This is a genomic window from Azospirillum himalayense (assembly GCF_042657465.1).
Classification (GTDB): domain Bacteria; phylum Pseudomonadota; class Alphaproteobacteria; order Azospirillales; family Azospirillaceae; genus Azospirillum; species Azospirillum himalayense.
Genome location: NZ_JBHSLC010000028.1, coordinates 1 through 57671 on the forward strand (window position 1 = coordinate 1; position 57671 = coordinate 57671).

At 65.7% G+C, this 57671-nt stretch carries 43 protein-coding genes and 1 pseudogene; 28 read left to right on the plus strand and 16 right to left on the minus strand.

What is annotated here, in order from left to right:
• Positions 1-387: 387 nt before the first annotated feature.
• Positions 388-1812 (minus strand): aminotransferase-like domain-containing protein, encoded by a 1425-nt coding sequence (locus tag ACFPMG_RS15525; RefSeq protein WP_376996001.1) that lies wholly within the window; start codon positions 1810-1812, stop codon positions 388-390.
• Positions 1813-2079: 267 nt separating this feature from the next.
• On the opposite strand from ACFPMG_RS15525, the gene dctP reads away from it, so the two are divergent.
• The 7 genes from dctP to eutC all read left to right on the plus strand — a co-directional run bounded on the left by dctP (position 2080) and on the right by eutC (position 9503).
• Entirely contained in the window at positions 2080-3045 is a 966-nt protein-coding gene (dctP, locus tag ACFPMG_RS15530; protein ID WP_376996002.1) for a TRAP transporter substrate-binding protein DctP, read from the plus strand.
• A 62-nt stretch (positions 3046-3107) separates the two neighbouring features.
• On the plus strand, positions 3108-3560 hold the full coding sequence (locus tag ACFPMG_RS15535) for a TRAP transporter small permease (protein ID WP_376996003.1): 453 nt from the start codon (positions 3108-3110) through the stop codon (positions 3558-3560).
• Positions 3561-3653: 93 nt separating this feature from the next.
• Positions 3654-4943 (plus strand): TRAP transporter large permease, encoded by a 1290-nt coding sequence (locus ACFPMG_RS15540; protein WP_376996005.1) that lies wholly within the window; start codon positions 3654-3656, stop codon positions 4941-4943.
• Between the two features lie 64 nt (positions 4944-5007).
• Positions 5008-5991 carry a dipeptidase gene (locus tag ACFPMG_RS15545; protein WP_376996006.1) on the plus strand — a complete coding sequence of 328 codons (984 nt, stop codon included), beginning with the start codon at positions 5008-5010 and terminating at the stop codon, positions 5989-5991.
• Between the two features lie 47 nt (positions 5992-6038).
• Positions 6039-7280: an NAD(P)/FAD-dependent oxidoreductase gene (locus ACFPMG_RS15550; protein ID WP_376996007.1), complete on the plus strand. Its 1242-nt coding sequence runs from the start codon at positions 6039-6041 to the stop codon at positions 7278-7280.
• 28 nt (positions 7281-7308) lie between these two features.
• Positions 7309-8712, plus strand: coding sequence for an ethanolamine ammonia-lyase subunit EutB (locus ACFPMG_RS15555; RefSeq protein ID WP_376996008.1), 1404 nt, complete (start codon positions 7309-7311; stop codon positions 8710-8712).
• On the plus strand, positions 8709-9503 hold the full coding sequence (eutC, locus tag ACFPMG_RS15560; protein WP_376996009.1) for an ethanolamine ammonia-lyase subunit EutC: 795 nt from the start codon (positions 8709-8711) through the stop codon (positions 9501-9503). The genes ACFPMG_RS15555 and eutC overlap by 4 nt, the downstream gene beginning before the upstream one ends.
• Positions 9504-9741: 238 nt before the next feature.
• Here the strand turns inward: eutC and ACFPMG_RS15565 are convergent, their stop codons facing one another.
• The gene (locus tag ACFPMG_RS15565) at positions 9742-13191 is read right to left on the minus strand and encodes a DEAD/DEAH box helicase (protein WP_376996010.1); all 3450 of its coding nucleotides are present in this window, start codon (positions 13189-13191) and stop codon (positions 9742-9744) included.
• An 834-nt stretch (positions 13192-14025) separates the two neighbouring features.
• Here ACFPMG_RS15565 and ACFPMG_RS15570 point away from each other — a divergent pair.
• From ACFPMG_RS15570 to ACFPMG_RS15600, 7 genes and pseudogenes are all read left to right on the plus strand, one after another.
• A complete protein-coding gene (locus ACFPMG_RS15570) occupies positions 14026-16215 on the plus strand; it encodes a peptidase domain-containing ABC transporter (protein ID WP_376996062.1) in 2190 nt (729 codons plus the stop codon).
• A complete protein-coding gene (locus ACFPMG_RS15575; protein ID WP_376996012.1) occupies positions 16212-17534 on the plus strand; it encodes an HlyD family type I secretion periplasmic adaptor subunit in 1323 nt (440 codons plus the stop codon). The genes ACFPMG_RS15570 and ACFPMG_RS15575 overlap by 4 nt, the downstream gene beginning before the upstream one ends.
• Before the next feature lie 237 nt (positions 17535-17771).
• Positions 17772-18284 carry a toxin-activating lysine-acyltransferase gene (locus tag ACFPMG_RS15580; protein ID WP_376996013.1) on the plus strand — a complete coding sequence of 171 codons (513 nt, stop codon included), beginning with the start codon at positions 17772-17774 and terminating at the stop codon, positions 18282-18284.
• A 107-nt stretch (positions 18285-18391) separates the two neighbouring features.
• A complete protein-coding gene (locus ACFPMG_RS15585; RefSeq protein ID WP_376996014.1) occupies positions 18392-19204 on the plus strand; it encodes a hypothetical protein in 813 nt (270 codons plus the stop codon).
• Between the two features lie 11 nt (positions 19205-19215).
• Positions 19216-24867 carry a calcium-binding protein gene (locus ACFPMG_RS15590; RefSeq protein ID WP_376996016.1) on the plus strand — a complete coding sequence of 1884 codons (5652 nt, stop codon included), beginning with the start codon at positions 19216-19218 and terminating at the stop codon, positions 24865-24867.
• Between the two features lie 594 nt (positions 24868-25461).
• Positions 25462-27480: an ELWxxDGT repeat protein gene (locus ACFPMG_RS15595; protein ID WP_376996017.1), complete on the plus strand. Its 2019-nt coding sequence runs from the start codon at positions 25462-25464 to the stop codon at positions 27478-27480.
• A gap of 121 nt (positions 27481-27601) precedes the next feature.
• Positions 27602-27985 (plus strand): annotated as a pseudogene (locus ACFPMG_RS15600) (transposase); the annotation flags it as partial.
• Positions 27986-28082: 97 nt separating this feature from the next.
• Here ACFPMG_RS15600 and ACFPMG_RS15605 read toward each other — a convergent pair.
• The 9 genes from ACFPMG_RS15605 to ACFPMG_RS15645 all read right to left on the minus strand — a co-directional run bounded on the left by ACFPMG_RS15605 (position 28083) and on the right by ACFPMG_RS15645 (position 37355).
• Entirely contained in the window at positions 28083-28475 is a 393-nt protein-coding gene (locus tag ACFPMG_RS15605; RefSeq protein WP_376996019.1) for a PRC-barrel domain-containing protein, read from the minus strand.
• Positions 28476-28525: 50 nt separating this feature from the next.
• Entirely contained in the window at positions 28526-29260 is a 735-nt protein-coding gene (locus ACFPMG_RS15610) for a DUF1269 domain-containing protein (protein ID WP_376996020.1), read from the minus strand.
• 16 nt (positions 29261-29276) lie between these two features.
• Positions 29277-31901 carry an ATP-dependent chaperone ClpB gene (clpB, locus tag ACFPMG_RS15615; protein ID WP_376996021.1) on the minus strand — a complete coding sequence of 875 codons (2625 nt, stop codon included), beginning with the start codon at positions 31899-31901 and terminating at the stop codon, positions 29277-29279.
• 27 nt (positions 31902-31928) lie between these two features.
• Positions 31929-33860, minus strand: a complete 1932-nt coding sequence (dnaK, locus tag ACFPMG_RS15620; RefSeq protein ID WP_376996023.1) for a molecular chaperone DnaK — start codon at positions 33858-33860, stop codon at positions 31929-31931.
• A gap of 104 nt (positions 33861-33964) precedes the next feature.
• Positions 33965-34243 carry a hypothetical protein gene (locus ACFPMG_RS15625; protein WP_376996025.1) on the minus strand — a complete coding sequence of 93 codons (279 nt, stop codon included), beginning with the start codon at positions 34241-34243 and terminating at the stop codon, positions 33965-33967.
• Between the two features lie 12 nt (positions 34244-34255).
• Positions 34256-34909, minus strand: a complete 654-nt coding sequence (locus tag ACFPMG_RS15630) for a nucleotide exchange factor GrpE (RefSeq protein WP_376996026.1) — start codon at positions 34907-34909, stop codon at positions 34256-34258.
• 141 nt (positions 34910-35050) lie between these two features.
• Positions 35051-35677 carry an HdeD family acid-resistance protein gene (locus ACFPMG_RS15635; protein WP_376996027.1) on the minus strand — a complete coding sequence of 209 codons (627 nt, stop codon included), beginning with the start codon at positions 35675-35677 and terminating at the stop codon, positions 35051-35053.
• Between the two features lie 615 nt (positions 35678-36292).
• Positions 36293-36715 carry an AI-2E family transporter gene (locus ACFPMG_RS15640; RefSeq protein WP_376996028.1) on the minus strand — a complete coding sequence of 141 codons (423 nt, stop codon included), beginning with the start codon at positions 36713-36715 and terminating at the stop codon, positions 36293-36295.
• Positions 36672-37355, minus strand: coding sequence for a phosphate-starvation-inducible PsiE family protein (locus ACFPMG_RS15645; protein WP_417281704.1), 684 nt, complete (start codon positions 37353-37355; stop codon positions 36672-36674). Before ACFPMG_RS15645 ends, ACFPMG_RS15640 begins: the two co-directional genes overlap by 44 nt.
• A gap of 609 nt (positions 37356-37964) precedes the next feature.
• Between ACFPMG_RS15645 and ACFPMG_RS15650 the strand changes: the two genes are divergently transcribed.
• Positions 37965-38609 (plus strand): ParA family protein, encoded by a 645-nt coding sequence (locus tag ACFPMG_RS15650; protein WP_376996029.1) that lies wholly within the window; start codon positions 37965-37967, stop codon positions 38607-38609.
• Positions 38602-39288 (plus strand): hypothetical protein, encoded by a 687-nt coding sequence (locus tag ACFPMG_RS15655; protein WP_376996030.1) that lies wholly within the window; start codon positions 38602-38604, stop codon positions 39286-39288. The genes ACFPMG_RS15650 and ACFPMG_RS15655 overlap by 8 nt, the downstream gene beginning before the upstream one ends.
• Positions 39289-39290: 2 nt before the next feature.
• Here the strand turns inward: ACFPMG_RS15655 and ACFPMG_RS15660 are convergent, their stop codons facing one another.
• The 4 genes from ACFPMG_RS15660 to ACFPMG_RS15675 form a co-directional block, all read right to left on the minus strand.
• Positions 39291-40190, minus strand: coding sequence for a LysR family transcriptional regulator (locus tag ACFPMG_RS15660; protein WP_376996031.1), 900 nt, complete (start codon positions 40188-40190; stop codon positions 39291-39293).
• 154 nt (positions 40191-40344) lie between these two features.
• Entirely contained in the window at positions 40345-40587 is a 243-nt protein-coding gene (locus ACFPMG_RS15665) for a hydrogenase maturation nickel metallochaperone HypA/HybF (RefSeq protein ID WP_376996032.1), read from the minus strand.
• 76 nt (positions 40588-40663) lie between these two features.
• On the minus strand, positions 40664-42835 hold the full coding sequence (fdhF, locus tag ACFPMG_RS15670) for a formate dehydrogenase subunit alpha (protein WP_376996034.1): 2172 nt from the start codon (positions 42833-42835) through the stop codon (positions 40664-40666).
• 70 nt (positions 42836-42905) lie between these two features.
• Positions 42906-43448, minus strand: coding sequence for a 4Fe-4S dicluster domain-containing protein (locus tag ACFPMG_RS15675; RefSeq protein ID WP_040136092.1), 543 nt, complete (start codon positions 43446-43448; stop codon positions 42906-42908).
• Positions 43449-43997: 549 nt separating this feature from the next.
• Here ACFPMG_RS15675 and ACFPMG_RS15680 point away from each other — a divergent pair.
• From ACFPMG_RS15680 to ACFPMG_RS15735, 12 genes are read left to right on the plus strand one after another with little or no spacing between them, the layout of a single operon-like run.
• Positions 43998-44603, plus strand: coding sequence for a 4Fe-4S dicluster domain-containing protein (locus ACFPMG_RS15680; protein WP_376996036.1), 606 nt, complete (start codon positions 43998-44000; stop codon positions 44601-44603).
• On the plus strand, positions 44600-46627 hold the full coding sequence (gene hyfB, locus ACFPMG_RS15685) for a hydrogenase 4 subunit B (protein WP_376996037.1): 2028 nt from the start codon (positions 44600-44602) through the stop codon (positions 46625-46627). The genes ACFPMG_RS15680 and hyfB overlap by 4 nt, the downstream gene beginning before the upstream one ends.
• Positions 46628-46639: 12 nt before the next feature.
• A complete protein-coding gene (locus ACFPMG_RS15690) occupies positions 46640-47578 on the plus strand; it encodes a respiratory chain complex I subunit 1 family protein (RefSeq protein WP_376996038.1) in 939 nt (312 codons plus the stop codon).
• 19 nt (positions 47579-47597) lie between these two features.
• On the plus strand, positions 47598-49061 hold the full coding sequence (locus ACFPMG_RS15695) for a hydrogenase 4 subunit D (RefSeq protein ID WP_376996039.1): 1464 nt from the start codon (positions 47598-47600) through the stop codon (positions 49059-49061).
• A gap of 13 nt (positions 49062-49074) precedes the next feature.
• Entirely contained in the window at positions 49075-49728 is a 654-nt protein-coding gene (gene hyfE, locus ACFPMG_RS15700) for a hydrogenase 4 membrane subunit (protein ID WP_376996040.1), read from the plus strand.
• A 5-nt stretch (positions 49729-49733) separates the two neighbouring features.
• Positions 49734-51359, plus strand: coding sequence for a hydrogenase 4 subunit F (locus tag ACFPMG_RS15705; protein WP_376996041.1), 1626 nt, complete (start codon positions 49734-49736; stop codon positions 51357-51359).
• Positions 51356-53071: a hydrogenase large subunit gene (locus ACFPMG_RS15710; RefSeq protein ID WP_376996042.1), complete on the plus strand. Its 1716-nt coding sequence runs from the start codon at positions 51356-51358 to the stop codon at positions 53069-53071. The genes ACFPMG_RS15705 and ACFPMG_RS15710 overlap by 4 nt, the downstream gene beginning before the upstream one ends.
• A gap of 12 nt (positions 53072-53083) precedes the next feature.
• Positions 53084-53674 (plus strand): formate hydrogenlyase complex iron-sulfur subunit, encoded by a 591-nt coding sequence (locus ACFPMG_RS15715; protein WP_376996043.1) that lies wholly within the window; start codon positions 53084-53086, stop codon positions 53672-53674.
• Positions 53671-54474 carry an NADH-quinone oxidoreductase subunit B family protein gene (locus ACFPMG_RS15720; RefSeq protein WP_376996044.1) on the plus strand — a complete coding sequence of 268 codons (804 nt, stop codon included), beginning with the start codon at positions 53671-53673 and terminating at the stop codon, positions 54472-54474. Before ACFPMG_RS15715 ends, ACFPMG_RS15720 begins: the two co-directional genes overlap by 4 nt.
• The gene (locus ACFPMG_RS15725) at positions 54471-54938 is read left to right on the plus strand and encodes a formate hydrogenlyase maturation HycH family protein (RefSeq protein ID WP_376996045.1); all 468 of its coding nucleotides are present in this window, start codon (positions 54471-54473) and stop codon (positions 54936-54938) included. Before ACFPMG_RS15720 ends, ACFPMG_RS15725 begins: the two co-directional genes overlap by 4 nt.
• The gene (hycI, locus tag ACFPMG_RS15730) at positions 54935-55393 is read left to right on the plus strand and encodes a hydrogenase maturation peptidase HycI (RefSeq protein WP_040136076.1); all 459 of its coding nucleotides are present in this window, start codon (positions 54935-54937) and stop codon (positions 55391-55393) included. The genes ACFPMG_RS15725 and hycI overlap by 4 nt, the downstream gene beginning before the upstream one ends.
• Before the next feature lie 43 nt (positions 55394-55436).
• A complete protein-coding gene (locus tag ACFPMG_RS15735) occupies positions 55437-56345 on the plus strand; it encodes a formate/nitrite transporter family protein (protein ID WP_376996046.1) in 909 nt (302 codons plus the stop codon).
• A gap of 62 nt (positions 56346-56407) precedes the next feature.
• Here ACFPMG_RS15735 and fdhD read toward each other — a convergent pair whose 3' ends face one another.
• Complete coding sequence (gene fdhD, locus ACFPMG_RS15740; RefSeq protein ID WP_376996047.1) at positions 56408-57274, minus strand: formate dehydrogenase accessory sulfurtransferase FdhD; 867 nt, start codon at positions 57272-57274, stop codon at positions 56408-56410.
• Between the last annotated feature and the right edge of the window lie 397 nt (positions 57275-57671).

Genomic DNA, 57671 nt, shown 5'->3' on the forward strand with positions numbered 1-57671 from the left:
CGAGCCCCGCATCGCCCCCTCGCTGGCTGCATTCTCCACGACCGTAGAGAATCACGACAGGCCGGCAGGCAACAGACCTTTTTCCGCGTCCTGTTAGTGCGATCCCGTACGGAGTCCAAGATGCTCCATCCAAGGTCCCCGCTGCCGGTAAGCTCTTGTACCGCTGGCGGGGACGCCGTTGCCATGAAGCTGCGCGAGCAGCCGGCGCTGCGCGCGCGGAGTATCAGCATAGCGCGCGAGCCATCGGGCATCGAGATACTCGCCGATCAGCCTGTGGATCGGTTTCGCGCGTCCGACGCCGACGCTGCCGCCCATTTACGAACCCACGTCCCGCGCCCAACACTTCCGCGACGATGTGGCCTGCGACCCTTCCACAACGGGATCTCGCTATTCCGGTTTACGCACCAGGGTCGCGATCAAGGAGAGGGCAATGTCCCACTCGGTATCGCTGCGGGCCGAACCCTTGTAAATGCGGATGCCATTGCTCGGCTTGGTCTTGCCGATCATGAAGACATCCGACGACACCACGCCGATGCCCCGCTCATAGAGCATTTCGGCAATGGCCGTGGAATCCTGGCTGGAGTCGAGATCCAGCCAGAGAAACAGGCTTTCCGGATCGCTCTTCGCCAAAGCGCTGCCGAAATGGGTCAGCGCCAGGCCGTGACGCGTCGTCAGCTGTTGACGCAGCGCGCCGACGAACTCGAGGTGCTTCTTCTGCTCCAGCAGGTTCTGCACCAGCGTGAGCGAGATGACGTCGGTCATCCAGATGCTGCCGCGAAGCGCCGAGGCGATCGCCGCTCCGTACCGTTCGGGAAAGGCCACGAATCCGCAGCGGTTGCCGGGCGCGATCACCTTGGACAGCGACGAGATGTGGAAACACCCTTCCGGATAGAGTGACCACAGGCTGGGCAGCCGGTTCGACGCCAGCGGCCGGAACAGGTCGTCCTCGACGATCAGCAGGGAGTTGCGGCGGGCGATGTCCACGATGGCCTGACGCCGCTCCAGCGGCATGGTGACGGTGGTCGGGTTGGCCAGCGTCGGCACCAGGAAGATGGCCTTGACCCGCGGGTCGCCGACCAGCCGGGCAAGGCTGTCGGGAATCATCCCGTGCTCGTCCGTGTCGACCGGGATCAGCCCCAACCCCAGCACCTGCGCGGCGGCCTTCACGCCCTGATAGACCAGACGCGGCACCAGGATCGAATCGCCGGCGGACAGCACGCTGGCCAGCACCACCAGGATGGCGTGCTGGGCGCCGGCGGTCACCGCGACCTGATTGGGCGTGGCGCTGACCCCCCAGGACAGCAGCCACTCCACCGCCAGACGGCGGTTGTGGTTGCTGCCGAAAGCTGAATGATACTCCTGCAGACGCGCCAGATCGTCGGGGTGGCTGGCGATCTGGCGCAGCAGGCTGCCGATGAACTCCTGGTAGCCCGGCACGCTCAGCTTGTGGACCGACAGGTCGATGGCCGGCGGCAGGCGCGGCTGATCATAGGACGGGGCGGCGTGGTTCAGGTCCCGTCCGCGCACCGCCGTGCCCCGCCCCGCCTCCGCCGAGATCACCCCGCGCTTCTTCAGCAGGTTGAAGGCCTTGGTGATGGTCGTCAGGTTGACGTCCAGGGAGCGCGCCAGTTCGCGGTGCGACGGCAGCGCCTGTCCGGGCGACAACTGCCCGCTGGCGACCTGCGCCGACAGGGCGGTGGCGATGCGCACGTAGATCGGGCTGTCGCGGTCGAGTTCGGCCATCGTGGCCTTCAGCGTTGCGAGAGCGCGCGCGTCGATGCCGCTCCGCCGGTCGCGGCTGTTCAGTGCCATTGTCCTTCCCATGATCGCCTGTCGCGTCCCCTGCCGCCTGGGGCGCAGGGGCGTCGACCTTTGGGCCTCACCATACATTGCCGGGTGCGTACGCTTCAAGTGTATGGCGAGTGGCGTGATTTTTCGTAATACGGACGTTGACTGTATGGCGTACAGTATGACAGGCTTGCATACGGCTGCAGGACAGCCGCTTCCATCGGATGCTCATCGAGGAGGGTTGATATGCGTCTCTGCAAATCGGCATGCACTGCGCTTCTGGCGGCTGGCATGGCCTTGTCCGCCCTGCCGGCCGCGGCGGAAACCACCCTCCGGCTGCACTCGGTCTGGGTCGAAAGCCGCCCCGTCGCCGAGTACCTGAATTACTTCTCGAAGAAGGTGGAGGAACACTCCAAGGGCGATCTCAAGATCCAGGTGTTCCATGGCGGGTCGCTGGGCATCAAGGACGCCGACATCCTGCGCGTCCTGCCGTCGGGCGCGGTGGACATGTCGGCGCTGTATCCCGAATATGTGGCGCGCGACGAGCCGGAACTGGCCGTGGCCTATGTCCAGGGCTCCATCGAGGCGGTGGACGACCAGCTCAAGGCCGTGCCGGCCATCCAGGCCATCTACGCGCCCGTGTTCGAGAAATGGGGCATCACCACGCTGGGCGCCGTGCAGGTCCCCGAGCGCGGCGTCCATGTCTTCTGCAAGACTCCGGTCCGCAGCCTGGAGGACCTGAAGTCCAAGAAGATCCGCGTCTGGGGCCGCCATCAGGTCGAAACCTTCAAGAAGCTGGGCATCGCCGCGCAGATCATCGGGCAGAACGACATGTACGTCGCCCTGCAGACCGGCGTCGTCGATTGCGCCACCTACATGGGCAGCATCGCCACCACCATCTCGCTCCAGGAGGTGACGCCCTACGCCGCCTATCTCCAGCCGCACGCCGGGGTGCCGATCAACCTGCTGATCTCGACCAAGCGCTTCCAGGCCCTGGCCCCCGCCCAGCAGGAGGCGCTGCGCGCCGCCGCCGCCGACGTGCTGGCCTACACGAACGAGGAGTTCACCAAGGGCAAGCGGGAGGAGGCCGGACTGAAGAAGCTGGCCGACGCCGGCGGCAAGATGCTGGAGCCCTTCTCCGACGCCGATCAGGCGGCCTTCATCACGGCCGCGCGCGCGACCTGGAAAGAGATGTCCGAACAGGTCGGGCCGAAGGCCGTCGCCAACATGAACGCCATCCTCGACGCCGTGAAGTAGCCGGTCGGCACGCCGCCGGCCGCGCGGCGGCGTGCCATGCACGGACAAGAGGGGGACATGGCATGGACAATTCCATATCGAATTTGTTGAAGAACATCGGAGCCGGCATCATCGCCTGCTTCATCGCGCTGGTGATCGTGGCGACGCTCAATCGCTATGTTCTCGGCGTCCCGCTCGATTTCTCCGATGAGTTCGTCGGACTGCTGTTCGCGACCTCCAGCTTCATCTCGATCGTCACCTCCGACCTCGACCGGGAACACATCACGGTGCAGATCGTGACCAGCCGGTTGTCTCCCGCCTTGCAGCGGCTGTGCCGGCTGGCCGGCGACGTGGCGACGATCCTGTTCTTCGTCATCATTCTGGTCGAAGGCTACAAGTTCGCCGCCTTCTCCTGGCAGATTTCCGCCCGCTCCGAGAACGCCGCCCTGCCGGTGGCTCCATGGATGTTCGGCATCCCGGTGATGGCGCTGTCGATGATCGTCCTGCGCGTCCTGCGCCTGCTGAAGCGCGCCTGATCCGCCGTCTGGCCCGTCGCCCGGCCTCGGCCGCGCGACCGCTTTCACCACCCGCGCCCGAGCGGGCGATATCAAGAATTTGGAGTGAGCGACATGGTATGGCTCGTCATGGGCGTGAGTCTGGCCGTCATGCTCCTCGCCGGGTTTCCCATCGGCGTGGCGCTGGGGCTGACCGGTTTTCTGATCCTGGAACTGTTCGTCGGCGGCGCCCTGCAGCTGGGAATCACCGCCGGCTGGAACGCCTTCAACAGTTTTACCCTCAGCGCGGTCCCGGCCTTCATCGTGCTGGGCGAGGTCCTGCTGGCCAGCGGGCTCGGCGCCCGCATCTATTCGGCGGTGTCGCCGCTGTTCCGCCGGGTGCCCGGCGGCCTGATGCACACCAACGTGGCGGTCGGCACGCTGTTCGGCGCGGTCAGCGGCACCAGCCTCGCCACCGCCGCCGCCGTCGGATCGGTCGCCTACCCGCAGCTCATCCAGCGCGGCTACCCGGCGAAGAGCGTGGTCGGCATCCTGGCCGCCTCGGGCACGCTGGGGATCATCATCCCGCCCAGCCTGATCCTGATCATCTACGGCGCCACCATGGACGTGTCGATCGGCAAGCTGTTCCTGGCGGGCCTGATTCCCGGCTTCCTGCTGGCGGCAATGTTCATGGGGCTGGTCGCCGTCCGCGCCCGCCTCTCGCCCGGCTGGCTGCCCGACGACCGCGAAGCGGTGTCGCTGGCGGTCATCCTGCGGTCGCTGGTCGATCTCTGGCCGCTGGCCATCCTGATGTTCGCGGTGCTGGGGACCATCTACATGGGCATCGCCACCCCGACCGAGGCGGCGTCCCTGGGGGTGGTCGCCGCCATCGCGCTCGGCTTCACCGTCGGCGAGCTGACGATGAAGGGGCTGCTGCACGCGCTCATCGCGGCGGTGCGCGGTTTCGGCGCCATCGCGCTGATCTTCCTGGGAGCGTCCATCCTGTCGCAGGCCATCAGCATCCTGGGGTTGCCCGCCCAGCTCGCCCAGACCATGGGCGCGATGGCCATCGGCAAGTACGAGCTGCTGCTCGGCATCGTCCTGCTCTATCTGGTCCTCGGCTGCCTGTTCGACGGCATCTCGATCATGCTGATGACCCTGCCGTTGACCTTCCCGCTGATGATGAACGTCGGCTTCGACCCGGTCTGGTACGGCATCGTCGTCACCGTCCTGATCGAGATCGGGATGATCACCCCGCCGGTCGGCATCAACCTGTTCGTCCTGGTGTCGCTGACCAAAGGCGCGGTCAACATCACCGAGGCGGCGTGGGAGGCCATCCCCTACTGGCTGCTGATGCTGGCGGCCATCGCGCTCTTCACCCTCTTCCCCGGCATCGTCACCGGTCTGCCGAACGTCTTCTACTGACCCCCTCCCCTTGACGTGGCGCGCCCCGGCGCGCCTCCCATCCGCAATCACATCCGAGGCCATCATGCCCGACAGCATCGCCGACGTCCGTCACGAGGACCTGATCGTCACCGACTCCCTTCTCGTCTGCAACTTCGACCGCGGCATCTTCGAGGCGATGCGGACGGCGGGCATCACCGCCGCCAACTGCACCTGCAGCGTCTGGGAAGGCTTCCAGGACACCATGAAGAACGTGGGCCACTGGAAGCGCATGTTCCGCGAGCACGGCGACATCATCACCCAGATCCGCAGCGTCGAGGACATCCGCAAGGCCAAGGCCGACGGCAAGGTCGGCATCATCCTGGGCTGGCAGAACACGTCGGGCATCGACGACAACATCGACTATCTCGAACTCTACGCCGAATTGGGCGTGAAGATCATCCAGCTCACCTACAACACCCAGAATCTCGTCGGGGCCGGCTGCTACGAGGGCAAGGACGCCGGGCTGACCGGTTTCGGGCGCGACGTGGTAGCGGAGATGAACCGGCTGGGCATCCTGGTCGATCTGTCCCACGTGTCGGAACGGACGGCGACCGAAGCGATCGAGGCGTCGGTGAAGCCGGTGGCCTACACCCACTGCTGCCCGCGCGCCCTGAAGGACCACCCGCGCAACAAGTCCGACGACACCCTGCGCAGCGTGGCGCAGCGCGGCGGCTATGTCGGCGTCACCATCTTCCCGCCCTTCCTGCCCAAGGGCACCGCCTCCACCATCGACGACTTTATCGACGTGGTCGACTACATGGTCGGCGTCTGCGGCGAGGAGCATGTCGGCATCGGCACCGACATGTCGCAGGGCCAGCCCTGGTCCTTCCAGGAATGGGTGATGCACGACAAGGGCAACGGGCGCCGCCTGACCACCTTCGGCGAGCTGGTCTTCCCCAAGGGCATCGAGCGCATTGAGGACTATCCCAACCTGACCGCCGCCATGGTCCGCAAGGGCTGGTCGTCCGGAAAGATCGAGCGGGTCATGGGTGGCAACTGGCTGCGGCTGCTGCGCGACGTCTGGTGAACCGCCGGTCCGTTCCATCCGATCCACGCTGAAGGAGCACACCCGCCATGGCCACAGTCGCCGTCATCGGCGCCGGTTTCGTCGGTCTGTCCTCGGCCTACTGGCTGATGCGCGACGGGCATTCCGTCACGCTGTTCGACCCCGCGGGTCCGGCAGGCGGCGCCTCCTACGGCAACGCCGGGACCTTCGCCAACTACGCCTGCATCCCGGTCAACAACCCGTCGGTCTTCCGGGATTTCCACCGCTACCTGCTGGCCGCCGACAGCCCCTTCCGGCTGCGCGCCTCCTACCTGCCGCGGCTCATGCCCTGGCTGGCGCGCTTCCTCTGGCACTCCACCCCGGCCCGCTACGAGGCAGCGGTGGCCGCGCTCGGGCAGCTCCTTGGCCGCGCCTACGAGGGCTACGCCGACCTGATCCGCGACGCCGGGCTGGAGGACCGGATCCGTCGCCGCGAATGCCTCTATCTCTATTCCAGCGAGCGCTCCTTCCGGAACAGCGCGGACTCCCTGAGGCTGCGCCGCGAGGCCGGCGTAGCCTGCGAGGTTCTGGACGCTTCGACCATCCGGGGGCTGGAGCCGGCGCTGGCGCCGATCTTCGCCCACGGCGTGCTGTTCCCCGGAAGCTGGCATCTGAGCGACCCGGCGGGCTTCCTCACCGCGCTGCACGGCTGGCTGGCCGGGCGCGGCCTGCGGACCGAGGCCCGCGCCGTCACGCGGCTGGCCCCCGGCGGTTCCGGCGTCGTCCTCGTCACACCGGACGGCGATGAGCGTTTCGACCATGCCGTGGTGGCCGCCGGCATCCATTCCCGGCCGCTGGCCGCCGACTGCGGCGACCGCCTGCCGCTGGACACCGAGCGCGGCTATCACGTCACCTTCGGCGGGGTGATCGACCCGATCGGGCGGCCCTGCGGCTGGGCCGAGCGCGGGCTCTACATGACCCCCATGGCCCAGGGACTGAGGGTGGCTGGCACGGTGGAGCTGGCCGGGCTCGATCCCCGCAAGGCGTCCGGCCTGACGGAACTGCTGGCCCGCTCGGCCCGCGAGGCCCTGCCCGCCCTGAAGCAGCCGGGCGTCCGCCAGACCGACGACTGGCTGGGCTTCCGCCCGACCTTCCCCGACGGGTTGCCGGTGCTCGGCCGGTCGCGGACCAGCGAGCGTGTGCTCTACGCCTTCGGCCACCAGCATGTCGGGCTGACGCTCGGCGGGCTGAGCGGCATGGTGGTGGCGGATCTGCTGGCCAGCCGCCAGCCGCCGCTCGACCTGACGGCGGTCGATCCCCGCCGATTCTGAACCGTCTCCCATTCGCCGGAGAGCCCGTATGCCCTACACCACCTCGCTCGGCGGCACCCGCTGGAGCTTCCCCCATCTGCGCGACGTGCTGGCCAAGGCGTCGCCCGCCCGCTCGGGGGACGAGCTGGCCGGGCTGGCCGCCGGAAGCGCGCTGGAGCGCCACGCCGCCCAGCGCGTCCTGGCCGACATTCCGTTGGGCGACTTCCTGACCACCGACCTCGTGCCCTACGAGGAGGACGAGGTCACCCGCCTGATCCACGACCGGCGGGACGCGGCGGCCCTCGCCCCCGTCGCGTCGCTGACCGTCGGGGAGTTCCGGGACTGGCTGCTCTCGGACGCCGCCGACCGCGACGGTTTGGCCGCGCTCGCCGACGGTCTGACGCCGGAGATGGTGGCGGGCGTGTCCAAGCTCATGCGGGCGCAGGACCTGATGGCGGTGGCGGCCAAATGCGAGAATCCCGTGGCCTTCCGCAACAGCCTGGGGCTGGCCGGACGGCTGTCCACGCGGCTGCAGCCCAACCACCCGACCGACGACAGCCGCGGCATCGCCGCCAGCCTGCTCGACGGGCTGCTGATGGGAAGCGGCGACGCGGTGCTCGGCGTCAACCCGGTCACCGACAGCGTGGAGGACTACGGCCGCATCGTCCGCTTGCTGGACGAGTTGCGCGTCCGGCTGGACATCCCGACCCAGACCTGCTGCCTTGGTCACGTCACCACCGCCATCCGGGCGATCGAGGGCGGGGCGCCGGTGGACCTCGTGTTCCAGTCCATCGCCGGATCGGAGAAGGCCAACCGCGGCTTCGGCGTTTCCCTGGCCGTGCTGCGCGAGGCGCAGGAGGCCGCGCTGTCTTTGAAACGCGGCACGGTGGGCGACCATGCGATGTATTTCGAGACGGGCCAGGGAGCCGCTTTGTCCGCCGACGCCCATCACGGCGTCGACCAGCAGACCATGGAAACCCGCGCCTACGCCGTCGCCCGCGCCTTCCGGCCGCTGCTGGTCAACACCGTGGTCGGCTTCATCGGCCCCGAATACCTCTACGACGGCAAGCAGATCATCCGGGCCGGGCTTGAGGACCATTTCTGCGGCAAGCTGCTGGGCCTGCCGATGGGGGTGGACGTCTGCTACACCAACCACGCCGAGGCCGACCAGGACGACATGGACACGCTGTTCGCGGTGCTGACCCTGGCGGGCGTCACCTTCGTCATCACGGTGCCCGGCTCCGACGACATCATGCTGAACTACCAGAGCCTGTCGCATCACGACGCCCTGACGGTCCGCCGCCTGACCGGACGCCCGCCAGCCCCGGAATTCGAGGACTGGGCGCGCCGGGTCGGGCTGCTGGACGAGCGGAACGCTTGGCGGCCCGTCCCGATGGAGACGCCGCTGCTGGAGGCGGTCCGGTCGTTCGCCGCGCTGGAGGCACCGCGATGACCAAGAGCGACGACAAGATGCCGAGCATTGTCCCGGCTCCAGGAGACATCCATCCGTTGCGCCGCTTCACCGACGCCCGGGTGGCGTTGGGCCGGGCCGGCACCTCACTGCCCACGCGGGCTCATCTGGATTTCCTCCATGACCATGCCCGCGCCCGCGACGCCGTGTGGGCGGCCCCCGATCTTGAGGGACTGCGCCGTCGGTTGGAAGCCGTCGGGATGCCGGTCGTTCGGTTGCGGAGCGCCGCCCCCGACCGGGCCACCTATCTGCGCCGCCCCGACCTGGGCCGCCGGCTCGACAACAAGGACGCCGCCCGGCTGCGCAGGTTGGTGGTGCCGGATAGCGTGGACAGGGAACGCCCCCGCGTGGGCATCGTGGTGGCCGATGGGCTGTCGGCTATGGCGATTGACGTCAACGCCGCCCCGGTTGTCATCGGCCTTGAGCAGGCATTGCGTGACCAAAGGTTGGAACTCGCCCCGGTGGCACTGGTGGAACAAGGCAGGGTCGCCGTCGGCGACGCTGTCGGCGAGGCGTTGGGGCTGGCGCTGGTGATCGTACTGATCGGTGAGCGCCCAGGGCTTTCGGCGGCCGATTCCCTCGGCTGCTACGTCACCTGGGCGCCGCGGCCCGGCACTCCGGACTCGGCCCGCAGTTGCATTTCCAATATTCGACTGGGCGGGCTGGTCCCGGAGCAGGCCGTCGCGTGCATCGCCGATCTGGCTCGGGACATTTGGCGGACGCGAGTCAGCGGTATCGCGCTTGCTGCCGCCATTGGTCAGCGCCTTGAGTAGTGTTACCTATCCACAGATGAGGGCTGGTTGTCCCTGGCCGTCATCCTCGACCTGCTCAGCCGCAAGGCGGTCGGCTGGGACAACGCGTCCCGGGAGAGCGGGTTCGGAACGGCCAAGTCCGAGCTTGCCCACCGGCAGCGCTACCCAACACGCGAGGCCGCCAAACGGGACCTGTTCGCCGGCTCGGAAGGCTACGACAATCGCCAGCCGCACAGAGCGGTCGCTCTTCTCTCGGTCGTCAGGCTCCTCCCAAGGGCTGAAACAGCAGTTCGATGTCCTCCGCGGTGAGTATTGCGCCCGCATCGGCCTCGGGATCGAACAAACCGTCGGCCAGGGCCTGCTTGCGTGCCTGCAGCGTCAGGATCGCCTCCTCCACCGTGCCGGCGGCCATCAGCTTGTAGACGAACACCGTCTTGTCCTGGCCGATGCGATGCGCCCGATCCATCGCTTGGCGCTCCACCGCCGGGTTCCACCAGGGATCGTACAGGATCACCGTGTCGGCGGCGGTCAGGTTCAACCCGGTGCCTCCCGCCTTCAGGCTGATCAGGAACACCTGGACCTCCCCGGCCTGGAAGCGGTTCACCGGTGTCTCGCGGTCGCGCGTCTGCCCCGTCAGCTTGACGTAGGCGATCCCCCGCCGGAGCATCTCATCCTCGATCAGGCCGAGCATGCTGGTGAACTGCGAGAACAGCAGCACCCGCCGGCCTTCGGCGACCAGCTCGGGCAGCATGTCCATCAGCCGCTCGAGCTTGGCCGAGCCTTTGACCTTGGCCGCGCCCTCCACCTTGAGCAGGCGTGGATCACAGCAGGCTTGGCGTAGCTTGAGCAGCGCGTCCAGGATCATGATGTGGCTGCGCGCCAGCCCCTTGGCCATGATCGCGGCCCGCACCTTGGCATCCATCGCCACCCGGATGCTCTCGTAGAGATCGCGCTGTGCTCCGTCCAGCTCGATCGTCTCGACGATCTCCGTCTTTTCCGGCAGCTCGGCCGCCACCTCCGCCTTGGTCCGGCGCAGCAAGAACGGGCGGACCCGCCGGGCCAGCAACCGGCGTCTCTCCTCGTCCCCCTGCTTCTCGATGGGCGTGCGGAACACCCGCTTGAACCGGCGGTGATCCCCGAGCAGCCCGGGGCTCAGGAAGTGGAACAGCGACCACAGCTCCTCCAGATTGTTCTCCATCGGTGTGCCGGTCAGGCACACCCGGTGCCGCGCCCGCAGTTGCAACGCCGCCAGTGTCGCTTGCGCCTTGGGGTTCTTGATCGCCTGCGCCTCGTCGAGCAGCACGACGTGCCAGTCCTGGGCGAGCAGCGCCTCCTTGTCGCGGGCCAGCAGCGGATAGGTGGTCAGCACCAGGTCGTGCTCGGCCGCCCGGCCGAACTCGGCCTTGCGACCGCTGCCATGCAGCGTCAGCACCGACAGGTCAGGCGCAAAGCGCGCCGCCTCGCGCCGCCAGTTGGCCATCAGGCTGGTCGGCGCCACCACCAGGCAGGGCCGGTCCAGACGCCCCGCCCCCTTTTCGGTGAGCACGTGCGCCAGAGCCTGCACGGTCTTGCCCAGCCCCATGTCGTCGGCCAGAATGCCGCCGAGATCGATGGCGCGCAGGAACTGCAGCCAGTTCAGGCCGTGTTGCTGATAGGGCCGCAGATCGGCGCGCAGCCCACCCGGCGGCGGCACCGGGGGGATGCCGTCGGCCTCACGCAAGCGTCGCCCGACCTCCAGCAGACGGGAAGCGCCCAGCCAGCGCAAGCCGGTGGCGGCTGCCGCGGCCTCCAGTTCGGCCAGTTCGGCCAAGCGGGCTTTGGAGAGGCGAATGGTCCCATCCTCGTCGATGCCACCGACGCGGTAGAGATCGTACAGCGCGGCCAGCAACGGCCGGACCCGGTCAACCGGCAGCGGCAGCACACGGCCATCCTCCAGCGGCGTGAACAGCACCGACCCGGCCTCCTCCAGCTCGTCCAGCACGCTGAGATCACCGTTCTCGGGCAGGGCACGCAACAGGGGCAGAAGCGCCGGCGCCAGGTCGACCCGCTCGCCTTCGACCGTGACGCCCAAGGACAACCCGAACCAGTCGATGCCCGAACCGCCCTCCGCGACCTCGGCGATCCAATCGTCCTCCGGTTCGGCCAGGCGCAGCGGAAAGGCATCGTCGAGGTCGATGCGCCAGCCCTCGGCCCGCAGCCCCGGGGCGTCACAGTGCAGGAAATTCAGAATCGGCCCCAGTGGCCCGGCCAGCCAGTGGACGTCCTCGTCATCCGGCAGCAGCACCAGATCGCCCGGCTCCCCGACCGGCACGCCGTCCATGGTGACGTGATCCACCGGGCGGAAGCCCAACGCAGCCAGACGCCGCACCGCCGCGGCTTCGTCGTCCCTCTGGCGGGGAACAACCACCAGCTTCCCCTCCTCCACCATCGTCAGTTCCTCGCTGGGATCTCCGGCCACCACAAGAGCCCCGTCATAGTCGAAGGTTAACCGCGCCACCGGCACCCCCGTCGACAACGCCTCGTCATCGTCGTCCTCGAACAAGCCGTCGTCCTCATCGTAGAAGGACGAAGCAAACAGCATGTTTTCGTCCAATTGACCGAAAGAAATGCACAGGCATGGTCCGGGAGCGACGTCCTTGACCACAGTCTCGCCAAAGCCCGCCGGCTGCAGCGCCGGCCGGTCAGGCAGGCGGCGGCCGAGCTCGCGGCGCAGCCAGTCGGCCTGGTCCGGCGGCACCGGCGGTGCATTGGTCAGAACCGCCGCGAGTTGCGGAGGAAGGTCGGTGGCGATCGGCCCGCACGCACCGGACCGGCTGTCCAGATACCAGGGCGGCGTCAGTGGCAGCGTAACGTCGGCAGGCTCATCCACTGCGAAAACCAAGCGCTGGGTTCCGTCGCTTTCGGCGAGCCAGGTCGGCTGCCCGGACCGCGGCGTTCCCAGTGTGAGGGCCGGGCCGTTGATTTTCTGCCAGCGGGCCCGGCCCGTGTTCAGAATGCGCTCGAACAGGGCAAGGCCCGTGTCGCCGACGAGCGGGTAAACGGTGTGCGGAAAATAGGGACCATGCAGGGCCCACAAGGAGCGCAGCACGAACAGGTCGCTTGGCCGCAGATACGCCGAGGGAATGCCGGCGTTCACCACGTTGCCGGCGCGCATGGGTGAGGCGGTGGCGCTCAGGCCACCGTTCTTGAGCAACTGGACGGACATGGCTTCAACGGTCAGGCTGCGGCCGTGCTTCTCCGCCGGCGCGACGTTCAGCACATACAACACCCGACGCCGAATGGTGTCCGGATACGCTTCCGGATCGGCCACTGCGGCCGCCTGGTCGAGCGTGGCAAGCCAAGCCGCCAGGGGCGGTTCGGAATGCGGCCGTTGTCCGCCCCTCACCGCCGGCACGGCCTTGGACCGCGCCAGGGCCTCGAGCAGCAATGCGACGACATGCTTGCAGTCGTATCCCACCGGGCAGGAGCAGGAGCCGACGAGCCGAGGCGCGGTTCCTCCCCAGGCGCGCCCTGACCCGGATGGAGGGGGGACGTGGACGGTAACGCTGTATGGCCGCCGGGCGGTGCCTTGCACCTGACCGCGGAGCAGTTGGCCGTCCGGGCTGACCTCGAGCGTGAGGACCCGGCCGTCGCGCTGATAAGCTTGGCCCTTGGTCATCTGCCCGGGGTTGAAGCTGCGCTGGAGATCGGCAATCGTGAAGAGAAGCATGGCGGCCGTGTGGAACGTGTCGGTGCGCGAAAGGCAGCCCTCTGGGACCGCCCCCTGGGACCGCCCTCTGGGACCGCCCTCCGGAACCGGTTGGGAGATCCGGGGTAGTCGTTCTGCCATGCCCCATACTGGAGGCGTGCCGGTGGGCACCGTCAATCGGAAAACCCCTCTCCAGCATCGGCGAGCGCTGTTGAGCGTCCCGGCGTCACTCGGCAGAGTGGGCTGCTTTCGTCGATGGGCGCCACCAAAACAGCGCAACTCTGAACAGGCCCGTTCTCCCCCCGTCATTCCGGCCGATCGCCGACCGATTTCACCATGTCTGAATGTATGACAGCGTCATGCTGGCACGAGCACCGGGCAATTCGTCACCCCGGTTGTGAGTGCCGCCTCTGTTGCCTGGCGTGATCCAGGGCCAATATGCTGAACCCACAAACATTGAGGGACCGCGATATGCGAACCGATCATGTGGCGGGGCATGTCTCGCCTGATCGACATTGCCTTGGCCTTGGAGATCGCGCCCCAGCTTGTGGGTAATTGGAAGGTTCCCTGATCGCTTACACCGGGCACGCCACCGGCGCCCACCGGCTGCTCCATATTCGAGAGGTCGATAAGCAGCCTACTCGGCAGCTGGGGCTGGCACGCTGCGCAACAGCACAATCATGACATGAATTTAATGATTCGCATTGACTGGTTTAATGTTGTCGTGGCATTGCAACCTGACGGCACGTTTATGGACCGGGTTGCCGCATCCATAACGAGCTGCGCCGTCGATGCATACTACCGTATTCGTCAACTCCAGAAATGGTGCCCTCTTTGGTTGCTCTTGAGTGCCAGATCGAGGACGTCGCGCCAACGCCCGGTCCATCCTCACCGTCCCTTTCCGGGGAGCAGGCTCTATCGGCTTTCTTGCGCCTGATCGGGCGTCCCGTTGACGCCGGCCAGATCGCGGCGGCGATGGCAGGAATGCCCCTGCCGCTCGATGGCAAAGCACTGGTGACCGTGGCGCATCGGCTGGGCGCTTCGGTCCGGCGTCATCGGCTTGGACGGCGGAAGCTGGCGGGAACGCGGCTGCCCGCCCTGGCGGAAATGACCGGCGGCGCCATCGTTCTGGTCGCCCGCGCCGATGCCGAGCGCGTTCTGCTCCTCGACACCACGGCCAACCGACCGGCTGAGCAGACGCGGGAGGAATTCGACGCCGCTTGGACCGGTTACATGATCACCCAAGCACCCGTCGGTGCGGCCCGGCCGTTCGGGCTGACGTGGTTCCTTCCGGCACTGCGCCAGCACGCCGGGGTGCTGAGCCAGGTCACGCTGGCCTCGCTGTGCATCCAGCTCTTCGGGCTGGCAATACCGCTGTTCAGCATGGTCGTCATCGACAAGGTGCTGTCGTCCGGCACCCTCAGTACGTTGGACGTGCTGGCCATCGGCATGGCGGCGGTCGCGGTCTTCGACTTTCTGATGAGTGCACTGCGCGCGGCGCTGCTGTCCCACACGACCAGCAAAATGGACGTGCAGTTGGGAAGCCGCCTGTTCGAGCATCTGTTGGCCCTGCCGCTGGCCTTCTTCGAGAGCCGCCCCGTCGGCGCGCTTGCCGCGCGGGTGAAGGAGCTGGACAGCGTGCGCGCCCTGCTCACCGGGCCGGGGCTGACGGTGCTGATGGACGTGCTGTTCACCCTGGTCTTCATCGTGGTGATGTGGTTCTTGAGTCCGCACCTGACGGGCATCGTGCTGCTGACGCTGCTGGGCTTCGCGCTCGTCCATGGGGTGCTGGCGCCGCTGCTGAAGGCGCGACAGAGCGACCGCTTCGCCAAGGGAGCCGAGGCCCAGGCCTTCCTGGTCGAGGCGGTGCATGGGGTGGAGACGCTGAAGGCCGCGGCGGCGGAGCCGCGCATGCTGCACCGCTGGCAGGACTTGCTGGTCGCCAACACGCGGGCCTCCTTCCGCTCCGCCGTGCTGTCGGAGACGGTCAACCAAGCGGTCGCCTTCCTGACCAAGATCATGAGCGTTGCCATCCTGTGGTACGGCGCGCGGCTGGTGATGGATGGGTCGCTGACCGCCGGCACGCTGATCGCCTTCAACATGATGGGCTGGCGGATCAGCGCCCCGGTGCTGCGGCTGGCGCAGATGTGGCAGCAGGTCCAGCAGGGGCGCGTGGCCCTGGCCAAGCTCGGCGACGTGATGAACGCGCAGCGTGAGCCCGGCGCCGTGCCCGGCCGCACGCCGCTGGGCCGGATCGAGGGGCGGGTGATGCTGCGCGGCGTCACCTTCCGCTACGGGCCGCGTGGGCCGGCGGTGCTGGAGGGGCTGAGCTTCGCCGTGCCGGCGGGACAGGTGGTCGGGGTGGTCGGGTTGTCCGGCTCCGGCAAGTCCACTCTGGTCCGGCTGCTGCAGCGGCTGCATGTGCCGGAGCGCGGGGCGGTGACCGTGGACGGCATCGACCTCGCCGGGGTCGATCCGGCGTGGCTGCGCCGGCAGCTCGGCGTGGTGCCGCAGGACGTGACGCTGTTCAACCGGTCGGTGCGCGACAACATCGCGCTGGCCGACCCGTCCTTGGACATGGAGCGGATCGAAGCGGCGGCACGGCTGGCCGGGGCGCACGAGTTCATCGCCGCGCTGCCGGAGGGCTACGACACGGTGGTGGGCGAGCGCGGCACGCGGCTGTCCGGCGGGCAGCGGCAGCGGCTGGCCCTGGCCCGCGCGCTGGCCGTCGACCCGCGCATCCTGATCCTGGACGAGGCGACGAGCGCGCTCGACTACGAGTCGGAGATGCTGATCCACCGCAACATGCGGCGCATCTGCGCGGGACGGACGGTGTTCATCGTGGCCCACCGGCTGGCCGCGTTGCGCCACGCCGACCGCATCCTGGTGCTCGAACACGGGCGGGTGGTGGAGGACGGGCCGCACGCCAAGCTGGTCGCCGCCGGCGGGCGCTACGCCCGCCTGCACGCCATCCAGGCCGGTCTGGCGACACCGCATCAGCCTCAGCCGCCTCAGCCTCGATCAGCGGTGGGAGATCCAGCATGACCGCGGTATCAAATCATGATCTGCACGACCTACTGCCGCCGCCGATTGTGGAAGTAACGGAAGAGCCGCCCCCTTGGCTGCTGTGGCTTCTGCCCTGGCTGCTGATAACGGTGACCGCCGCTGGTCTGGTTTGGGGCGTGTTGGGGGAACTGGATATCGTGGTGCCGGCCCAGGGCACGCTGGTTCCATCGGGGCGGGTCAAGGTCATCCAACCGCCGGAGCAGCGGGTTGTCCGGCGCATCCTGGTGAGCGAAGGACAGCGGGTTGCGGCGGGCGACATCCTGCTGGAATTCGACACCACCGACGCCCTGGCCGACCGCGACCGGATGGCCAAGGAACTGGTGGCTGCCCAGTTGCGGGCGGCGCGGCTCCGTGCGGCGCTCGCCGGGACGGAGAGCTTCACGGTGCCGGAGGGCGCCGACCCGGCCAGGGTTGCTGACGAGCGCCGGCTGTTCGAAGCGGAGCTGGCACGGTTGAATGGTGAAGCGTCGGCCCTGCGCCAGGAGCGCGACCGTTCACTGGCGACTCGCGAGGCGACGGCGGCGACCATTGCCAAGCTGGAGGCGGTGCTGCCACTGATCCGCACGCGGGAAGAGGCCAAGCGGGCCCTGGTGGAGCGTCAGCACGCCACGACCTCCGATTACCTGACGCTTCGCCAGGAATTGGTGACCGCCGAAGCCGATCTGCGCATCCAGCGTGCGACCCTGCGCGAGGCGGATCTGGCTGCAGCAGCGGCGACGGAACGAATCGATCAGGCGCGCCGCTCGGCCGCACGCGACCAAGCGGCGGAACTGGTGGAAGCGGAAACCCGCGCCGCGAGCTTGGCAGAAGAATTGGCAAAGACGGAACAGCGTCTGGCGGCGCTGACTCTGCGGGCACCGGAGGATGGGACGGTGCATGAGTTGGCGCTGCATACGGTGGGCGGGGTGGCGCAATCCGCTCAACCGCTCATGAAGCTGGTGCCGTTGGACGCGGTTCTGGAAATCGAAGCTAAGGTGCTGAACCGCGATGTCGGCTTCGTGGAGCCCGGCCAGCAGGTGCAGGTGAAGCTGGACGCTTTCGCCTTCACAAAATACGGGGCGGTACCGGGCCGGGTGCAGGCGGTGTCGTCGGACGCGGTGGCAGACGAACGGCTGGGGCCCGTCTACAAACTTCGGGTGGCGCTGGACCGGCAGAACATCATGGTCAATGGGCGCGCCGTGCCGCTCGGACCGGGTCTGTCGGCCACTGTGGACGTCCGCACCGGCAGCCGCCGGGTCATCGATTATCTGCTGATGCCGGTGTTCAAGGCGACGCAGGAAGCCATGAGGGAACGGTGACTTGACTGCGTAAAGGGCAAGCAACTTAGAAAAGTCATTTCAAAGGTTCGCGGCGACAATTGCCGCCGCATAGGCGTATATTCAAAAAGTCTCGACCTCACGAGAGAAAACATGGCCGACCAAGAACAATTCAGTTGTCAATTGTTGCGCTCCTCATTACTACGAATGTGGAAATCGCTTTGTGTTTATCAATAAGACGCATACGGCGGATCTGAAGCGCGAGCAGACGGAGATAGTATGGTAAACAAACACACGGAAGCGACGGTGACTTCGGAAGCCGGTGAAACTGCGATGACAAACGGAACGGCGGTCCATGAAACGCCGTCGCCGGAACGGACACCGGAGAACGCGGCGTCACCGACTATGGCGACCTTGCTCGGGGAGATCGTCTGGCTGCTGACCCAGTCGCCAGCTCACCGTCACCTGTTCCTTGCCGATCTCGAATGGGCGGTGATGCCGGCGCTGATGCTTCGGCAAATCCACCTGTTCCGCTCCAAAGGTCGAGTGGCTGGCGTAGCGCTGTGGGCAAGTGTTTCCGACGAGGTTGATGCCCGCCTTATGTCCAGCGTAAACCGGCTGGCTCCGCTCGACTGGAAAAGCGGCCAGACATTGTGGTTAGTGGATATCATTGCGCCATTTGGGGGCGTGGATCGCATACTGGAAGAGTTGGCAAAGTCTGTACTTGATGGGAAAAAAGTCAAATATTGGGGAATCGATGAACAAGGAAAACGCGTAATAAAATTCTTGTAATGCTCATAAACGCATTGTGAAAGATAGATTCGCAGTACGTTATAATATCACCAACTTCAATTTTTCTCGTTTCTGAGTTGTTACGGCAATATCCGGCGGCTATCAAAATGATCTGGAAATCGATGAGAGCATTTGCGCTTCTAGTGGTGCTTTTGTTGTTGCCTTTTATGGCAATGGCAGAAGAGAAAGCTCCAATGTTCGATCCAGACTCGCCGCTGGCCGGAGCACCGGAAATTCTAATCAGCGAGGGAAAGAAGTTTCGTGTACCAAGTGGTTACATTCATCAACGGACACGGAATTACGGTACAAAGCATGGAATTGATCTATGGATGCTGTGGCCTGGCTTAGTGCCGCAGCATGACGGTAACACCATTGCGTTTCATACGCCTGGAGGGGGAGCCAAGCTAGATACGCGCGTGAAATTTTACTCATCTCAAGAGGCTTCGGTGAGTTTCCTGTGGAAAATGGCTCATCCTGAATATTTTAGAGAATCGCCGGATAAATGGCTTCCCCAGGATTTTAGTCAACGACAATGGGGAGAATCTATTTACGGCCTCGAAGCTGGATACATTGATATTAATAAAGTTATTCGTTGGCTGTCGTTGTCAAGGATGGAAAACATAGATGAACTTGATGAATTCGAAAAAGGGAGATGGGATGACTTGTTTTATCAGGAAGACAAAACAGGTCATATGAAAACAGTAATTCACTGCACAACTCGTGAATTAGGCGACCCTCCAGAAGAAATGATTGATGGGAAAAACATAGTACGCGTACCTTACTGCAATCACATTATGATAATACCAGAGTTAAGCGCCTACATAACTATCGATTACCGTCGCGTTTTCTTAAAGGATTGGAACGAAATAGAATATGGCGTAAGGCTTCTTTTGTTAAAATTCTCCAACGATGCCAAATAAAGAGGAATGAAATGACTGGACTTACACTCACTGACATCGAGATATTAACAAAGTACGCCAATGATGGAGCGCGGATAAACTATTTCAATTATTTAGCAACACGAGCCGGTAATGATGGATATGGGAAGCTGGCCCTAGGGGTTGTGCGTAACGATAACCAACCGGGAGCCGTAGCAAATCATTATATGAGGGATTACGCTGCCGATCATGGCGTTTCTCTTGACTCAAAAGCAATGGAGAACTTTGGAGTTGATTTAATTCGTAATGACTTAGCTATAAGAACACAGTACATGGCAAACAACAGGCCAGATCTTGCTTTAAATCTACCTATCTCTGATGTAGAATATGTGCATGACACTTCCCTTTCAAGAATTGGCCTCAGCGGTTATGCGTGGACCATAAAAACTCTGGTAGTAAAGGCTAGAGAAGTTGGCGGCGATACGCTAGCTGAACAAGTCTATCATAAAATGCTAGACGATAACAACATTGGAGCTGATCGTGTCGTAAACACTTTCGGCACCACAATAGATTTATATGGATTGAAGGTTCCCGCAAAATGGCTTGTAGATGTTGGCGTTTCATACTCTAAGTCAATGTTTGATATAGAGGACTATAGCAATCCTAATTTCGTGAACGGATACACTTATGATAATCAAGCCGGACAATGGTACCATGAAATTACTGAAGGAAGAATCTATCTTCACCCCAATTTTCCTTTAGTTAAAGATCTGAATTCAGAAAGACAAATACGCCTTGAACGTACCAGCCACCCTCGGCACGAGAACGATAACTCTCCAAATGTTTCGTCCGAATGGCTTGTGGGGGATTCTGGAGAATACAAGGGAATCCATGTCGCCAATCTTAATAATGATGTGATCAATGATGGCTTCGTTGTCGGTGGTGCGGCCGGAGACTTGATCATCTCGGCAGAGGGTAAGGCTGAAGCGCAGTATCGTCGAGAGATCGAAGAAGCGCTTCATAAGCCTTGGGAAGCATTTGGTTCATCTTTGGGAAGAGCTATCGGAACCATCATTGCTGACGGTGACGATGTAAAGGCACTCGCTCTCAGTTCAATAATTCAAACCTTCGGACAGGAGATTGGGTGGGCATTAAACAACACAAACTCTCAGAACAGCTTTGCGGAGATGGCCAACGAGGCATTTGGTGGGTTTTCCAACCACCTGGGGGCAAATCTCGCTGGCAATAGCTTGGCTGCTGTGGGATCTCTGATGGTCGGTCAACTCCTGGACGGTGTTGGGCTTGATGAATTTTCTGGAGGCATGATATCCACCACCCTTGATTATGCCTTTATTAGTCCATCAGTAAACGCTGCGTTAGTTAATCTTGAGATTATTGATGCAGGCGGAAAGATAACAGGAAATCCTATCGACAACATTGAGAATATGTTCACTGATGTTGATGGTAATTTTTCGTTCGACGGGCTGGCTGGTGCGCTAGGCAGTTTCGCCGGATCGTTCCTCGCCCGCTCTCTGGTGCAAGCGCAGACGGAAGGGGGCTCCATTGGAGGCACAATAGGTGGCATCATCGGTAGTTTTCTCCCGATCCCTATTCCAGGCGTTGGGACTTTCATCGGCACCGTCTTCGGCACCGCCATTGGCAACCTGATCGGCAACCCGTCCGTCGGGCCGAACGCCCAGGCATTTCTGGGCAACGACGCCTCCGGCCATTACATCGTCACCTCGGCAGCGGCCGACAACAACGGGGACGTCTCGATCGCCCGCGCCATCGGTGACACCGCGGCGGCTGTGCTCAATGACGTGCTGAGAGTCTCTGGTGGGCACGCTGGGGCTGGCGGCGCCTACGGTTACTTGAGGGGCTGGTACTACAATGACCGGGAAGGCGACTACCGCGGCTCGTCGTTCTTTGCCACCCCGGACGAGGCGATCACGGACGGCGTGCTGCGCTCTCTTCGCGAGGCCAACACTGCCGGGTTCGATCAAACCGTCCTGAAGATGATCAGCAACACCTCGGCGACCACCCTGGCGGAGTTGTACTCCGATCTTGCTGTCGCCGCCGATTACAAGCTTTATCTTAGCCACCAGAGCGAGATCGAAGCGGCGATTATGGCCGTCCCAGACAGCAGCTTCGCCATGGGCTGGGGTCTGACCCTTGCCCGCGCCGACCAGTTGCAGCTTGACGAGCCACTGGGTACTTGGCCGCCGCCGGCCCCCGTGCGGTTGGTGGGCGATATCGACGACAGCCTGCTGTATGGCGGCGGCGGCAATGACCGACTCGACGGCGCCGACGGCAATGACGACCTCGTTGCCGGCGCCGGTAACGACATCCTTATCGGGGGCAATGGCAATGACACGATGCACGGCGAGGCCGGCAACGACACACTGTCCGGCGGTGAAGGCGACGACTGGCTCTTTGGGGGAGCCGGTCAGGACGTGCTGAATGGTGGGACCGGTACCGATCAGGTGTCCTATGAAAGTGCGGGGTCCGGAGTCTCGGTCAACTTGCAAACCGGTTACGGCACAGCCGGCGACGCAAAGGGCGATCGTTACATCTCCATCGAAAATGTGGTTGGTTCCGCATACGGTGACTTCATCGTCGGTGACAATGGTACCAATGGGCTAGCGGGACAGGATGGCAACGATACGCTGTCCGGGCTGGGTGGAAATGACTACCTTCATGGCGGCAATGGCAACGATAGCCTGATTGGCGGTGCCGGAAGTGACCGGCTTGAAGGCGGCAATGGCAACGATGCGCTCATCGGCGATGACGGCAACGACACGATGATGGGTGGCAGTGACCAGGACTATCTGGCCGGTGGTGCCGACAATGACTCCCTTGTCGGCGACGACGGCTTCGACACACTGGTCGGCGGCACCGGCGACGACACTCTATTTGGCGGCGGCCACCACGACATTCTAAGCGGCGAGGACGGCAACGACACCCTGGTTGGCGGCTGGGGTGAGGACACCCTTTTCGGAGGCAATCACAACGACGTGCTGTACGGGGAGGATGGCTACGATCTTCTGGACGGCGGTGCGGGCGACGACAACCTGTTCGGCGGCAACCACAACGACACACTGTTCGGCAACGACGGCAATGACACGCTATCCGGTGAAGAGGGCGACGACCACCTGCATGGCCAGAATGGGAACGACACATTGTTCGGTAACAATGGTTCCGATTGGCTGACCGGCGGTGCGGGAGCCGACTGGCTGGACGGTGGAGCGGGCTGGGACAACGTCAATTACAACGGGTCCTGGGGAGCGGTCGGCGTCGACTTGGCCGATGGCGTGGCCTGGAGCGCCGAGGGCGAGGGCGACCGCCTGATCAACATCGAAGGCGTGCAGGGCTCGCAGCACAACGACGACCTGCGGGGCGACAACAACAACAACTGGCTGCACGGCCAGGGCGGCGACGACTGGCTGTTCGGCCGTGGCGGCGCGGATATCCTGGATGGTGGTGACGGCTTCGATGTCGCGAACTATGTCGACTCCTTGACCGGCATCACTGTGGATCTGCGGAACGGTGCGGCCAGCGGCGGCTCGGCCCAAGGCGACCAACTCCACAACATCGAGGGTGTGCACGGATCGACCTATGATGACCACCTGCACGGCAATGACGTCACCAACTGGCTGTATGGCTCCTGGGGCAACGACTGGCTGCACGGCTACGGCAGCGACGACAGCCTCTATGGCGACACCGGGAGCGACTCCCTGAACGGCGGCCTGGGCGCCGATCATTTGGAGGGCGGCGAGGGCAGTGATTGGGCGGCCTACATGTGGGCCACCACCGGCATCGCCATGACGCTGGAAGGCAACTACGGCTGGCTCGGTGAGGCCGTCGGTGACAAGTTCTATTCGATCGAAAATGTCCTTGGCTCAGAACACAACGATGAGATCCACGGCGACTGGCAGGGCAACTATCTGGTCGGATCCGGCGGCAACGACGCGCTGCTGGGCAAGGACGGCTCCGACACGTTGGTTGGTGGCTGGGGCAACGATTACATGGAAGGCGGTGGCCACAACGATACGCTGATCGGTGACGATGGTCATGATTACATGGTCGGCGGCTGGGGCGACGACTACCTGCACGGCGGCAACAATAACGACACGCTCATCGGCGATGATGGCCACGACTTGTTGGTTGGCGGGGCCAACGAAGACTATCTGGTCGGCGGCAACAACAACGACGTGCTGCACGGCGAAGACGGCTACGATACGCTGATCGGCGGCGCCAACGAGGACTACCTGCACGGCGGCGGCCACAACGACACCCTGGTCGGTGACGACGGATACGACACGCTGGTCGGCGGCTGGGGCGAGGACTATCTGCACGGCGGCGGCCACAACGACGTGCTGCATGGCGAGGACGGCCACGATTATATGGTTGGTGGCTGGGGTGAGGACGCCTTGTACGGCGGCAACCACAACGACACGCTCATCGGTGAAGACGGTCACGACACGTTGTACGGCGGCGCCAACGAGGACTATCTGGTCGGCGGAAACCATAACGATGTGCTCTATGGCGAAGATGGCTACGACACGCTGTTCGGCGGTGCCAACGAGGACTACCTGCACGGCGGCGGCCACAACGACATGCTGATCGGCGACGACGGGTACGACACGCTGGTTGGCGGCTGGGGCGACGACTGGATGAGCGGCGGCGGCCACAACGACGCCCTGTTCGGCGAGGACGGCAACGACGCCATCCACGGCGGTTGGGGCGACGACAACCTGCTGGGCGGCGAAGGCGGCGACTGGCTGGTCGGCGAGGAAGGCAACGACGGCATCAACGGCGGCGGCGGCTACGACACCGCTTACTTCGCCGGCAGCCGCAACAACCATTACATCCATTACGTCTCTTACGGCCATGGCGCGATCATCGACGCCACGGGCCGCAACGGCGGCGACTGGGTGTGGGAAACCGAGCGTCTGCAGTTCGATGACGCCGTGGCCTATTTCGATGGCTCGCAGGGCTGGCCACCGCTGGTCATCGACCTTGACGGCGACGGATTGGAACTGACCGACGTCTTCGAGAGCACGGTCCGTTTCGATATGTCCGGCGACGGGATCGCCGACCGCACCGGCTGGGCGGCCGCGGATGATGGTCTCATCGTGTACGATCTGGGCGGTGACCGTAAGATCACGGAGCAGGCCGAGGTGGTGCTGGCCACTCACGGCGAAGCCGGCATGACCGACCTTGAGGCGCTCGCCCACGCCTTCGACGGCAACAAGGACGGCTGGTTCGATGCCAACGATGCCCATTGGAAGGATTTCGGCGTCTGGCAGGACCGCAATCAGGACGGCGTAACCGACGATGGCGAGTTCCGCACCTTGGAAGAGGTCGGGATCGCACGCATCGGTTTGGCCGGCGAAGTGCGGGCGGAGGTTGTGGCGGGCAATGTCATCAATGCCGTTACCCGCTTCGAAACCGTGGACGGCCGCGAAGGGCTGATCGGCGATGTGACGCTCTACGCAAAGTCCGGTGCCGAGGAAGAGACCCCGGTCATTGCTGCGAACGACGATGTTCCGGAGTTGCCGAGCCTTGAAAATGCCTTGCACGGCCTCACCGCGGCAATGGCCATGTTTGATGCCCAAGGCGAGTCCAGGGTTGAAGAGACGGCGGTGATCACAGAGGACGCGGTCTACCTGATCGACGACAACACTCTGCCAAAGGCCGCTTAAGTCAACAACGGTTCAAGCGGGCTCCTTGACAGGGAGCCCGCTTATTACCGCCCGAAGCCAAAACCATCTGAAGTTCCTATTCAGGTACTCCCACAGAGTACCCAGCACCCCACCCGCTGCCGCGCCATGGCACTCAGCCGGCGCCGCTGGTCCACTCAAAACGAGGAACCGGCATGGAAACACCTCTACGTCACCCAGCAGCACGGCCCGGACGCCGACCCTGATGAGTGGGTGGTGGATTCCTCCGACGCCGTGAACCTGACGCTGAAGCGTGAACGGCTCCGTGCCACGGTCCAGACCATGCCGAGGGGTCATTGTTCGACATCAGAAGATTGCTTGTTGAACGGATACAGTTCGGCGATGCCTGGATCCGCCATTTAAAGCTGGCGAAAGGAACGACCTGAACAGCCTTACACTATTACATTCCTCCGCGTTGTCAACGGGATGAAAGCGCTATACGGTCCAAATATATTGCGGAACTGCTAAGAATATGTGATTGAAATAGTCCAGCTATGTTTGGTCCGCCTTCAGCCCAAAATTGTCATTCTGCGACACGCAATCTTTTGATCAATGCTTCATCCGATTGGAGGGGGCATGTCACTTACGAAGATCGCTGTTTTCACAGCCACAATGCAAAACACGGGTGCTGAACTCTGGGTCACCGACGGCACGCCGTCGGGAACGCGCCTTGTTGCCGACATCAGACCTGGCGAGGAGGGAAGCGCCCCCCAGGATGCTGTCGTCGCCGGCGGTAAGATATTCTTCACCGCCGACGACGGCCTGCACGGACGCGAACTCTGGGTCACGGATGGCACCAGCAACGGGACCCGGATGTTCGATGCTGCGGCCGGCGCCGCATCCGGCGCCCCGGACGACCTGACAGTGGTCGGCGACCGGCTGTTCTTCACTGCGGACGATGGGATTCACGGCCGTGAGCTGTGGGTGAGCGACGGAACCGCGGCGGGAACGCGGATGGCCGCCGACCTCATGCCGGGAACACAAGGGTCCTCCCCATCGGCGTTGACGGCTGCACACGGCCGGATCTACCTGCACGCAGACGGTGACACTCAGGATGGGATCTGGAGTTCCGACGGGACCGCCGCCGGAACTCTCCTCTTCCATGAGATGGAGCCGCTGCCCTCCTGGTCCTATGGCATCACGCTGGTCAGCATGAATGACGCAGGGGTGGCCTTTCACGAGGGGGCGGCGTCCTGGCCTTCCAAGCTCACCTTCGTCAATGCCAACGGCACCGCGACGGCCTTTGCGAACCTCATCCCCGACAGCGGGGCCGTCCGCTATTCCCCCTCGCCTGATGGGCTTGTGGTGTCAGTCACGAATGTGATCGACTGGACCGGGAGCATGGAGTGGCCTACCGCCGTCCGTCATTCAACCTTCTGGGTCACTGATGGTACGTCCGAGGGCACGCGCTACCTTGGCGACCTGACCATGCAGGGTTGGGACCTTGAGCGGATCGCCGGCGTGCGCAACGGCCATGTGGTGTTCACAACCGACATGGATACCTACCGGGTGGAACAAGGTTCTGCCTCCCTGATTGGCATTTTGGAGGAGGCCACTGGCAAGGTGAGCTTCCTGCCGAGCCAGGAACTCGCCAACCCGCTCGGATGGCTCGATACGGGACTGCCCGGCGATGTTGGAGATCGCCTTCTCTTCTTGGACGAAAGCTATTGGTCGGGCTCGCAACGCCTTCTGGCGAGCGATGGCACAGCTGGGGGGACCGCCGAGCTTCATCAGAATGATTGGATGTACCAGGACATTGAGATTGCCGGTGACCGCGCCTTCTTTTTGACGGACCAGAGCGGAGCCGATCCCGCTGCTCTGTGGGTGACCGATGGCACGCCCGAAGGCACACGCAAGGTGCAGGACACATCGGGGGGAGCCTTCGGCGACAAGCTCCTCGGAGATCTTGATGGCCACATGCTGGGGTTCGATCGTGATTACGCCGCCAAGACCGATCGGTTCTTCCTGTCCGACGGCACGACGGACGGCACCATCGTGCTCGCGGAGCTTCCCCCTGGAATAGGAAACGACTATTGGGACCACACGGCCAAGCTGCTCGGTGTCATCGCAGCACCGGACGGTATCCACCGAGGATCTGAAGGCAACGACACGTTGCTGGGCGGAGATGGTGCGGACCGGATTCATGGATTGGGTGGTGACGACCACATCTTGGCCGGTGCCGGGGACGATCGGTTGAACGGCGGCGCCGGCGCAGACTTCATCGACGGGGCGGAAGGCGCCGATCGCCTTTATGGCATGTCCGGGCGGGATGTCCTCGTTCCGGGGGCTGGGCGCGACATCGTGGATGGCGGCATCGGCGATGATGTGTTGCTTGCCGAGCGGGACGGCGAGAGCGACCAGTTCTTCTTCGCCCCAGGCAGCGGCGCTGATGTGCTGACCGCCTTCGACCCGCTGCTGGACGTCATCATTCTGAAGGGATTCGAGCGGAACATCGGTACGGCGGCTTGGCGGGCGGAGCACGTCATCGAGTTGGGGGGAAGCGTGCATGTCGATCTCGGAGGCGGAGACAGCATCCTCGTCCTGGACGCTATGGCACCGGACCTCCGCTTTGCGGTCATCGACCCAAGCCTCTGACGCACACCATACAAGGCAGCGTGAAGCAGTTTGCGCAGATGAAGGCGCAATGGAGCGGCCTGGGGAATCGAACCCATCTTAGGGTCTGCTCGCGCTTGATGTCTTTACCTATCTGTTCGGGATGGCCGTTGAGTGCGGAAACGAGGTTCTGACGGACGCGGAATGGGCGATTCTGCATCCGCTGATCGAAGCCGGCCGCCCGCGCGGCAAGACACCACCCCAGCATCTGCGCCGCACCGTTACGGCAATCCTCTGGCGGCATACGAACGGAGCCAAGTGGGGCTCCATCCCGTCGGAGTTGGGGCCGTGGTGGATGGCGGCGCAGACCTTCATCCGCTGGGCTCGGCTGGGCGTGTGGGAGCGCGTGCTCGATCTGGCCCAGCGGCGCGGCGTCGCGCTCGGCATGACCTTCCCGGACGGCACGAGTATCCGAGCGCACGCGAAGGCGGCGGGCGCGTCGAAAAAAAGGGGATCTGGAGCACAGCGGGACGTGCGTGAAGCGCTTGAGAGTTTTTTTATCGACGTCCGATCTCGCGGCGTTGCGAAGGAAACGTTCGGGCTTCGCCACGCCCTTCGCTGGCTTTCACCTCCGGTCGTGTGTATCAACCGACGTACTTGAATTCCGGCAGCTTCTTGAGTTCATCCTTCGACGCTCCCGGCAGTGTGATCTTCTTACCGGTTTCGTCCAACTGCAGGTCGTTGAACGGGACGGCCACCATGTGGGCGCCGATGCCGAGGAAGCCGCCGACCTCGAGCACCGCGAAGAGCACCTTGTCCCGTCCGATGATGATGTCGTCGAGTGAGCCGATCTTCTCGTTCTTGTCGTTCACGACGGACGTGCCCGTCAGCTTGCTCGCGCGGTAGCCCGCCGCCGCGGCCTTCACATCGACGACGACCAACGTGACGGCCTGCGACAGCGCCGGCCAGGGGGGTTGGACGGCCAGAACTGCAGCGCCGAGCCCCGCTGCCACCAGAATGCTCCGGAACGATTTCATTGTTGCTCTCCCGAGTTTGTGTGGACATTGGGCAATACGGCCGGCGGCCTTCAGGCGGCTTGCCGCGTGGCTTGGTTCCGCGCCTCGCCCATGAGCGCGGCCTGGATCTTCACTTCCTGCTCCTTGGGCAGGGAGGTGCGCAGAACCTTGCCGCCGTAGCGGCTGATCTCGGGCAGGACCTTGCCCAGCCTCGCCTCGCGGACGAGGATGAACAGCGCCGAGGTGCCGGGTTCGAAGGCTTCGCCGAGTTCGCGCATGAAGCCATCATCGATACCGATGTCGGTGAGCGCGCCCGCCAACGCGCCGCTGGCCGCGCCGGCGGCAACCCCGAGCAGCGGGTTCAGGAACAGCATGCCGACCAGCAGGCCCCACAGGCTTCCGGAGGCGATGGATGCCGGCACGATGTTGTAGGGCTGGTTCAGCCGGACCTTGCCGTCCTCGGTCTTCGTCACGACAACCGCGTCTTCCAGATCGACCAGGTACTCCTTCTGCAAGCGCAGAAGCGTCGAACGGACATCCTCCGCCTTGGACTCCTCGTCGTACGCGATGACGATCAGGTCGCTCATGAGGTGCGCGATCCGTTGCCAAAGCTTCAGGGCATCGGGCATGGCCGCCTCGGCGCTCCACCCCGGGTCATGGATGGCGACGACCACGACCTCGTCGTCGTCCCCCTGAAGGGCGAACCAGTGCTTCAGACCCTTCAGGCCATGAATATCGGCCTCCATCCCGTCCCGCAGCCGGAACCATTCGTCCCTGGTTCCCAGCTTCAAACGGAACCGCGTCATCCGGGCGTACATCCTGTCACTCCGCAGCGTTTCGAGACGGCTGTTCGGTCGCCCCATCGCCATGCTGCGGCGGCTCGATGAACAGCCCCAGTTCCGTGGCGGTGACCCGGACCGTATCGCCGTCGCGGACTTTGCCGCGCAGGATCATCTCCGCGAACGGGTTCTGCAGCTCGCGCTGAATCACCCGCTTCAGGGGCCGGGCACCGTACACCGGGTCGTAGCCGGCGTCGGCCAGCCAGCGTTTCGCCGCGTCGTCCACCTCCAGCACGAGCTTGCGGTCGTCGAGCAGGTGTTGCAGCCGCCGGAGCTGGATGTCGACGATGCCGCCCATATCCTCGCGCGAGAGGCGGCGGAGGATCAGGATCTCGTCGAGCCGGTTCAGGAACTCGGGCCGGAACGCCGCCCGCACCGCCTCCATCACCTCGGCGCGCACCGTGTCGACGTCCTGGTCCTCCCCCAAGGTCGCCAGATACTCGCTGCCGAGGTTGGAGGTCATCACGATCAGCGTGTTGCGGAAGTCGACCGTGCGGCCCTGCCCATCGGTCAGGCGCCCGTCGTCGAGCACCTGGAGCAGCACGTTGAAGACATCCGGGTGCGCCTTCTCCACCTCGTCGAACAGGATCACCTGATAGGGCCGGCGCCGCACCGCCTCGGTCAGGCTGCCGCCCTCCTCATAGCCGACGTAGCCCGGAGGTGCGCCGATCAGGCGGGCCACGGAGTGCTTCTCCATGAACTCCGACATGTCGATGCGCACCATCGCGTGCTCGTCGTCGAACAGGAATTCGGCCAGTGCCTTGGTCAGTTCGGTCTTGCCAACGCCGGTGGGCCCGAGGAACAGGAAGGACCCCATCGGCCGGTTCGGATCCTGAAGGCCGGCGCGGGCGCGGCGCACCGCGTTCGAGACCGCGACGATGGCTTCGTCCTGGCCTATGACACGCTGCCTCAGCGCGTCCTCCATGTGCAGCAGCTTCTCGCGCTCGCCCTCCAGCATCTTGTCGACCGGGATCCCGGTCCAGCGGGACACGACGGCGGCGATGTGCTCGGCGGTGACCGCCTCCTCGAGCATCCGCTGGTCGCCTTGAGCCTCGGCTTCCTTCAGCTGCCTTTCGAGATCGGGGACGATGCCGTAGGCGAGTTCGCCCGCGCGGGTCCAGTCGCCGCGCCGTTGCGCCTGCTCCAGTTCGATGCGGGCTTGGTCGAGCCGCTCCTTCAGCGTCCGCGCGCCGGCGAGCTTCTCCTTCTCGGCCCGCCACGTCGCCGTGAGTTCGGCGGATTTCTGCTCGAGTTCGCTGAGCTCCTTCTCCAGCCTCTGCAGGCGCTCCCGCGAGGCCGGATCGCTCTCCTTCTTGAGCGCTTCGCGCTCGATCTTCATCTGCACGATGCGGCGATCGAGCTCGTCGATCTCCTCGGGCTTGGAATCGACCGCCATGCGAAGCCGCGAGGCCGCTTCGTCCATCAGGTCGATGGCCTTGTCGGGGAGGAAGCGGTCGGTGATGTAGCGATGCGACAGCGTCGCCGCGGCGACGATGGCGCTGTCCGTGATGCGCACGCCGTGGTGAACCTCGTATTTCTCCTTGATGCCGCGCAGGATGGAGATGGTGTCCTCCACCGAGGGTTCCCCGACGAAGACGGGCTGGAAGCGCCGTGCCAGGGCGGCGTCCTTCTCGATGTGCTTGCGGTACTCCTCCAGCGTGGTGGCGCCGACGCAGTGCAGTTCGCCGCGGGCAAGCGCCGGCTTCAGCATGTTGGAGGCGTCCATCGCCCCCTCCGTCTTTCCGGCACCGACCAGCGTGTGCAGTTCGTCGATGAAGAGGATGGCCCCTTCCCGGCCCGATGTGACTTCCGACAGGACCGCCTTCAGCCGCTCCTCGAATTCGCCGCGGTACTTTGCCCCGGCCAGCAGCGAACCGAGGTCGAGCGACAGCAGCTTCTTGTCCTTCAGGCTTTCAGGCACATCGCCCTTGACGATGCGCTGCGCCAGGCCTTCGACGATGGCGGTCTTGCCGACGCCGGGCTCGCCGATCAGCACGGGGTTGTTCTTGGTGCGGCGCGCGAGAACCTGGATCGTGCGGCGGATCTCCTCGTCGCGGCCGATGACGGGGTCAAGCTTGCCGTCGCGCGCCACGGCCGTGAGGTCGCGCGTGTACTTCTTCAGCGCGTCGTACCCGTCCTCGGCCGACGCCGTATCGGCGGTGCGGCCCTTGCGGATGTCCTCGATGGCCTTGTTGAGGCCCTGGGCGTTGACCCCCGCCGAGGCCAGCGCCTTCGCGGCCGGCGTGCCCGCCGCGGCGGCCAGCGCCAGCAGCAGCCGCTCCACGGTGACGAAGCTGTCGCCCGCCTTCTGCGCCAGCTGCTCGGCGGCCTCGAAGACGCGCGCCAGCTCCGGCGCCATGTAGACCTGCCCGGCGCCGGACCCTTCGACGCGTGGCAGCTTGTCGAGCGCGGCGTCGACGGCTGAAAGCGCTGCCGTCGGGTCGCCTCCGGCCGCGCGGATGAGGTTCGCGCAAAGCCCTTCCGAATCCTCCAGCAACACCTTGAGCAGGTGCTCCGGCGTCAGGCGCTGATGGCCGCGGCTCACCGCCAGCGTCTGTGCCGACTGGAGGAAACCCTTCGCCCGATCCGTGTATTTTTCGGGGTCCATGGCTGCGGTGCTCCTTTCCCGTGGCACTCAGCCGCGCTGCCGATTCTGGTCGTCCACTTCCTCGAACTCGGCATCGACGACGCCTTCACTCCCGCCACCGGACGGGCCGGCATTGGCGGCGGCGGCCTGCTCCGCTGCGCTGCGCGTGCCGGTGTCGGCGGCCCGGTGGATCGTCTCGCCGAAGCGCGTGAGCGCCTGCGAGAGCGTATCGATCCGCTGCCGGATGCGGTCGATGTCGTCGCCACCGACCGCCTCGCGCAGGGCGTTCAGGGCGTCTTCCACGGGCTTGCGCTCCGTCTCGCCCACCCGGCTGCCGTGCTCCTGCAACTGCTTCTCGGCCGTGTAGATCGCAGCGTCCGCCTGGTTGCGGGCATCGACCAACTCCCGCCGCCTCTTGTCCTCCTCGGCGTGCGCCTCGGCATCCTTGACCATCCGCTGGATGTCGGCGTCCGACAGACCGCCCGAGGCCTGGATGCGGATCTGCTGCTCCTTGCCGGTGGCCTTGTCCTTGGCGGTCACCGAGACGATTCCGTTGGCGTCGATGTCGAAGGTCACCTCGATCTGCGGCACGCCGCGCGGGGCCGGCGGTATGCCGACCAGGTCGAACTGGCCGAGCAGCTTGTTGTCCGCCGCCATCTCGCGCTCGCCCTGGAAGACGCGGATGGTCACCGCGGTCTGGTTGTCCTCGGCGGTCGAAAAGACCTGGCTCTTCTTCGTCGGGATGGTCGTGTTGCGGTCGATGAGCTTCGTCATCACGCCGCCCAGCGTTTCCAGGCCGAGCGACAGCGGCGTCACGTCGAGCAGCAGGACGTCCTTCACCTCGCCCTGGAGCACGCCCGCCTGGATGGCGGCGCCGATGGCGACGACTTCGTCCGGGTTGACGCCCTTGTGCGGTTCCTTGCCGAAGAAGTCCTTGACGACCTCCTGCACCTTCGGCATGCGGGTCATGCCGCCGACCAGGATCACCTCGGCGATGTCCGCGGCCTTGAGGCCGGCGTCCTTGAGCGCCGCCCGGCAAGGCTCGATGGTGCGCTGCACGAGATCGTCGACCAGGGCTTCCAGCTTGGCCCGGGTGAGCTTGACGTTGAGGTGCTTGGGCCCATGCTGATCGGCGGTGATGAAGGGCAGGTTGACGTCGGTCTGCACCGTCGAACTGAGCTCGATCTTCGCCTTCTCCGCGGCTTCCTTGAGGCGCTGGAGCGCCAACCGATCGCTGCGCAGGTCGATGCCCTGCTCCTTTTTGAACTCGTCGGCCAGATAGTCGATGATGCGTTTGTCGAAATCCTCGCCGCCGAGGAACGTATCGCCGTTGGTGGCCCTGACCTCGAAAACGCCCTCGCCGATGTCGAGAATGGAAATGTCGAAGGTACCGCCGCCCAGGTCGTACACCGCCACCTTGCCCTGGCCCTTCTTCTCGAGGCCGTAGGTCAGCGCGGCGGCGGTCGGTTCGTTGATGATGCGCAGCACCTCGAGTCCGGCGATCCGACCGGCGTCCTTGGTCGCTTGGCGTTGACTGTCGTTGAAGTAGGCGGGCACCGTGATGACCGCCTGGGTTGCCTTCTCGCCGAGGTAGGCTTCCGCGGTCTCCTTCATCTTCGTCAGGATGAACGCGCTGATCTGGCTCGGGCTGAATCTCTTGCCCTGCGCCTCGACCCAGGCGTCGCCGTTGTCCCCCGGCACGATCTTATAGGGGACGAGGGCCTTGTCCTTCTCCGTGATCGGGTCGTCGTAGCGGCGGCCGATCAGGCGCTTGATCGCGAAGATGGTGTTTTCGGGGTTGGTGACCGCCTGCCGCTTCGCCGGCGTGCCGACGAGGACTTCGCCTTCCCTGGCGAACGCCACGATGGACGGCGTGGTCCGCATCCCCTCGGCGTTCTCGATGACCTTGGCCTGGCCGCCCTCCATGACGGCGACGCACGAGTTCGTGGTGCCGAGATCGATTCCGATGACTTTTGCCATGTCGCCCTCCGGCGTGTTCTGTCCCGGTTGTCAGAAATCCATGCCGCCCATACCGCCCATGCCGCCGCCCGGCATGGCGGGCATCGGCTCCTTCTTCTCCGGCTTCAGCCCGTCCAGCACCCTTGTGGCCAACACCCTTGTGACGTGGAGCAGCGCCACACCGCCTCCAGCCACGATGCCCTCCTCGACGGCGGCTTTGGTGGCTGCATGGCATCGCCGACGCGATCACGGTACCCGGGCCGATGGCCGGCACCGGCCGGCACCTCGCCCTCGACCGGCTTCTCCTTGGCGATGTCGGGGATGATGATGCCACCTGGGGTCTTTTCCTCCGCCGCGACGCGCTTGAGCAGGATACGGTCGTGCAGCGGTCTGAAGCCCGTCATGCTTCCCTCCAATCAGGTGCGTTGATCGGATGGCGCGGTGCCGTCCGCGGCGACACCGACCAGCGCGGGGCGCAACAGGCGCTCGTGCTGGGCGTAACCGGGTTGCAGGACCTGCGCCACGGTGCCAGCCGGCAGCCCGCTGTTCCCCACTTCGAACATCGCTTGATGGCGATGGGGATCAAACGGCTCGCCGGGGACCGGATCGATCCGGAGGATGCCGTGCTTCTCAAAGGCGTCGAGCAGCGCCTTCTCGGTCGCCACGAGGCCGGCCATAAGGTTCTGGACCCACATTTCGGCCGCGGCGAACTCCATCGGCACGCTCTCGATGGCGCGGCGCAGATTGTCAGCCGTCGGCAGCAAGTCCCGCGCGAACCCCGAGGCGGCGAATCGCACGGCCTCCTCACGGTCCCGCTCGGCCCGGCGCCGCATGTTTTCCTGCTCCGCCAGCGCGCGCAGAAGCCGGTCCTTGAGGTGGGACACCTCGCCTTCGAGCGGCGGGACCGCATCACCCCCGCCCCCATCGTTGCCGTCCCTGTTTTTGCCGTCCCTGTTTTTGCTGGTGCCTTCGGCTTCGGGAACGGCCCCCCGTTCGCCACGAACGGGAGTCCAGGCCGGCGGGTCGCTCGCGGGGAAGGACTCGGCGGACGCCTCGTCGACACGGTCCACCGGGGGCTCGTCTGGCATGGGATCGGTGCGTCTCGGGTCAGGGTTCATGGGTGCGCCGCCTTGGCCGGGTATGGGATGGGGCCGGGTATGGAATGGGGCCGGGTATGGAATGGGTGGGGATCGGACCTCTCTCGGGCTCTCTCAGGCTCCTTGTGGCACCGCTCCCCGCGGCTCGTTCCGGTGTCTTCTGAGCCGGAACGCCAACACGATCAGCGCACCGCCGAAGACGAGCGCGTAGGCGCCGAGCCACCACATCATGACCACCGCGCCCTCGATCGGCGCCACGAAGAGCAGGATGCCCCAGACGATGGACACCAAGCCGCCGAAGCCCAGCCACCACTTGCCGTGCGACGTCCGCAGGCGGATGGCGGCGGCGATCATCATCACACCCGAAACGACCGCCCAGGCGCCGCTGAGCCAGACGAAGGCGAGGATGGTGGCGATCGGCGCGACCGCGGCGACCACCCCAGCCGCGAGGTCGATCACCCCTTCGAGGATAAAGGGCCACCATCGCTCGCGGCGGGTCGCCGCGCGCACGCCGGCGACGATGGCGAAGACGCCGTCGACCAGCATGTAGGAGGCGAAAAGCAGAACGAGGGAAGCGATCGTGACACCCGGAAGCAGCAGCGCGATCAGGCCGAACAGGACAGCGCACACGCCGCGCAACGCCATCACCCACCAGTTCCGGGCCAGCATGGCGTTCATTGCCCCGGACTTCGCGGACTCGGAATTGGGAAAGGCATTGTCTGCGCCGAAAGTCGTGCCCATCGCAGCCTCCTCTCACGGACTGATGACGATCGATAGTTCCATTCGACCGTGCCTTCCAGCGTCACCCAGGACAGCGGCAGCCAGTTCTTGATCGCCGCGACGGCGTCGCGCGCGATCTCGGGATCCGGCCGCTCCTCGCCGCTGGGAATGCGCACCTCGAGATCGTTCGCCACCCCAACGACGCCAGACACGCGCTTCACCGCCTTCTCGGCTTCGAACTTCTCTGAGGTAGCTGCGGACGAAACCGGTCAGCGCGACGACACCGTTCTTCACCGCCACCCGATGTCCGTCGGATCGAGGGCCGGGGTCCAGCGGAGTTCGAATTCCACATCCCGCTTGACGTCGCTATCGCCCCTCATGCTCTCCTCCGCCATCTGCTTGATTTGGCCCATTGGGGGTAAAAGGGCCGCCACGGTTCGCGCGAACCAGCCCCGACACAGTCAAAAGCTCACGTGTCAACGATCGATGGGGCATATGCGAGGCTGATTATACCCCTGCATCATTTTGCCGCCTTGACGGTCATCAACTTTCCGTCATTCGCCATCGACTGTCCGGAGGAGTTTCTTAATCTTGGGCTGGGTCCCTACATGAAGCGTTTTGGAACGCCCGATGCCCTCACCATCTTGAGCGCTGAATGGCGAAGCCCCGTGAACCGCGGCGGCCCGTTTCGCCATCGACTTGGACGTAGAGCTTGCGGACCAACACGAAGAGGACCACCGTCAGCGGCGAGGCCGGCAGCAAGCCCAGCGCCCCGAAGGCCAGCGCCATGGCGACGATGGCGAACAGGGTGAGCGGGGGCGGGATGGAGATCAGTTTCCGCGCGACCAACAACGTTACCACATTGCTCTCGATCTGCTGCGCGAGACCGTACAGCCCCAGACCATAGAGCGTCGTGCCCAGCCCCAAGGACGAGGCGACCGGCAGGGCCGGAATCGCCGAAGCGATCGGCCCCAAGAGGGGAACGAACTCCCCCAGTCCGGCGAGCAGGCCAAGATCATTCACCCGGGAACCGCGATGCCGGTTCGGAATCGCCGGCATCGGCTTCGCTTTCCCGGGGATCCCGCTCGCGCACCATCCAGTATACCCCGCCCAGCGCCAGCACGGCCATGGCCAGCCCCATCAAAGTGGCCGGTTCGGTCTTCGTGGCATCGATGATGATGAACTTGCGCACCAGCGCCAGAAGCGCGATCAGGACGACGGTCCGGAGTTGGATGACGCTCCGCCGGCGTTCCAGGATGCCCAGCAGGGAGTGTTTGAACTCCAGCGCGATGAGCACCGTCATGATCATGCCGAAGACGTTCTGGAAGACCGCTTGGTTGGCCGGATCCACAGCGTCGAGGAGGACCAACAGGACGATCCGCACCGTGAGGTGCCAGAGGGCGGCGGCGATGATGATGGCGATCAGAAACGTCAGGATCAGGCAGACGATCTGCTCGAACCGCTGGTAGAACGTCAAGGCGTCCCAGGCGCGTCGCGTTTTCCCGAAGATTTCCGAGTATGCCACCATGGACTCCCATGTGTACGGATGCGACGAGGTTGAACGGACGAACGTGCGCCGGAGCCGGGATACCGGATTACGCAGCGTCGTCGATGTGCAGCGACGCCCGGGCGACGCCGCAGCCGGCCCGCCTGACGGCGCCGTCTCGAAAGTGGGTCGTTCGGCCTCCCTTCGATCCATCCGGGACCCCACCCGGCGCGTCCTCACGCGGTTGACTGCCGGGATCGGGCGCACACTCCGCGTCCCACCGGCAAAGCCATGCCTGCCTCACGCAAATGCCCATGGGGGAAACCGCAGCAGAACGGTTGCGCCATCTTAGTCGTGCGACAGGCAGTATCATGGATCCCGCCGGAGGCGACCATCCGGCGCTTCCCTAAGGGAAATCCCGCAGAGGCTCCGCCTCTTGTCCACAGCGCGCGTCCAGGTCTGCCGAACCGATTTTTCGTCACCGATGGCAAGCCCCGCGTGATGGATCGACGTGAAGTCCGTGGGATCGTCTCCGTGGGATCGTCGATGCCTTGGCCGCAGCCGGTGGCCCACAGGCCCAGGCCCGGCCCAAGTTCCCGTCCAAAACCCGACCCAGGTGATGACCACCTCCACGGCGGCGCCCGCCGATTGGGACGAGACCTCACCGCGTGATGGTGTGGGGACAAACGGCCGGTCGCTCGAGTCCGCATCTTGACGGCCCTTCCCCCATCGCGCACCTTTCGCCCAAAGACGTCATCAAGCTCCGTTTTCTGAGCGGTTGAGGTGCCGCCGGCCTGTCCGGCGAATCCGGCAGGGGTTGCAATGGGCCAAATCATCACCGTGGGCAGCAGCAAGGGCGGCGTCGGCAAGACGACGCTCGTCAACGCATTTGCCGAATTCCTCAGGCGCCGCGGCGCGTCGGTGTTCTGCATCGATGCCGATCCGAACAAGAACCTGAGCGGCTGGCTGTCCGCCACCGGGAGGACGGAGTTCCGGGTGGTTCAAGCCGACGATCTGGTGCAGGTGGCCAATGAGGTGTCGGCCGGCAACGACTTCCTGCTGATCGACGTGCCGGGCGCCAACAGCACGGCGCTGGTCAACGCGATCGACATCTCGTCGCTGGTGCTGATCCCGACCAAGGCCGATGCCAAGGACGTGGTGGAGGCGTTCCGGACGTACCAGCATGTGGTCAACGCCATCACCAAGGCCCGGCGCTTTTCCCCCAAGGCGTTCATTCCGGCCGCCGCCGTGCTCTCGCAGATCGACCGTCGCGCGAGCGTCGACCAGGTCGCGCGCAGGCAGCTTGAAGGTTTGTCGATCCCGACGCTGAAGGCGGACCTGGGGCTGAAGGCGTCGATCAACCACGCCAGCTTCGCGCAGAAGCCGGCGCCCTATTCCGCCATGTCGGACGACATCGAGGCGATCGGCGCGGAGGCCTTGGCTCTGCTGGAGACCTTCCGTGGCTAAGCGCGAGGGAAAGGTCGCCGGAAAGGACGTCGAGGTGGCGCGCAAGCCGCGCTTGCGCAAGCCGAAGGAGCCGCCGCCCTCCCTGGCGATGTCGGCCTACCTCACCACCGTGATGGCCGAGGCCGCGCCGCCGGTCGAGCCGCCCCCGCCGGAACCGGTCGCGCTGACCGGCGACGTCTTCCCTCCCCTTCCCGAAGGCCGCATTCCCCGGACGGTGGACGAGTTCCTGACCCGGATCGCGGAGCTGTGGGAGGACGCGCAGCAACGTTTCCTGCGCATCGGGGAACTGTTGTCGCTCGCGGAAAGCCGCCTGGGCGAGGACGAGCGCGCCGCGCTGGCCGAAGGGTTGAACCGGCGTTTCGGGAAATCGGCCCGATCCCAGCTTATGAGCGCCTACCGGGCGATTCGGGACGAGGTGGTTCCTTTGGAAATGGCGGCGACCGGCTACGGCACCGTCTACATGCTGGCCCGGCTCACCGATTCCGAACGCCGGCAGGCGGAGGAGCGCGGTCTGCTGCGCCCGGACGTCCGGCAGTCCGAAATCCGCGCGTTCTGGAAGTCCGTGAGAACGCCGCCCTCCTCGGCCGCCACGCGGCGCGCGGACCTGGAGGCGCGCCGCGCGAAACTGCTCCTCGAGATCTCGAGGATCGACGACGAACTGGCGCGTTTAATCGATTAAACCTAGGCGGCCGTTGCCATCTCGGGAGCGAGGCGGCGTGCGTCGGCAATCAGCGCCGCGGTCAGCGGCGGTTGCGGATCGCGCCGGGAGACCACGAGACCGATCAGGGTCGACAGTTCCGGCGCCACGATGGGAATGGCACGGATGGTGGGGGGCAACAGCAGCGAATCCGCCATGATCCGCGGCATGATCGTCGACCACATGCCGGTGCAGAGATGATTGGTCAGCACGATGATGGAATTCGATTCGAGCATCGGTTCGGCATGAACCCCCGCTTCGGCGAAGGCGCGGTCGATGATCCGCCGGTTCTGCATGGTGGTGTTCAGCAGGCAGAGCGGCAAGGTCGCCGCCTCCTCCCAGGTGACGCTGTCACGCGCGCCGAACGGGCCGTCGGCCGCCGTGATCAGATGGTAGCGTTCATAGTAGAGCGGCACCTCGTCCACGTTGCCGAGCGGTTCGTTGTCGAGGTAGGTGATCCCGGCCTCCGCCTCCAGATTCTCCAGCTTGGACAGGATCTCGGTGGAGCTGTGGGAGGCGATGGTGATCTTGATGCCGGGGTGCATCGACCAGACGGTGGCGGTCAGCCGCTGGACCATCGGCAGCGCCGTCGGCACCACCACCAGCCGCAGCGTGCCCGTCAAGCCCTGTTTCATCATCTCGACATCGGCGCGCATCGCCTTGTAGTCGCCGACGATGCGCCGCGCCCAGTCCAGCACCCGCTCCCCCTCGGCGGTGAAGCCGATGAAGCGTGCGCCGCGATCGACCAGCGGCACGCCCAGGGTCGTTTCCAACTGCTTGATCGCGGCGGACAGATTCGGCTGCGACACCCCACAGACCTGAGCCGCGCGGCCGAAGTGCTTTTCCGTGGCCAGCGCGATCAGAAATTCGAGCTTTTCCTGCATGCCGGGCCTCCTTCCCCACGATTGCCGCAGCGTGGATCGGGAAATTATCAATCACGACCCGAGCAATATCATTGATACGCATCACCTGTTCGCGCCTCTCCGCGGGTTGCCGCAGCGGCAATGCGACGCATCGTAGGCGTACGAATCATCACCCTCACGACACCTCCATCTCGACCAGCCGAAACGCCTCGCCCGGCGGCTGGTCGATCCGCAGCTCGGCCCCCTCCAGGAAGGTGTCGCGGCTGAGCAGGTCGAAGGCGTGGCGCAAGGCGTCGGGCTGCACCCGGCTTTGCCGACCGACCGACAGGCTGACGCGGACCACCCGGCCGAAGGGAGCGGCCTCCCGCGCCTTCATCGCCTGCTCCAGCAGGGATTGGCAAAGAGCGATCTCATGCATGGGCTGGCTCCCGTAAAAGCCGGGGATCGCCCCGCCCGTCCCCGAAAGGAAAGGCGGGGCGATCGGTCCCCCGCGGTCAGGCGTAGGCCGGAGCCTTCTTCGTCGCACGGGTCACCGCGTTGCTGAGGCCGCCCTTCAGCTTCGCGTATTCCTGCTGGACGTAATTCTCGGCCCAGACCTGATCGGCGATGGCCTCCACACGGACGGCGGCGTATTTGTATTCCGGCGTCTTGGCGATGGGATCGACGGCGTGGATGGTCAGTTCGTTGCAGGCGCCGATCCACCACTGGTAGGTCATGTAGACGGCCCCCTTGTTGGTGCGGTCGGTCACGCTGGCCCGGCTGATCACCTTGCCGCGGCGCGACGACACCCAGACCAGCTCCTGGTCGCGGATGCCCAGGGCCTTGGCGTCCTTCGGGTTGATGGTGACGTAGCCGGGCTCGTCGGCCAGCGTCTGCAGGGCGGCGCAGTTGCCGGTCATCGAGCGGCAGGAGTAGTGGCCGACCTCGCGCACCGTGCAGAGGATCAGCGGGAACTCCTCGGTCAGCTGGTCCCGCGGCGGACGCCATTCGGTGGCGAACAGCAGGCCCTTGCCGCCCGGCCGCTGGAAGACGTTGCCCTCGTAGAGATACTTGGAGCCCGGCGAGCCGACGTCGCGGCACGGCCACGGCACGGCGCCCAGCCCCTCCATCTTCTCGTAGGTCACACCGTAGAAGATCGGGCACAGCTCGCGCAGCTCGTCCCAGATCTCCTTGGTGTTGTTGTAATGCATGGGATAGCCCATCGCCGTGGCGAGCAGGCTGATGATCTCCCAGTCGTGCTTGACGTCGCCCTTGGCGTCCACCGCCTTGGTGAAGCGCTGGAAGCTGCGGTCGGCGGCGCTGAACACGCCCTCATGCTCGCCCCAGGAGGTCGCCGGCAGGATCAGGTCGGCGAACATCGCCGTCTTCGTCATGAAGATGTCCTGGACGATGACGAACTCCATCGCCTCGAACCCCTTGCGCACCAGCGCCAGGTCCGGCTCGGTCTGGGCGGGGTCCTCCCCCATCACGTACATGGCCTTCAGCTTGCCGGTCTCCGCCAGATGCGGCACGTCGGTCAGGCGGTGGCCGATCTGGTCGGGCAGCGACTCGACGCCCCAGGCCTTGGCGAACTTCGCGCGCACCTCCGGGTCGGTGACCTTCTGATAGCCGGGGAACTCGGTCGGCAGCACGCCCATGTCGCAGCTGCCCTGCACGTTGTTCTGGCCGCGCACCGGGCCGACGCCGACGTTCGGACGGCCAAGATTGCCGGTCAACAGCGCCAGCCCCGACAGGCCCTTCACCACATCGACGCCCTGGCCCCATTGGGTGACGCCCATGCCCCAGAGGATGGTGGCGGAGGGTGCGGCGGCGTAGATGCGCATCGCCTCGCGGATGTCCTCGGCGGGCAGGCCGGTGATCGCCTCGGCGTATTCGGGGGTGTATGTGTCGACGATCTTCTTGTACTCGTCGAAGCCCTCGGTGTGGTTGGCGACATACTCCTTGTTGTAGAGCCCTTCGTTGATCAGGACGTTGGCGAAGGCGTTGACCAGCGCCATGTTGGAGCCGTTGTTCAGCGGCAGCCAAAGATCGGCCAGACGCGCCGTCTCGATCTTGCGCGGGTCGCAGACGATGATCTTGGCGCCGCGCTCCTTGGCCTTGATGATGCGCTTGGCGATCACCGGATGGCTGTCGGCGACGTTGTAGCCGAAGACCAGGACGCATTTGGTGTGCTCGATCTCGGGGATCGAGTTGCTCATGGCGCCGTTGCCCAGCGTCACCTGCAGGCCTGCGACCGACGGGCCGTGGCAGACGCGCGCGCAGTTGTCGACGTTGTTGGTGCCGAGAACCGCACGGGTGAATTTCTGCATCACATAGTTGGTCTCGTTGCCGGTGCCGCGCGACGAGCCGGTGGTCATGATCGAGTCGGGGCCGTATTTGGCCTTGATTTCGCTGAGCTTCGTCGCGGCGTATTGGATCGCCTCATCCCACGACACCGCCTCGAAGGCCGCGTCGCGGCTGCGGCGCAGCATCGGGTTGCGCAGGCGCGGCGTCAGGATCTTGGTGTCGTTGATGAAGTCGTAGCCGAAATAGCCCTTGAGGCAGAGTTCTCCCTCGTTGGTGACGCCGTTCAAGGGTTCGGCACCGACGACCTTCCCGCCCTCGACCAGCAGATTCAGTTTGCAGCCCGTACCGCAGTAGGGGCAGACCGCCATATGCTTTTCCATCTCGACCTCGATGTTCGCTCGATTGTGCCGGCTGTGCGCCGGCCGCGGTGATGGGGGTGGTGAAGGAGGGTCAGGCCGCGACTTCGGCGGCTTCCTGGGCGGCGCGCTCGCGCCGGCGGCGCAGGGTCTCGTCCATCGCCTCCCGGTCCATCAGGGTCAGGGCGCTGGTGGGGCAGACCGACACGCAGGCCGGGCCGGCGTCGCGGCCGACGCACAGGTCGCATTTGTGCGCCTGCGCCTTGACGCCCAGGCTCAGCGCCATGCCGGCGAACTGCCGGACCGCCGGCACCGTCACCACGTCCATGACGCCGAACGGGCAGGCCAGCACGCAGTTCTTGCAGCCCAGGCAACGCTCCTGCTCCACCTGCACGCTGTGCTGGCGGTAGACGATGGCGTTGTTCGGGCAGGCGTTGACGCAGGGTGCGTCCTCGCAATGGTGGCACATCACCGCGGTGCTGACGTCGGCCGTCCTCACCATGCGGATGCGCGGCTTGAAGGTGTCCGGCGCCAGCCCTTCGACGCCGGCGCCATCGGAATGGGCAAGCGCACAGGCGACCTCGCATGTGCGGCAACCGATGCATTTGCTCGGGTTGGCAGTGACGAATCTGTTCATTCCCGTCGTCCTCGTTGGCAGCCGGAGGGGGCCGTCGAACGGCCCCGCCCCGGCATCGCTTCACTGGTCCCTGGTGTTGCGCGCCGGTTGGCCGCATCCGGCGCCGGTGGCTTTGCGACCGATTGAAATCGCTTATCGACCGATCTTTAAAAGTAATCGACGCCGATAAGCCGATCCTATCGAGTATCTTCTCTCATTTATCGGAATTAACGGGAGGCCATTCGACAATCAAAACGTCTTCGAACTTCCCGTCTTTGTGTCGCACACCTTATACCTACTTTTTTTGCGTGTCCAGTTGACATCGCGCCATCCAGGGGAATAGCGTATTGAAGTCAACGATGGCGATTATGAATCACCGTTGCTCTGACAAAGATTCGCAACAGATGGCTCTCCTTCTGCCACACCGTCCGTGACAACAGGCGGCTGCGGGGGCGTGCGCGAGCCAATACTGTCTTCTTATTGGTCGATCAGGTTTTCTTATCAGGACTTTCAAAACAGATCCTGATTGGCCGATTCGACGCACCCGCCCGGGAAGCCGGAGGTCTGGACATGAATCGCTTCGTTATCGCGGAACCGAGAAAGTGCATCGGGTGCAACACCTGCATGGCGGCCTGCACCGAGTCCCATAAAAAGCAGGGGCTGCAGGCGCATCCCCGGCTGGCCGTCATGCGCACCGGCGACGACACCGGGCCCGTCCTCTGCCACCAGTGCGAGGACGCGCCCTGCGCCCGCGTCTGTCCGGTCAACGCCATCACCCATGGCGCCGACGCCATCCTGCTGGACGAGCAGGCCTGCATCGGCTGCAAGATGTGCGCGCTGGCCTGCCCCTTCGGCGCCATCACGCCCAGCGGCACCGGCATCGCCGGGGTCGCCGGCATCGCCGCCGCCACGCCACGCCACTCGGCGGCGCTCGATCCGCTGCTGGCCTGGGAGATCGGCGTCCGCAGCGTGGCGGTGAAATGCGATCTCTGCGCCTTTTCCGGCGACGGGCCGGCCTGCGTGCGCGTGTGCCCGACCGCCGCCCTTTACGCGGCAGACGCCGATGCCACCCGCCAGGCGGCCGCCGTCAAGCGCACGCTGGCCGCGATGGCCGTCAGCTCGACGCCGGTCAGCCTTGAAACGCCGCTCGCCTCGCTGGAGGGGCTGGACCCATGATTCCACTCTCCCTGCTTATCATGTCGCTGCTGCTGTCCTGCGGCGGCGGCATCCTCTGCCTCCTCCTGAAGCGTCGGGAGGGGGACATCCGTCTTGGCGGCAGCGCCGTCGGCGTCACCGCGGCGCTGGCCGGGCTCGGCGCCGGGCTGACGGCCATCGGCGCCGGCCAGCCGGCCGTGCTCGACGCCGCCGGCCCCTACCCCTTCGCCCATTTCGTGCTGCGGCTCGACCCGCTGGCCGGCCTGATGATCGCAGTCATCTCGCTGCTGTCGCTGGTCGCCTGGATCTACGGCTTCGCCTATGTGCGCGAATACGCCGGGCGGGGAGTCGGGGCGATGAGCTTCTTCATGAACGCCTTCATCGCCTCGATGATGCTGGTGGTGGTGGCCGACAACGCCTTCTGGTTCCTCATCTTCTTCGAGATGATGTCGCTGGCCTCCTACTTCCTGGTCATCTTCGACCAGGACGACGAGGCGGTGGGCGCCGGCTTCCTCTACTTCCTGGTCGCCCATGGCGGCTCGGTGCTGATCATGGCCGCCTTCTTCCTGATGGCGAACCAGGCCGGCAGCTTCGATTTCGCCGCCTTTCGCGCCCATCCGCTGCCGGCCCCGCTGGACAGCGTGGCCTTCCTTCTGGCCTTCGCCGGCTTCGGCGCCAAGGCCGGCATGATCCCGCTGCACATCTGGCTGCCGCGCGCCCATCCGGCCGCCCCTTCGCACGCCTCGGCGCTGATGTCGGGCGTGATGATCAAGATCGGCGTCTTCGGCATCGTCAAGGTCGGCATCGACCTGCTGGCCGCCAGCGCCGGGCCGGCAATGCTCGGCTGGGGCCTGCTGGTGCTGGCCTTCGGCGCGGTGTCCTCGGTGCTGGGCGTCGTCTACGCCCTGGCCGAGCACGACATCAAGAAGCTGCTGGCCTACCACTCGGTCGAGAACATCGGGATCATCCTGCTGGGCGTCGGCACCGGCATGATCGGCATGGCGATGCACCAGCCGGTGCTGGCGGTGCTCGGCCTGATGGCCGGCCTCTACCACCTGCTGAACCATGCGGTGTTCAAGGGGCTGCTGTTCCTGGGCGCCGGCTCGGTCATCTTCCGCATGCACAGCAAGGACATGGAGGAGATGGGCGGGCTGGCCCGCACCATGCCCTGGACCGCCCTGTCCTTCCTGGTCGGCGCGCTGGCCATCTCGGCGATCCCGCCGCTGAACGGCTTCGTGTCGGAATGGTACACCTACCAGGCGCTGTTCGCCGCGGCGCTGGAGGGCACCCCGCTGGTGGCGTTCGCCGCCCCCATCGCCGCCGTCATGCTGGCGCTGACCGGCGCGCTGGCGGTGATGTGCTTCGTCAAGGCCTACGGCATCATGTTCGCCGGTGCCCCGCGCAGCCGCAAGGCCGAGGAGGCGCGCGAGGCGCCGGCCGCCATGGTCGCCGGCATGACGGTGCTGGCCGTCGCCTGCGTGGCGCTCGGCCTGCTGGCTCCGCTGGTGGCGCCGGTGATGGGCCGCATCGCGGCGGCGACCATCGGCGCGGCTCCGGTCACGCTGGCGGTCGGCGCCACCCTGCTGCCGGGTGACGCGCAGCAAGCCACACTCTCCACCCCGCTGATCGCCATCCTGCTGATCGCCATGGCTTTCCTGCCGATCGGCCTGAAGGCGGCCTTCGCGGCCAAGCGCGGCGGCGACCGCAAGGTGGCGGCCCCCTGGGCGGCCGGCTATCTGCCGGACCATCACATGCCCGCCACCGCCGGCAGCTTCGCCCAGCCGATCCGCATGTTCTTCGCCCCGCTCTACACCATGCGCCGCGTGATCGCCGGGCGCTGGACCGGCATCGCGCTCGGCTTCGAGCGGGTGGTCACGCTGGCGCGCCGCACCGAACCGCTGGCCGACCGGAGCGTCATCGCCCCGATCGTCGGCGTGGTCGACGCGGGCGGCAAGCGGCTGCAGGCCATCCAGGGCGGCGATTTCCGGATCTACTGCCTCTACATCGTCGCGGCGCTGATCGCGCTGCTGGCGCTGGCCGTCTGACGGGAGGACGCCATGCTGACCTTCTCACACGTCATCCTGGGGCTGTTCCAGGCGCTCCTCCTGCTCGCCGCGGCACCGCTGGTCTCCGGCCTGTCGCGCATGGTCCGGGCAAAGCTGCACACCCGCCACGGGCCGGGCCTGCTGCAGGACTACCGCGACATCGCCAAGCTGCTGACCCGCCAGGATCTGACCCCGCCGAACAGCGGCTTCGCCTTCCGCGCGATGCCGGCGGTGATGCTGACGACGGTGCTGGTCATCGCCATGGGCATCCCGATGCTGACCCGCTTCACGCCGGTGGCGCCCATCGGCGACCTGATCACGGTCATCTATCTGTTCGCGCTGGCCCGCTTCTTCTTCTCGCTGTCCGGCATCGACAGCGGCAGCTCCTTCTCCGGCATCGGCGGCAGCCGCGAGCTGACCATGGGCGTGCTGGTGGAGCCGGTGATGCTGCTGTCGCTGTTCGTGGCGGCGCTGCTGGCCGGCTCGACCAACCTCGGCGCCATCGGCACCGCCATCGCCGACGGCCATGTGCGGTCGGCCACCGCGACGGTGATCGCCGCCCTGTCCTTCGCCTACGCCATCTACATCGAGCTGGGCAAGCTGCCCTACGACATGGCGGAAGCCGAACAGGAGCTTCAGGAAGGCCCGCTGACCGAATATTCCGGCCCGTCGCTGGCGCTGATCAAATGGGCGATGGCGCTGAAGCAGACGGTCGTCGTCGCCTGGTTCGTCGGCGTCTTCCTGCCCTTCGGCAGCGCGCCCGAGATGACGGTCTTCGGGCTGCTGTTCGGGCTGGTCGCCTTCGCCATCAAGCTGGTCCTGATCTTCGCCGCGGTCGGCGTGGTCGAGAACAGCGTCGCGCGCGTCCGCTTCCGCCTGACTCCCCAGCACAGCTGGGTCGGGGTCGGCGCCGCCTCGCTCGCCTTCGTCTTCTATCTGGTCGGCCTGTGAGCCGGCGAGGGGCAGCATCATGATAACACTCCCCACGGAACCGCTCGGGCTGTTGGCGCTGGCCGCCATCCTTGTCCCCTTCGGCGGTGCGGCGGTGATCGCCGCATCGAAACGGGCCTCGGCCAAATGGCTGTGCCAGGGCTTCGCCGCCGCCACCGTCGCGGTGATCGCCATCCTCGCGATGTCGCTGCTCGGCGACGGCAAGATCGGCGGCACCTACGAGCTGATCTCCTTCGGACCGGTCTCGATCCTCGGGCTGGTGGTGGACAGCGTCAGCGTCCTGATCGCGCTGGCGGTGATCGCCATCGGCCTGCTGGTGGCGGTCTATTCCGCCGCCTATCTAAATGCCGGCAACCGCGAGCACCCCGACATCGGCCGGCGGCGTTTCTACGCCTTTCTGCTGGTGTTCATCGGCGCGATGACCGGGCTGGTCTTCAGCTCCACCATCATCGGTCAGCTCGCCTTCTTCGAGCTGACGGGCGCCTGCTCCTGGGCGCTGATCGGCTATTACGAGTCGCCCAAGGCGCTGCGCTCGGCGGCCAAGGCGCTGCTGGTCACCCATGTCGCCTCGCTCGGCCTCTATGTCGCGGCGGCGCTGCTGTTCCTGTCGACCGGCACCTTCGCGCTCTCCGCCATCGCCGATCTGGCGCCGGGGATGAAGGCGGTGGTCCTGCTGGCGATCCTGGTCGCCGCCTGGGGCAAGTCGGCCCAGCTTCCCTTCCACATGTGGCTGCCCGACGCCATGGAGGCGCCGACCCCGGTCAGCGCCTACCTGCACGCGGCCTCCATGGTGAAGGTCGGCGTCTACATCTTCGCCCGCGGGCTGATGTCGTCCGGCGGGGCGCCGGAGATCGTCGGCTGGGTCGGTTCGATCATGGCGGTGCTGACGCTGGTCTACGGCTTCTTCATGTACCTGCCGCAGGTCGACCTCAAGCGCCTGCTCGCCTATTCGACCATCACGCAGCTCGCCTACATCCTGCTGGCGCTGTCGCTGTCGGTCTTCGGCTCCGACCTCGCCTTCAAGGGCGCCATCGCGCACATCTTCAACCACGCCTTCGCCAAGACGCTGTTCTTCCTGGTGGCCGGCGCGCTCAGCTACACCGCCGGCACCCGCCTGCTGCCGTCGCTGCGCGGCATCGTCACCAAGTCGCCGCTGCTCGGCGTCGCCTTCGTCTGCGCCGCTCTGGCGATCACCGGCGTGCCGCCCTTCAACGGCTTCTTCAGCAAGTTCGCCATCTTCGCCGGCGGGTTCGAGGTCGGGGCGCAGCATTGGGCGCTGCTGCTGCTGGTCGTCATCGCGCTGGCGGAATCGGTTGGCTCCTTCGCCTGGTTCCTGAAATGGCTGGGCCATTCGGTGCCCGGCAAGCCGTCCACCACCATGGCCGCGGCGGCCCCGCTGCCGGCCGGCATGAAGTTCGTGCTGGTCGCCCTGGTGGTGATGACGGTGGTCTCAAGCTCCATCGCCGCCTCGTGGCTCGGTTGAGGGGGGAACGGTCATGAACGGATTTCTCATCGTCAACGGCCTGTCGGGCCTGCTGATCGTCAGCTCCCTTCTGGTCACGCTCGCCGGAAACCCGGCCAACTCCGCCCGCTTCTACGCGCTGCAGAGCTTCATCCTGGTGATGCTGTTCGTGGCGCTGGCGGGGGCCACCGGGTCGGGCGAGCTGTATCTCTGGTCCTTCACCGCGCTGCTGACCAAGGTGATCCTGGTCCCGGCGATCATGTATCGGACCTTCCGCCGGCTCAGCGATCCGGCCATCGGGTCGGGGGCGGTGATGCCGACGGCGTTGTCCATCGTCGGAGCCGCGGTCACCGTCATCCTGTGCTTCGGCGTCGCGTCCAAGGTGACGCTGCCGGCGGCCGACGCCATCAAGCCGGCGCTGGCGGTATCGCTCGCCCTCTTCTTCATCGGGCTCGGCTGCATCGTGGCGCAGCGGAACATCCTGAAGCAGGTGTTCGGCTATTGCCTGATGGAGAACGGGTCGCACCTGACCCTGGCCCTGCTGGCCCCCAACGCGCCGGAGCTGGTGGAGATCGGCATCGCCACCGACGCCATCTTCGCGGTGGTGGTGATGGCGGCGCTGGGGTCGCGGATCTTCGACACGCTGCACACGCTCGACGCGCGCCAGCTCACGAGTCTGAAGGGATGACCGCCATGGTACCCTCGATCCTTCCCCCCCTCCTCCTGATCGGTCCGCTGGCGGAGGCGGTGTTCCTGCTGACCCTGCCCTGGTTCAGGGAATCCCTGCCCGAGACCCTGGCGACCGACCATGGCAGCGTGGCGCTGCTGGAGCGCATCCATCTGGGCTCCATCGGCTATGTCTTCCTGCTGAGTGCCGCGGCGCTGGTCCAGGTGCTGTCGAACGGCGCCATCGCCGCCTTCGGCGACTGGCTGTTCGTCGACGCGCTCGGCGCCGTCTTCATGATGCTGATCGGCGTGGTCGGCCTGCTGACCGGCCTCTACTCCATCGCCTACATCCGGCACGACCTGGAGGCCGGCCTGATCGACGCCGGCAAGGTCCGGGTCTACTACGGCTTCTTCAGCCTGTTCCTGTTCACCATGCTGCTGGCGGTCACCGCCAACAACATCATCATGATGTGGGCGGCGATCGAGGCGACGACTCTCGGCTCCGCCTTCCTCGTCGGGCTGTACGGGCAGAAGTCCTCGCTGGAAGCCGCCTGGAAATACGTCGTCATCTGCACGGTCGGCGTCGCCTTCGGCCTCTACGGCACGGTGCTGGTCTTTTCCAACGCCGCCGACGTGCTGGCCGACCCGCACCAGGCGGTGCTGTGGACGGCGCTGGTCGGCCACGCCGGCGAGCTGGACCCGATGCTGGTCAAGCTGGCCTTCGTCTTCGCCCTGATCGGCTTCGGCACCAAGGCCGGCATCTTCCCGATGCACGCCTGGCTGCCCGACGCCCATTCCGAGGCGCCGAGCCCGGTGTCCGGCCTGCTGTCGGGCGTGCTTCTGAAATGCGCGCTGCTGATCGTCATCCGCTTCTACGTCATCACCGTCGGCACGGTGGGCGTCGGCTTTCCGCAGATGCTGCTGCTGACGCTGGGCGTGCTGTCGGTCGGCGTGTCGTCGCTGCTGTTCTTCGTGCAGCAGGACCTGAAGCGCAAGCTGGCCTATTCCAGCATCGAGAATGTCGGGCTGATCGTCGTGGCGCTCGGCGTCGGCGGGCCGCTCGGCATCGCGGCGGCGCTGCTGCACGCCATCAACCACAGCGTCACCAAGGCCCTGTTCTTCTGCACCGCCGGCAACGTGCTGATGAAGTACGGCACCCGCGACCTGCGGGCCGTGAAGGGCGTGCTGCGGGCGGCCCCGGCCACCGGCCTTCTGATGATGGCCTGCGCGCTGGCGTTGGCCGGCTTCCCGCCCTTCAACATCTTCGTCAGCGAATTCATGGTCTTCATGGCCGGGCTGAACGAAGGCTACGGCTGGGTCATGGCGCTGGTCGCGCTCTTCCTGTGCATCACCATCGCCGGGCTGGTGAAAATCGTCGCCGACAGCGTGCTGGGCAAGAGCCCGGAGACGATGGCCAAGGGTGACGTCGGCTGGAGGGCGCTGGCCCCGCTGGGCATCCTGGCGGTGCTGGTGCTGACGCTGGGCTTCGCCGTGCCGCAGCCGCTGTCCGATCTGGTCCAGCAGGCGACCGCGGTGGTGATGAACGGCGACAGCCGCCCGGTGGTCGCGGCCCCCTGGCAACAATACGACACGGTGCGCGCCGGTGGTCTTCTGGTGACCGGCAGCCTCTCGCAGACGGAGATCTCCAAATGAACCTCTTCACTCCGGAACGGGTCGGGAGCGGCACCATCGCCTCCCTGCGCGAGAGCCTGCCCCACGCCATCCTCGACGAGTCCTGGCAGACCAGCGCCCAGGTGACCATCACGGTCAAGCCGGTGTCGCTGCCCGACGTCGTCGCCAGCCTCTACTACGACCACAACGGCTGGCTCTCGGTGGTCGTCGGCAACGACGAGCGGCCGCTGAACGGCGCCTACGCCGTCTACTATGTCCTGTCCATGGAGGGCGCCGACCGGTGCCATGTGGTGGTGCGCTGCGAGGTGCCCGCCGACACGCTGGAATTCCCCTCCGTCACCCCACGGGTGCCCGCCTGCGTGTGGGGTGAGCGCGAGGTGCGCGACATGTTCGGCCTGCGCCCGGTCGGGCTGCCCGACGAACGCCGCCTCGTCCTGCCCGACGACTGGCCGGACGAGCTGTACCCGCTGCGCAAGGATTCGATGGACTACCGGCTGCGGCCGGCGCCGACCAGCGACGACGAGACCTACCAATTCATCAACGAGGCCAAGCAGGAGACCCGCGTCGTCCCGCTGGGGCCGCTGCACATCACCTCCGACGAGCCCGGCCACTTCCGCCTGTTCGTCGACGGCGAGGACATCATCGACGCCGATTACCGCATGTTCTACGTCCACCGCGGCATGGAGAAGGTGGCCGAGACGCGGATGGGCTACAACGACGTCACCTTCCTCGCCGACCGCGTCTGCGGCATCTGCGGCTACGCCCACAGCGTCGCCTACGCCAGCTCGGTGGAGAACGCGCTGGGCATCGCGGTGCCGCCGCGGGCGCAGGCCATCCGCGCCATCCTGCTGGAGACCGAGCGGATGCACAGCCATCTGCTGAACCTCGGCCTCGTCTGCCACTTCATCGGCTTCGACACCGGCTTCATGCAGTTCTTCCGCGTGCGCGAGAAGGCGATGACGCTGGCGGAGCTGCTGACCGGCGCCCGCAAGACCTACGCGCTGAACCTGATCGGCGGCGTGCGCCGCGACATCCTGGGCGACCAGCAGGCGAAGACCCGCGAGCTGGTCGCCGAGCTGCGCGACGACGTGACCCGGCTGGTCGAGGTGCTGCTGTCCACCGCCAACGTCAGCGGCCGCGTCAAGGGCGTCGGCCGGCTCGACCCGCAGATCGCCCGCGACTACAGCCCGGTCGGGCCGGTGGTGCGCGGCAGCGGCCACCGCCGCGACACCCGCGCCGACCATGCCTTCGCCGGCTACAAGCTGCTCGACATGCCGGTCCATGTGGAGCAGGGCTGCGACGTACTGGCCCGCACGCTGGTGCGGGTGTCGGAGTTCTTCGACAGCCTGTGGATCATCGAACAGCTGCTCGACAAGGCCCCGGCCGGCCCGGTGCTGAACGAGGACTTCACCTATGTCCCGCACAAGTTCGCGCTCGGCTTCACCGAGGCGCCGCGCGGCGAGGACATCCACTGGTCGATGACCGGCGACAACCAGAAGCTCTACCGCTGGCGCTGCCGCGCCTCGACCTACAACAACTGGCCGGTGCTGCGCTACATGCTGCGCGGCAATACGGTGTCGGACGCCCCGCTGATCGTGGGCAGCATCGACCCCTGCTATTCCTGCACCGACCGCGTGACCGTGGTGGACGTCCGCAAGAAGCGCTCCAAGACCATCGCCTACAAGGAGATGGAGCGCTACTGCCGCGAACGCACGGACTCACCGCTGAAGTGACGGGGGCGACCAATGCTCAAGCTACTCAAGGAAATCCTCCGCACGGGCGAGGCGACGGTCAAGTACCCCTTCGCCCCGATGGAGGTCTGCAAGGACTTCCGCGGCAAGCCGGAACACCGGGCGGAGGACTGCATCGCCTGCGCGGCCTGCACCGTCGCCTGCCCGGCCAACGCCATCCAGATGGAAACCGACACCGCCGCCGGCAGCCGCACCTGGTCGATCAACTACGGGCGCTGCGTCTTTTGCGGCCGCTGCGAGGAATCCTGCCCGACCGGCGCCATCCGCCTGTCCGCCGATTTCGAGCTGGCGGTGGGCAGCAAGGCCGACCTGACGCGCAAGGCCGTCTTCACGCTGGCCGGCTGCGCCTGCTGCGGCACGCCCTTCGCCCCGGCCAAGGAGGTCGATTATGTCGCCCGCCTGCTGGGCCAAAGTGCCCGCAGCGCCGAGGAGGCGGAGCGGCTGCGCCTGACCGCCGCGACCTGCCCGGCCTGCAAGCGCGCCCAGGACGTCCAGCAGATCGCCGGCATGGGGATCGCCCGGCAAATGGACGCCGGGCATTCTGAATCCGAACACGCGGTCAAGGAACGGGAGACCACGCCATGAACGCCCCACTCGCTTCCAACGCCCTGGTGGCGGAGATGTCGCCGGTCTCCACCAGCGACCAGATCGCCACGATGAAGACGGCGCTGCTGAAGAACATCCAGCGCTCCGCCTACGTCTACCGCGTCGATTGCGGCGGCTGCAACGGCTGCGAGATCGAGATCTTCTCGTCCATCACCCCGGTGTTCGACGCGGAACGCTTCGGCATCAAGGTGGTGGCCTCGCCCCGCCACGCAGACATCCTGCTGTTCACCGGGGCGGTGACCCGCTCCATGCGGATGCCGGCGCTGCGCGCCTACGAGGCGGCACCCGACCCGAAGATCGTCGTCTCCTACGGCGCCTGCGGCTGCACCGGCGGCATCTTCCACGACCTCTACTGCGTCTGGGGCGGCACCGACAACATCGTGCCGGTGGACGTCTACATCCCCGGCTGCCCGCCGACGCCGGCCGCGACCATCCACGGCTTCGCCGTGGCGCTGGGCCTGCTGGAGCAGAAGCTGAAGGCCGAAACCCACGTCGAGGCCGCGGGCGAGGCCGCCGCCCTGCCCCACCCCGACATCCCCTACGCGCTGCGGGTCCGGCTGGAGCGCGAGGCGCGGCGCATGGCCGGCTACCGCCAGGGCCGCACCATCGTGGAGGCGTTCATGGCCCTGCTGGAAGGGCATGCGAACGCCCCCGGCGCCTTGACCCTGCCCGACCGCATGACGGCGGCCATCACCGCGGAGCGCGACCCGCGCCGCGCCGAGATCATCGGACGGCTGGCCGACGTGGTGCAGCGGACCATCCGGGGAGAGGCGTCATGAGCCCCATCGCGCACGCCGATCCCGGCTCCATCCCCGGCCTGCGCAGCGGCCGCGGCCGGGAGCCCGAGGTGGTGTTCTACCAGTTGAACGCCAAGGTGCTGGAGCGCAAGGAGGACATTCCGGAGGACGCCCGGCAGGTGGTCTATTATTCATTGGCCATCGGGCATCACATCGGCGTCTTCGACTGCTTCAAGCCGGCCTTCCGCTGCACCACCGCGCTGTTCGACCGCGTCCTGGACACGCTGAAGGACCATGAGGACGCACACCGCAAGCTGTCCGGCCTGCTCCGCTTCGGCGAGATCACCGTGGACAGCTCCCACACCCGGCCGCTGCTGGCGGCCATCGCGGCGGCGCGGCCGACCGCCCCGCCCGATGTGGCGGCGTGGCTGGACGGGCTGGGCGCGGCGCTGGAGGCCATCCGGCGCGAACCGGCGATCTATCTGATGGGGAGACGGCTGTCATGACCGATGTCGTGTTCACGGTTGGGAACGTCCTGCGCGGCGACGACGGCGCCGGCCCGCTGCTGGCCCAGCTTCTCGACGAGGAGCCCGCCCCCGGCTGGACCGTGGTGGACGGCGAGGATGTCCCGGAGAACCACACCCACCACGTCCGCTCGCTGGCGCCGCGACGGGTGTTGATCGTCGACGCCGCCGACATGCAACTGCCGCCGGGCGCGGTCCGGCTGATCGAGCAGGACAGCGTCGCCGAGCAGTTCATGGTCACCACCCACGCCATCCCGCTCAACTTCCTGATCGACAGCCTGCGCGAGACCGTGCCGGAGATCCTGTTCCTGGGCATCCAGCCGGAGGACACCAGCTTCTTCGCGCCGGTCACCAGCACCGTCCGCCACTCCGTGGAGGCCGTTCACGACCGGCTGGTCCGCGGCGAGGGATTTGAGGCCTACGAGACGGTGGGCTGATCCGGTATTCGGGGCAACTCAAGACATGTGAAGGAATTTCGCCATGGCGGATCTTGCATCGAAAGACACGCCGGTTCTCGGCATGGACGCCTATGCGCCCGCCGAGATCCAGGACAAGGTCGAAAAGCTGGGGGTGAAGAAGGCGACGATGCCGTTCCTGCCCAGCTTCATGCTGGCGGTGGTCGCCGGCGGCGGCATCGGGTTGGGCGGCATGTTCTTCGTCATCGTGCTGGCCGACCCCGCCCTCAGCTTCGCGGTCCAGCGGCTGCTGGGCGGGCTGGTCTTCTCGCTCGGCCTGTCGCTGGTCATGGTCGGCGGGGCGGAGCTGTTCACCGGCAACTGCCTGATCGTGATGGCGCGGGCCAACGGCCAGATCAGCACGGCCCAGGTCCTGCGCAACTGGGCGACGATCTGGATCGGCAACGCCGTCGGGGCGATCGGCCTCGTCGTCCTGATCTACCTGTCGCACCACACCGAGATGAACAACGGCGCGGTCGGCGCGGCGGTGCTCAAGCTCGCCATCGGCAAGATCGCCCCGGACGCCGTGACGATCTTCTTCAAGGGCATCCTGTGCAACCTGCTGGTCTGCCTGGCGGTGTGGCTCGCCTACGCCGGCCGCACGGTGACCGACAAGATCGTCGCCCTGACCCTGCCGGTCGCCGCCTTCGTTGCCGCCGGCTTCGAGCACTGCATCGCCAACCTGTATTTCCTGCCGCTGGCCTATCTGCTGAAGGTGACGGGCCATGTCCCGGCCGGGCTGGACGTGTCGATGATCACGCCGGGCGGCATCCTGCACAACCTGCTGTTCGCCACACTGGGCAACATCGTCGGCGGCTCGGTGTTCGTCGGCGGCATCTATTGGCTGATCTACCGCAAGGGCCTCGGCGGCCTGACCCCGCTGCCGCCGCGCAAGACGCTGCCGTCGATCGGTCAGCCGGCGGCGACCCATTGACCAAAAAAACACCGCGGGCTGGCGATGAACCAGCCCGCGGTGTTTTTTGATTCAGATGCGGTTCACGCGGGCGTCGCGACCCGTGACGGGACGGCGTAGACCGTGAGACGGCTTTCGCGCACGAAGGCGACGACCCCCACCCCCACCGTCGCGGCGAAGCCCAGGCACAGAGAAGTCGGGGCGGAGATGGCCGCGATCAGCGGAATGCCGGCGGCGGCCGTCTTGTGGACCAACTCGAAGGAGCAGCGGCTCGACACCACGACGAAGCCGCCGGTGGGGTCGATGCGGGCGCGGGCCAGCGCCCCGATCAGCTTGTCGAGCGCGTTGTGCCGGCCGACGTCCTCGCGCACCGCCACCAGTTCGCCGTCGGGACGCGCAAAGCCGGCGGCATGGACCGCCCCGGTCTCCCGATTCAGGCTCTGCCCCGACGGCAAGGCCGCCATGGCACGGCGGATCGCGTCCGGCGCGAAGCAGGCGGTGGAACGGACCGGATCGAGCGGCCTCAGGGTTTCCGCGAAACTGTCGGTGCCGCAACGGCCGCAACCGGAACCGCCCATCAGGTTGCGCTTGCGGCGCAGCAGGGCGGCAAGCCGTTCCACCGGCAGCTGCATGCGGATGCGGACTCCGTCCGTCAGCTCGTCGATGGCGGTGACGGCCAATTCGTCGGCGCTGCCGACGATCCCTTCGCTGAGGGAGAAGCCGGTGGCGAAATCCTCCAGGTCGGTGGGCGTCGCCAGCATGACGGCGAAGAGGTCGTCGGCGTACAGCAGCCCGACGGGCACCTCGTCGACGATCTTCTCCTCCCGCCGGTCGATGCCCGATCCGGTGCAGACGGTCGCCGGCACCAGCCGGAATCCCTGGTGGGACAGCGGGCGAGCCGGGGAAAACGGCGTGGAGAGCGGGGCCGGACAGGTGGTTGCGTGTTCCATGATGTGGCCGAAACTCTGGCTGTGGCGGCACGGCCGGACCGGCGTCCGCTGTCCAACTCTGCACCCAACCGTCACGCAGCGACATGCGACATTCCGGCTCACCACAAATATTCAACGGGAAACTCAGAATAGGTCAGACTTATTGCGTCATAAAAACTGATTATCAGTCTAATTTCTTCAATAAAATCCGCGGCGACTTCTTATTTTATGTTTGCAACACTCATCGATCAGTGATATTTCTTGGGAAAATCTCAAACAAACCGCCTTTTTGGGCGGCCTTCCAGCGACCCGCCATCTCGGTTTTCCAACGATGACGCCCCAGGGCATGGTCGATCCGCCGCGGAGTTTCCCGACCAGGACCCGAAGCCACCGGCTTCCGGTGCATCGCTGACCAGCA

Excerpts from the sequence above, each read along its gene's own strand:
- ACFPMG_RS15675 (WP_040136092.1), bottom strand. The coding sequence starts at position 43,448 with ATGAACAGATTCGTCACTGCCAACCCGAGCAAATGCATCGGTTGCCGC.
- hyfE (WP_376996040.1), top strand. The coding sequence starts at position 49,075 with ATGAACGGATTTCTCATCGTCAACGGCCTGTCGGGCCTGCTGATCGTC.
- ACFPMG_RS15555 (WP_376996008.1), top strand. The coding sequence starts at position 7,309 with ATGCCCTACACCACCTCGCTCGGCGGCACCCGCTGGAGCTTCCCCCAT.
- ACFPMG_RS15650 (WP_376996029.1), top strand. The coding sequence starts at position 37,965 with ATGGGCCAAATCATCACCGTGGGCAGCAGCAAGGGCGGCGTCGGCAAG.
- ACFPMG_RS15680 (WP_376996036.1), top strand. The coding sequence starts at position 43,998 with ATGAATCGCTTCGTTATCGCGGAACCGAGAAAGTGCATCGGGTGCAAC.
- ACFPMG_RS15580 (WP_376996013.1), top strand. The coding sequence starts at position 17,772 with ATGGTAAACAAACACACGGAAGCGACGGTGACTTCGGAAGCCGGTGAA.
- ACFPMG_RS15565 (WP_376996010.1), bottom strand. The coding sequence starts at position 13,191 with ATGCTTCTCTTCACGATTGCCGATCTCCAGCGCAGCTTCAACCCCGGG.
- ACFPMG_RS15665 (WP_376996032.1), bottom strand. The coding sequence starts at position 40,587 with ATGCATGAGATCGCTCTTTGCCAATCCCTGCTGGAGCAGGCGATGAAG.
- ACFPMG_RS15595 (WP_376996017.1), top strand. The coding sequence starts at position 25,462 with ATGTCACTTACGAAGATCGCTGTTTTCACAGCCACAATGCAAAACACG.
- ACFPMG_RS15640 (WP_376996028.1), bottom strand. The coding sequence starts at position 36,715 with ATGCCGGCGATTCCGAACCGGCATCGCGGTTCCCGGGTGAATGATCTT.
- ACFPMG_RS15585 (WP_376996014.1), top strand. The coding sequence starts at position 18,392 with ATGATCTGGAAATCGATGAGAGCATTTGCGCTTCTAGTGGTGCTTTTG.
- ACFPMG_RS15705 (WP_376996041.1), top strand. The coding sequence starts at position 49,734 with ATGGTACCCTCGATCCTTCCCCCCCTCCTCCTGATCGGTCCGCTGGCG.
- hycI (WP_040136076.1), top strand. The coding sequence starts at position 54,935 with ATGACCGATGTCGTGTTCACGGTTGGGAACGTCCTGCGCGGCGACGAC.
- clpB (WP_376996021.1), bottom strand. The coding sequence starts at position 31,901 with ATGGACCCCGAAAAATACACGGATCGGGCGAAGGGTTTCCTCCAGTCG.
- dnaK (WP_376996023.1), bottom strand. The coding sequence starts at position 33,860 with ATGGCAAAAGTCATCGGAATCGATCTCGGCACCACGAACTCGTGCGTC.
- ACFPMG_RS15710 (WP_376996042.1), top strand. The coding sequence starts at position 51,356 with ATGAACCTCTTCACTCCGGAACGGGTCGGGAGCGGCACCATCGCCTCC.
- eutC (WP_376996009.1), top strand. The coding sequence starts at position 8,709 with ATGACCAAGAGCGACGACAAGATGCCGAGCATTGTCCCGGCTCCAGGA.
- fdhD (WP_376996047.1), bottom strand. The coding sequence starts at position 57,274 with ATGGAACACGCAACCACCTGTCCGGCCCCGCTCTCCACGCCGTTTTCC.
- ACFPMG_RS15660 (WP_376996031.1), bottom strand. The coding sequence starts at position 40,190 with ATGCAGGAAAAGCTCGAATTTCTGATCGCGCTGGCCACGGAAAAGCAC.
- ACFPMG_RS15625 (WP_376996025.1), bottom strand. The coding sequence starts at position 34,243 with ATGACGGGCTTCAGACCGCTGCACGACCGTATCCTGCTCAAGCGCGTC.
- ACFPMG_RS15525 (WP_376996001.1), bottom strand. The coding sequence starts at position 1,812 with ATGGCACTGAACAGCCGCGACCGGCGGAGCGGCATCGACGCGCGCGCT.
- ACFPMG_RS15715 (WP_376996043.1), top strand. The coding sequence starts at position 53,084 with ATGCTCAAGCTACTCAAGGAAATCCTCCGCACGGGCGAGGCGACGGTC.
- ACFPMG_RS15695 (WP_376996039.1), top strand. The coding sequence starts at position 47,598 with ATGATAACACTCCCCACGGAACCGCTCGGGCTGTTGGCGCTGGCCGCC.
- ACFPMG_RS15535 (WP_376996003.1), top strand. The coding sequence starts at position 3,108 with ATGGACAATTCCATATCGAATTTGTTGAAGAACATCGGAGCCGGCATC.
- ACFPMG_RS15540 (WP_376996005.1), top strand. The coding sequence starts at position 3,654 with ATGGTATGGCTCGTCATGGGCGTGAGTCTGGCCGTCATGCTCCTCGCC.
- fdhF (WP_376996034.1), bottom strand. The coding sequence starts at position 42,835 with ATGGAAAAGCATATGGCGGTCTGCCCCTACTGCGGTACGGGCTGCAAA.
- ACFPMG_RS15735 (WP_376996046.1), top strand. The coding sequence starts at position 55,437 with ATGGCGGATCTTGCATCGAAAGACACGCCGGTTCTCGGCATGGACGCC.
- ACFPMG_RS15605 (WP_376996019.1), bottom strand. The coding sequence starts at position 28,475 with ATGAAATCGTTCCGGAGCATTCTGGTGGCAGCGGGGCTCGGCGCTGCA.
- dctP (WP_376996002.1), top strand. The coding sequence starts at position 2,080 with ATGGCCTTGTCCGCCCTGCCGGCCGCGGCGGAAACCACCCTCCGGCTG.
- ACFPMG_RS15690 (WP_376996038.1), top strand. The coding sequence starts at position 46,640 with ATGCTGACCTTCTCACACGTCATCCTGGGGCTGTTCCAGGCGCTCCTC.
- ACFPMG_RS15545 (WP_376996006.1), top strand. The coding sequence starts at position 5,008 with ATGCCCGACAGCATCGCCGACGTCCGTCACGAGGACCTGATCGTCACC.
- ACFPMG_RS15635 (WP_376996027.1), bottom strand. The coding sequence starts at position 35,677 with ATGGGCACGACTTTCGGCGCAGACAATGCCTTTCCCAATTCCGAGTCC.
- ACFPMG_RS15575 (WP_376996012.1), top strand. The coding sequence starts at position 16,212 with ATGACCGCGGTATCAAATCATGATCTGCACGACCTACTGCCGCCGCCG.
- ACFPMG_RS15550 (WP_376996007.1), top strand. The coding sequence starts at position 6,039 with ATGGCCACAGTCGCCGTCATCGGCGCCGGTTTCGTCGGTCTGTCCTCG.
- ACFPMG_RS15590 (WP_376996016.1), top strand. The coding sequence starts at position 19,216 with ATGACTGGACTTACACTCACTGACATCGAGATATTAACAAAGTACGCC.
- ACFPMG_RS15645 (WP_417281704.1), bottom strand. The coding sequence starts at position 37,355 with ATGGATCGAAGGGAGGCCGAACGACCCACTTTCGAGACGGCGCCGTCA.
- hyfB (WP_376996037.1), top strand. The coding sequence starts at position 44,600 with ATGATTCCACTCTCCCTGCTTATCATGTCGCTGCTGCTGTCCTGCGGC.
- ACFPMG_RS15610 (WP_376996020.1), bottom strand. The coding sequence starts at position 29,260 with ATGACGCGGTTCCGTTTGAAGCTGGGAACCAGGGACGAATGGTTCCGG.
- ACFPMG_RS15725 (WP_376996045.1), top strand. The coding sequence starts at position 54,471 with ATGAGCCCCATCGCGCACGCCGATCCCGGCTCCATCCCCGGCCTGCGC.
- ACFPMG_RS15720 (WP_376996044.1), top strand. The coding sequence starts at position 53,671 with ATGAACGCCCCACTCGCTTCCAACGCCCTGGTGGCGGAGATGTCGCCG.